43 protein-coding genes and 2 tRNA genes are annotated in these 47,535 nt (G+C 38.8%); 21 read left to right on the top strand and 24 right to left on the bottom strand.

The window, feature by feature from the left end:
- Nucleotides 1–37: 37 nt before the first annotated feature.
- Nucleotides 38–1,564, bottom strand: coding sequence for a fumarate hydratase (locus CXF76_RS06610; protein ID WP_007583843.1), 1,527 nt, complete (start codon nucleotides 1,562–1,564; stop codon nucleotides 38–40).
- Between the two features lie 155 nt (nucleotides 1,565–1,719).
- Between CXF76_RS06610 and pabB the strand changes: the two genes are divergently transcribed.
- From pabB to CXF76_RS06595, 3 genes are all read left to right on the top strand, one after another.
- Nucleotides 1,720–3,078 carry an aminodeoxychorismate synthase component I gene (gene pabB, locus CXF76_RS06605; protein WP_024590990.1) on the top strand — a complete coding sequence of 453 codons (1,359 nt, stop codon included), beginning with the start codon at nucleotides 1,720–1,722 and terminating at the stop codon, nucleotides 3,076–3,078.
- 6 nt (nucleotides 3,079–3,084) lie between these two features.
- Nucleotides 3,085–3,660: an NUDIX hydrolase gene (locus tag CXF76_RS06600; RefSeq protein ID WP_024590991.1), complete on the top strand. Its 576-nt coding sequence runs from the start codon at nucleotides 3,085–3,087 to the stop codon at nucleotides 3,658–3,660.
- Nucleotides 3,661–3,763: 103 nt separating this feature from the next.
- Nucleotides 3,764–5,140, top strand: coding sequence for an L-serine ammonia-lyase (locus CXF76_RS06595; protein WP_024590992.1), 1,377 nt, complete (start codon nucleotides 3,764–3,766; stop codon nucleotides 5,138–5,140).
- Between the two features lie 77 nt (nucleotides 5,141–5,217).
- Here CXF76_RS06595 and cysB read toward each other — a convergent pair whose 3' ends face one another.
- Complete coding sequence (gene cysB, locus CXF76_RS06590; protein WP_002961670.1) at nucleotides 5,218–6,195, bottom strand: HTH-type transcriptional regulator CysB; 978 nt, start codon at nucleotides 6,193–6,195, stop codon at nucleotides 5,218–5,220.
- A gap of 324 nt (nucleotides 6,196–6,519) precedes the next feature.
- Here cysB and CXF76_RS06585 point away from each other — a divergent pair, with 324 nt between their 5' ends.
- On the top strand, nucleotides 6,520–7,278 hold the full coding sequence (locus CXF76_RS06585; RefSeq protein WP_024590993.1) for a hypothetical protein: 759 nt from the start codon (nucleotides 6,520–6,522) through the stop codon (nucleotides 7,276–7,278).
- Between the two features lie 75 nt (nucleotides 7,279–7,353).
- Here the strand turns inward: CXF76_RS06585 and CXF76_RS06580 are convergent, their stop codons facing one another.
- Entirely contained in the window at nucleotides 7,354–8,646 is a 1,293-nt protein-coding gene (locus CXF76_RS06580; RefSeq protein WP_010555089.1) for an NCS2 family permease, read from the bottom strand.
- A 118-nt stretch (nucleotides 8,647–8,764) separates the two neighbouring features.
- On the opposite strand from CXF76_RS06580, the gene CXF76_RS06575 reads away from it, so the two are divergent.
- The 3 genes from CXF76_RS06575 (at nucleotide 8,765) to CXF76_RS06565 (ending at nucleotide 10,480) form a co-directional block, all read left to right on the top strand.
- On the top strand, nucleotides 8,765–9,229 hold the full coding sequence (locus CXF76_RS06575; protein WP_007583707.1) for a tetratricopeptide repeat protein: 465 nt from the start codon (nucleotides 8,765–8,767) through the stop codon (nucleotides 9,227–9,229).
- Between the two features lie 298 nt (nucleotides 9,230–9,527).
- On the top strand, nucleotides 9,528–9,962 hold the full coding sequence (locus CXF76_RS06570; RefSeq protein WP_007583705.1) for a SulA-like leucine-rich domain-containing protein: 435 nt from the start codon (nucleotides 9,528–9,530) through the stop codon (nucleotides 9,960–9,962).
- A 38-nt stretch (nucleotides 9,963–10,000) separates the two neighbouring features.
- Entirely contained in the window at nucleotides 10,001–10,480 is a 480-nt protein-coding gene (locus tag CXF76_RS06565) for a YchJ family protein (RefSeq protein ID WP_010555087.1), read from the top strand.
- A 74-nt stretch (nucleotides 10,481–10,554) separates the two neighbouring features.
- Here CXF76_RS06565 and CXF76_RS06560 read toward each other — a convergent pair whose 3' ends face one another.
- The 3 genes from CXF76_RS06560 to CXF76_RS06550 all read right to left on the bottom strand — a co-directional run bounded on the left by CXF76_RS06560 (nucleotide 10,555) and on the right by CXF76_RS06550 (nucleotide 12,675).
- Nucleotides 10,555–11,472 carry a GGDEF domain-containing response regulator gene (locus tag CXF76_RS06560; protein ID WP_101163312.1) on the bottom strand — a complete coding sequence of 306 codons (918 nt, stop codon included), beginning with the start codon at nucleotides 11,470–11,472 and terminating at the stop codon, nucleotides 10,555–10,557.
- A 193-nt stretch (nucleotides 11,473–11,665) separates the two neighbouring features.
- Nucleotides 11,666–11,968, bottom strand: coding sequence for a DUF6172 family protein (locus CXF76_RS06555; RefSeq protein ID WP_002961433.1), 303 nt, complete (start codon nucleotides 11,966–11,968; stop codon nucleotides 11,666–11,668).
- 179 nt (nucleotides 11,969–12,147) lie between these two features.
- A complete protein-coding gene (locus CXF76_RS06550) occupies nucleotides 12,148–12,675 on the bottom strand; it encodes a VC2046/SO_2500 family protein (protein WP_024590995.1) in 528 nt (175 codons plus the stop codon).
- 112 nt (nucleotides 12,676–12,787) lie between these two features.
- Between CXF76_RS06550 and CXF76_RS06545 the strand changes: the two genes are divergently transcribed.
- Nucleotides 12,788–12,872: transfer RNA gene (locus CXF76_RS06545), tRNA-Tyr, on the top strand.
- A 49-nt stretch (nucleotides 12,873–12,921) separates the two neighbouring features.
- Nucleotides 12,922–13,006: transfer RNA gene (locus CXF76_RS06540), tRNA-Tyr, on the top strand.
- A gap of 109 nt (nucleotides 13,007–13,115) precedes the next feature.
- On the opposite strand, the gene CXF76_RS06535 is transcribed toward CXF76_RS06540, so the two are convergent.
- The gene (locus tag CXF76_RS06535; protein WP_232785105.1) at nucleotides 13,116–13,748 is read right to left on the bottom strand and encodes a YgjP family zinc-dependent metalloprotease; all 633 of its coding nucleotides are present in this window, start codon (nucleotides 13,746–13,748) and stop codon (nucleotides 13,116–13,118) included.
- A 344-nt stretch (nucleotides 13,749–14,092) separates the two neighbouring features.
- Here CXF76_RS06535 and CXF76_RS06530 point away from each other — a divergent pair, with 344 nt between their 5' ends.
- On the top strand, nucleotides 14,093–17,425 hold the full coding sequence (locus CXF76_RS06530) for an MHYT domain-containing protein (protein WP_101163311.1): 3,333 nt from the start codon (nucleotides 14,093–14,095) through the stop codon (nucleotides 17,423–17,425).
- A gap of 3 nt (nucleotides 17,426–17,428) precedes the next feature.
- Nucleotides 17,429–18,421: a response regulator gene (locus CXF76_RS06525; protein WP_101163310.1), complete on the top strand. Its 993-nt coding sequence runs from the start codon at nucleotides 17,429–17,431 to the stop codon at nucleotides 18,419–18,421.
- On the opposite strand, the gene CXF76_RS06520 is transcribed toward CXF76_RS06525, so the two are convergent.
- The gene (locus CXF76_RS06520) at nucleotides 18,418–18,858 is read right to left on the bottom strand and encodes a VOC family protein (protein WP_101163309.1); all 441 of its coding nucleotides are present in this window, start codon (nucleotides 18,856–18,858) and stop codon (nucleotides 18,418–18,420) included. The two genes, CXF76_RS06525 and CXF76_RS06520, sit on opposite strands and share 4 nt — an antisense overlap.
- A 1-nt stretch (nucleotide 18,859) precedes the next feature.
- Nucleotides 18,860–19,591, bottom strand: coding sequence for an HD domain-containing protein (locus CXF76_RS06515; RefSeq protein WP_231621068.1), 732 nt, complete (start codon nucleotides 19,589–19,591; stop codon nucleotides 18,860–18,862).
- A gap of 64 nt (nucleotides 19,592–19,655) precedes the next feature.
- Between CXF76_RS06515 and CXF76_RS06510 the strand changes: the two genes are divergently transcribed.
- Nucleotides 19,656–20,846, top strand: a complete 1,191-nt coding sequence (locus tag CXF76_RS06510; RefSeq protein ID WP_007581068.1) for a class I SAM-dependent methyltransferase — start codon at nucleotides 19,656–19,658, stop codon at nucleotides 20,844–20,846.
- Nucleotides 20,847–20,876: 30 nt separating this feature from the next.
- Here CXF76_RS06510 and CXF76_RS06505 read toward each other — a convergent pair whose 3' ends face one another.
- From CXF76_RS06505 to CXF76_RS06455, 11 genes are all read right to left on the bottom strand, one after another.
- Nucleotides 20,877–21,173, bottom strand: coding sequence for a PilZ domain-containing protein (locus tag CXF76_RS06505; RefSeq protein ID WP_007581065.1), 297 nt, complete (start codon nucleotides 21,171–21,173; stop codon nucleotides 20,877–20,879).
- Between the two features lie 9 nt (nucleotides 21,174–21,182).
- The gene (locus CXF76_RS06500) at nucleotides 21,183–21,563 is read right to left on the bottom strand and encodes a response regulator (protein WP_007581064.1); all 381 of its coding nucleotides are present in this window, start codon (nucleotides 21,561–21,563) and stop codon (nucleotides 21,183–21,185) included.
- A 75-nt stretch (nucleotides 21,564–21,638) separates the two neighbouring features.
- Nucleotides 21,639–25,526 carry an ATP-dependent RNA helicase HrpA gene (hrpA, locus tag CXF76_RS06495; protein ID WP_198551850.1) on the bottom strand — a complete coding sequence of 1,296 codons (3,888 nt, stop codon included), beginning with the start codon at nucleotides 25,524–25,526 and terminating at the stop codon, nucleotides 21,639–21,641.
- A 272-nt stretch (nucleotides 25,527–25,798) separates the two neighbouring features.
- Nucleotides 25,799–26,830, bottom strand: coding sequence for an isoaspartyl peptidase/L-asparaginase family protein (locus CXF76_RS06490; protein WP_024592370.1), 1,032 nt, complete (start codon nucleotides 26,828–26,830; stop codon nucleotides 25,799–25,801).
- A gap of 290 nt (nucleotides 26,831–27,120) precedes the next feature.
- Entirely contained in the window at nucleotides 27,121–27,825 is a 705-nt protein-coding gene (locus CXF76_RS06485; RefSeq protein WP_002961447.1) for a SapC family protein, read from the bottom strand.
- 336 nt (nucleotides 27,826–28,161) lie between these two features.
- Complete coding sequence (gene pgl, locus CXF76_RS06480) at nucleotides 28,162–28,872, bottom strand: 6-phosphogluconolactonase (protein ID WP_007581060.1); 711 nt, start codon at nucleotides 28,870–28,872, stop codon at nucleotides 28,162–28,164.
- A 2-nt stretch (nucleotides 28,873–28,874) separates the two neighbouring features.
- Complete coding sequence (zwf, locus tag CXF76_RS06475) at nucleotides 28,875–30,347, bottom strand: glucose-6-phosphate dehydrogenase (RefSeq protein ID WP_101163306.1); 1,473 nt, start codon at nucleotides 30,345–30,347, stop codon at nucleotides 28,875–28,877.
- A gap of 268 nt (nucleotides 30,348–30,615) precedes the next feature.
- The gene (pgi, locus tag CXF76_RS06470; protein WP_101163305.1) at nucleotides 30,616–32,262 is read right to left on the bottom strand and encodes a glucose-6-phosphate isomerase; all 1,647 of its coding nucleotides are present in this window, start codon (nucleotides 32,260–32,262) and stop codon (nucleotides 30,616–30,618) included.
- 667 nt (nucleotides 32,263–32,929) lie between these two features.
- Nucleotides 32,930–35,185, bottom strand: coding sequence for an aminotransferase class V-fold PLP-dependent enzyme (locus CXF76_RS06465; protein WP_024591003.1), 2,256 nt, complete (start codon nucleotides 35,183–35,185; stop codon nucleotides 32,930–32,932).
- A 135-nt stretch (nucleotides 35,186–35,320) separates the two neighbouring features.
- Complete coding sequence (locus CXF76_RS06460) at nucleotides 35,321–36,397, bottom strand: AI-2E family transporter (RefSeq protein ID WP_007581049.1); 1,077 nt, start codon at nucleotides 36,395–36,397, stop codon at nucleotides 35,321–35,323.
- The gene (locus CXF76_RS06455; protein WP_024591004.1) at nucleotides 36,390–36,608 is read right to left on the bottom strand and encodes a hypothetical protein; all 219 of its coding nucleotides are present in this window, start codon (nucleotides 36,606–36,608) and stop codon (nucleotides 36,390–36,392) included. Before CXF76_RS06455 ends, CXF76_RS06460 begins: the two co-directional genes overlap by 8 nt.
- 145 nt (nucleotides 36,609–36,753) lie before the next feature.
- On the opposite strand from CXF76_RS06455, the gene CXF76_RS06450 reads away from it, so the two are divergent.
- From CXF76_RS06450 to CXF76_RS06430, 5 genes are read left to right on the top strand one after another with little or no spacing between them, the layout of a single operon-like run.
- Nucleotides 36,754–37,419, top strand: a complete 666-nt coding sequence (locus CXF76_RS06450; RefSeq protein WP_007581045.1) for a hypothetical protein — start codon at nucleotides 36,754–36,756, stop codon at nucleotides 37,417–37,419.
- A gap of 1 nt (nucleotide 37,420) precedes the next feature.
- Nucleotides 37,421–38,878, top strand: coding sequence for a M48 family metalloprotease (locus CXF76_RS06445; RefSeq protein ID WP_007581042.1), 1,458 nt, complete (start codon nucleotides 37,421–37,423; stop codon nucleotides 38,876–38,878).
- Between the two features lie 53 nt (nucleotides 38,879–38,931).
- A complete protein-coding gene (arsC, locus tag CXF76_RS06440; protein ID WP_007581040.1) occupies nucleotides 38,932–39,279 on the top strand; it encodes an arsenate reductase (glutaredoxin) in 348 nt (115 codons plus the stop codon).
- Nucleotides 39,279–39,833 (top strand): NAD(P)H:quinone oxidoreductase, encoded by a 555-nt coding sequence (gene wrbA, locus CXF76_RS06435; protein ID WP_007581039.1) that lies wholly within the window; start codon nucleotides 39,279–39,281, stop codon nucleotides 39,831–39,833. The genes arsC and wrbA overlap by 1 nt, the downstream gene beginning before the upstream one ends.
- Complete coding sequence (locus tag CXF76_RS06430; RefSeq protein WP_007581036.1) at nucleotides 39,830–40,273, top strand: DUF2069 domain-containing protein; 444 nt, start codon at nucleotides 39,830–39,832, stop codon at nucleotides 40,271–40,273. Before wrbA ends, CXF76_RS06430 begins: the two co-directional genes overlap by 4 nt.
- A gap of 82 nt (nucleotides 40,274–40,355) precedes the next feature.
- On the opposite strand, the gene CXF76_RS06425 is transcribed toward CXF76_RS06430, so the two are convergent.
- Together CXF76_RS06425 and CXF76_RS06420 are read right to left on the bottom strand one after the other, a co-directional pair.
- A complete protein-coding gene (locus tag CXF76_RS06425) occupies nucleotides 40,356–41,693 on the bottom strand; it encodes an ankyrin repeat domain-containing protein (RefSeq protein WP_010555074.1) in 1,338 nt (445 codons plus the stop codon).
- Between the two features lie 230 nt (nucleotides 41,694–41,923).
- Complete coding sequence (locus CXF76_RS06420) at nucleotides 41,924–42,517, bottom strand: MlaC/ttg2D family ABC transporter substrate-binding protein (protein ID WP_101163304.1); 594 nt, start codon at nucleotides 42,515–42,517, stop codon at nucleotides 41,924–41,926.
- A gap of 244 nt (nucleotides 42,518–42,761) precedes the next feature.
- On the opposite strand from CXF76_RS06420, the gene CXF76_RS06415 reads away from it, so the two are divergent.
- Nucleotides 42,762–43,298, top strand: a complete 537-nt coding sequence (locus tag CXF76_RS06415; protein WP_101163303.1) for an acyloxyacyl hydrolase — start codon at nucleotides 42,762–42,764, stop codon at nucleotides 43,296–43,298.
- Between the two features lie 107 nt (nucleotides 43,299–43,405).
- The gene (locus tag CXF76_RS06410; protein ID WP_076915758.1) at nucleotides 43,406–43,552 is read left to right on the top strand and encodes a DUF2897 family protein; all 147 of its coding nucleotides are present in this window, start codon (nucleotides 43,406–43,408) and stop codon (nucleotides 43,550–43,552) included.
- A gap of 53 nt (nucleotides 43,553–43,605) precedes the next feature.
- Here CXF76_RS06410 and CXF76_RS06405 read toward each other — a convergent pair whose 3' ends face one another.
- Both CXF76_RS06405 and bamC read right to left on the bottom strand, forming a co-directional pair.
- On the bottom strand, nucleotides 43,606–44,976 hold the full coding sequence (locus CXF76_RS06405; protein WP_007583911.1) for a YjiH family protein: 1,371 nt from the start codon (nucleotides 44,974–44,976) through the stop codon (nucleotides 43,606–43,608).
- 66 nt (nucleotides 44,977–45,042) lie between these two features.
- Entirely contained in the window at nucleotides 45,043–46,104 is a 1,062-nt protein-coding gene (bamC, locus tag CXF76_RS06400) for an outer membrane protein assembly factor BamC (protein WP_101163302.1), read from the bottom strand.
- Between the two features lie 358 nt (nucleotides 46,105–46,462).
- On the opposite strand from bamC, the gene CXF76_RS06390 reads away from it, so the two are divergent.
- Nucleotides 46,463–46,996: a glycine cleavage system protein R gene (locus tag CXF76_RS06390; RefSeq protein ID WP_007583906.1), complete on the top strand. Its 534-nt coding sequence runs from the start codon at nucleotides 46,463–46,465 to the stop codon at nucleotides 46,994–46,996.
- An 11-nt stretch (nucleotides 46,997–47,007) separates the two neighbouring features.
- Nucleotides 47,008–47,487: a thioredoxin-dependent thiol peroxidase gene (gene bcp, locus CXF76_RS06385; RefSeq protein ID WP_002963124.1), complete on the top strand. Its 480-nt coding sequence runs from the start codon at nucleotides 47,008–47,010 to the stop codon at nucleotides 47,485–47,487.
- The last annotated feature ends 48 nt before the right edge of the window (nucleotides 47,488–47,535 follow it).

Below are 47,535 nucleotides of genomic sequence, written 5' to 3'. Positions count from 1 at the left end.
AGCACTAGGCTCGCTTTTTAAAAATACAAAACGTACGTTATTTTAGCTTGCTATCAAGCTCTTCTATTTTAGCTTTCCAGATTGCAGGGCCTTGTGTATGCGCATTGGCGCCTTCACTGTCTACTGCAACGGTCACTGGCATATCTTCTACTTCAAATTCATAAATAGCTTCCATACCTAAATCTTCAAAAGCAACTACGCGTGCTTTTTTAATCGCTTTAGATACTAAGTAAGCTGCGCCGCCTACAGCCATCAAATAAACAGATTTATGCTCTTTAATAGACTCAACCGTTGCAGGGCCACGTTCAGCTTTACCAATCATGCCTACAATGCCTGTTTTTTCTAGCATCATATCGGTGAATTTATCCATGCGAGTAGCTGTTGTAGGGCCTGCAGGACCAACTGCTTCATCGCGTACCGCGTCTACTGGTCCAACGTAATAAATAAATTTATTATCAAAGTCTACGCCTTTTGGTAAACCTTCACCTGAATTGATCATATCTTGCAGACGTTTATGCGCTGCATCACGACCTGTTAAAATAGTGCCCGAAAGTAAAACAGTTTCACCCATTTTCCATTCTTGAACATCTTTTTTAGTCAGTGTATTTAAGTCAACACGACGTGTGCCTTCGCCCACTTCAAATGTTACTTGTGGCCAATCTTCTAGCTTAGGTGCTTTTAAATTAGCAGGGCCAGAACCGTCAAGTGTAAAATGTACATGGCGAGTTGCCGCACAGTTAGGGATCATTACTACAGGTTTTGAAGCTGCATGCGTTGGTGCTGTTTTAATTTTAACATCAACAACCGTTGTTAAACCGCCTAAGCCTTGTGCGCCAATACCTAATTTATTAGCACGGTCAAAAATTTCTAAACGCAGTTTTTCTTCAGTCGTTTCTGCGCCGCGTTCCATTAGTTCATGGATATCAACCGGATCCATTAACGACTCTTTAGCCATTACTGCCGCTTTTTCAGCCGTACCACCAATACCTATACCTAGCATGCCTGGCGGACACCAACCAGCACCCATTGTTGGTAGTGTTTTTTCTACCCATTCAGCAACATCATCTGACGGGTTTAACATAACCATTTTACTTTTGTTTTCAGAGCCGCCGCCTTTAGCCGCAACCATTACTTCTACTTTACCACCAGCCACTAAATCAATATGCACAACCGAAGGCGTATTATCTTTCGTGTTTTTACGCGTGCCAGCAGGGTCTGCAACAATAGATGCACGTAAAGGGTTATCTGGATTCAAATATGCACGACGAGTACCTTCATCAACCATTTGTTGAACGGTTAAATCTGTTTTATCCCACTTAACATCCATACCTACTTTAACAAAACAGGTAATAATACCGGTATCTTGGCAAAGTGGACGCTTGCCTTCAGCCGACATGCGTGAGTTAATTAAAATTTGTGCAATGGCGTCTTTAGCCGCTTTACTTTGTTCTTTGTTGTAAGCTTTTTCGAGAGCTTGAACAAAATCAAGTGGGTGATAGAACGAAATATATTGCAATGCATCTTCAATGCTATCAATAAAGTCTTGCTGACAAATTGTACTCATAGTGGTTCCTTAAGTTACCGTTACGCGTTGTCGCGTAATCTAAATCAAACCGGTGACGGTGGTTTGCACTGTTTTTTACAGCTTAGTGCTGCCAAAAAATTTGACTTATGATACCCTCCCAGCCCGTTTCGAGCCAGTTCTTAAAGGGGCAGTAAATGCTAAACAATAAAAAAAATTGTATTAAATTAGGCATAACACAAAACTGCATTGACGTTTTTGCGCATTTTTCACATTTGCCTTATGCAATTCTATTAGATTCTGCAAATAGTAATCATATAAACAGCCGTTTTGATATTATTGCCATTGAGCCGCAAAGTACCCTTGAAGTAAAAAATAATAAAAGCTTTTTAAATAATATGGAAAGTAGTGATAACTGCTTTGAAATTATGAATAATGAGCTTTCGCATCTTGATAAAACAAAAGCCGATTACGATTTACCCTTTAACGGCGGCTGGCTTGGCTACTTTGGCTACGACCTAGGCCGTACAATTGAAAACATCCCCACTCGTGCTATCGAAGATATTAATCTTCCCCAAATGGCTATTGGCCTTTACTTAGATGCCCTTATTTACGACAAGCAGCAACAAAGCTGGTTTTATGTATCGCAGCCAAACACCGATCGATTAGCGCTTTATGAGCAATACTTAAATACACACGCTAACTCCCAAGTTAATACGCAGTCCTTTGCCCTAAACAGCGACTGGCAATCAAATATGAGCGAAACGGAATACGCTGCAAAGTTTGCCCAAATTGAGGAGTATTTAAAAAGTGGCGATTGTTACCAAATTAATTTAGCGCAGCGCTTTAACGCTCAGTTTGAAGGCTCCCCTTGGGCAGCTTATATTAAACTGCGTGAGGCAAATAAAGCGCCGTTTTCAAGCTTTATAAATCACCCTCAAGGAGCTATTTTATCAATTTCTCCTGAGCGCTTTATATCTGTAAACAATAACGTTGTAGAAACCAAGCCTATTAAAGGAACACTGCCGAGAAAAGCAGATGCACTAGAGGATCAACAACAAGCGAAAATACTCGCAGCATCAGCTAAAGATCGCGCTGAAAATGTAATGATTGTTGATTTACTACGTAACGACTTAGGCAAAGTAGCAAAACCTGGCAGCGTTCACGTCCCTTCGCTTTTTGCTATTGAAAGCTTTCCGGCAGTGCATCATTTAGTAAGCACGGTCACCTCAGAACTTGATGAAGGTAAAACAGCGGTCGATCAGCTAAAAGCGGCTTTTCCGGGTGGCTCAATCACCGGTGCGCCAAAAATTAGAGCGATGGAAATAATTGAAGAATTAGAACCGCATCGCCGCAGCATTTATTGTGGTTCAATTGGTTATTTAAGTGCATGTGGAAATATGGATACGAGTATCACTATTCGCACATTGGTGTGCCACAAAGCGCAAATTTACTGCTGGGCAGGTGGCGGAATAGTCGCTGATTCTAAAGTCGAATTGGAATATCAAGAAACTTACGATAAAGTAAATAAAATCCTCCCTTTATTAAAACAGTAGGTCGCTTTGAATAGTGAACACATTATGGCGCGGTTTCTGTTAAGCCCTACAGCTGCGCCAAATCAGTTAAAAGACACACGTAAAAAACGCGCTAGCGCTGTTATGCTGCCAATTATTGATATAGATAACCATGCACATATTTTACTGTGTAAACGCCCTACTTATTTACACCATCACCCTGGGGAGATTTGTTTGCCCGGAGGCAAGTTTGAAGTAAGCGACATTACCCTTCGCACCACAGCACTTCGCGAACTAAAAGAAGAGCTAAATATTGCCCAAAGCAACGTTAATGTATTAGGTCACTTACCTGAGTATTCAACCTTAACGGGTTTTAGTATTAGCCCCTATGTGGGTTTACTCAAAAAAAACACCACCTGGGAAAATGACTATAATGAAGTACAAGCGAGCTTTTTGCTCTCTGTTACTGAATTAAATAACGAAGCTAACTGGCAACCCTTACCTTTTCAACGATTTGGGAAAACGGTTATTTTGCAAGGTTTTAAAACGCCGCATGGTTTACTTTGGGGTGCGACTGCAAGCATTATAAAAAACTTTACAAAACAACTCGCCTTACCAGTTTAAATCTTCGTTATTAGTAGTTACACAATCACAATTCCACGTTATCATGCTCGACCGTTCAAAGAGCAGCTTCGTGCTGATAAAACAAAGTAGAGACACACACATTATGATCAGTGCATTTGATATGTTTAGCATTGGTATTGGCCCTTCGTCATCACACACCGTTGGCCCAATGCGCGCATCACGCTTATTTGTTAATGACCTACAAGAACAACAATTATTAGCAAATGTTACCGATATTAAAGTAGAGCTTTATGGCTCTCTTGGTCAAACAGGTGTTGGCCATGGCTCGGGTAAAGCCGTAATTCTTGGTTTAGCCGGTTACGATCCTGAAACAATTGATGCCGATTTAGTCGACGACATTTTAGCGACCATTGAAAAAGATCAGGTTATTTATTTAAACAAAACACATAAAGCCAAATTCCCAAAACAAGGTGCTATTGTTTTTCATCGTCGTAAAACACTGCCTAAGCATTCTAATGCAATGGAAATTATCGCCTCAAACAACGGCGAAAAAATTTACAGCAAAGTATATTACTCTATTGGCGGTGGCTTCATTGTTACCGACGAAGAGTTTGAAAACGAAAAACAAGCAGCCCTCGATATTAGAGAAGAAAATCCAGCCCCCTTCCCATTTGGTAGCGCAAAAGAACTACTAGAGATGTGTAAAGAGTCTGGGTTTAGTGTTTCTACCTTGATGATGAAAAACGAAAAAACACTGCGCACTGAAGACGAAGTAAAAGACACATTGTTCCATATTTGGAAAGTAATGATGGCTTGTATTGACCGTGGTATGCGCACCGAAGGTATTTTACCTGGCGGCTTAAAAGTAAAACGCCGTGCGCCCAGCTTATACTTAAAACTAAATATAGAGGTCAGTAACGACCCGCTTCGTGCAATGGACTGGGTTGATTTATTTGCCCTTGCCGTAAACGAAGAAAACGCTGCAGGTGGCCGTGTAGTTACCGCACCAACTAATGGTGCTGCGGGTATTTTACCGGCTGTGCTTATGTACTATCACACATTTGTGAAAGAAGTAGACCGCGATATAGCCACGCGTTATTTATTAACCGCTGCTGCTATTGGTATTTTATATAAAAAGAATGCCTCTATATCGGGTGCCGAAGTAGGTTGCCAAGGTGAAGTCGGCGTTGCGTGCTCTATGGCTGCAGGCGCATTAACAGAAATTGTTGGTGGCAATGTTGTGCAAGTAGAAAACGCAGCAGAAATTGGTATGGAACATAATTTAGGCCTAACGTGCGACCCTGTTGGTGGCTTAGTACAAGTACCGTGTATTGAACGTAATGCAATGGGCGCTATTAAAGCAATTAACGCTTCACGTTTAGCTATACGTGGCAGTGGCGAGCAAAAGGTATCGCTTGATAAAGTGATTAAAACCATGCTTGAAACTGGTAACGATATGAAAACTAAATATAAAGAAACCGCTCGCGGTGGATTGGCTGTTAATATTATCGAATGTTAATCAGCTCGCTATAAAAAGAAAAAGCCGCCTATTTTTAAAATAGGCGGCTTTTTTATTATTCATTTAATGTAGTGACATTATTTAACGGGTAACTCTATATCTGCAAATAACTTATCTACGTCATCTTGGTTACGTAATAAGCTTGCTCGCTCTACTCGCTCTTTAGTTAAGTGCGGTGCAAAACGTTCGATAAAATCATACATATAAGTACGTAAAAAGCTGCCCTTTCTAAAACCAATTTTGGTCGTACTAGCTTCAAATAAGTGGCTTGCATCAATACACACTAAATCGGTATCGCTCACTTGATCTATCGCCATTGAAGCAACAACACCAACTCCTAAACCCAGTCGTACGTATGTTTTTATAACATCAGCATCGGTTGCGGTAAATACAATGTGTGGTTCAAGCCCGTGTGCGCTAAACGCTTTATCTAACTCTGAGCGGCCCGTAAAACCAAATACATATGTAATGAGTGGATATTGAGCAATATCAGCAACGGTTAAACTATTTGCCTTTTTAGCCAACGGATGGTCTTTAGCGACAACAATACTGCGATTCCAATGGTAGCAAGGCAGCATAACTAAATCTGAATACAAATGCAGTGCTTCTGTTGCAATAGCAAAATCGGCATCACCGCGTGCTGCAGCATCCGATATTTGCTGTGGAGTACCTTGGTGCATATGAAGCGATACCGCAGGGTATTTTTTCATAAACCCTTGAATTACGTTAGGCAAAGCATAACGAGCTTGGGTATGTGTTGTAGCAATATTTAACTTACCTTGATCAGGTAGCGTATGCTCATTAGCAACGGCTTTAATACCTTCTACTTTAGAGAGTATTTCACGAGAAATATTAATAATATCTTCGCCGGCACCGGTTACATGCGTTAAATGCTTACCACTGCGACCAAAAATTTGCACACCCAACTCATCTTCTAACATGCGTACTTGTTTAGAAATTCCTGGCTGCGAGGTAAATAAACTCTCAGCAGTCGCTGAAACATTTAATTTATGATTTTGTACTTCTACGATGTATCTGAGTTGTTGTAATTTCATGGCTGCAAATTTTAACGTTATTATTCATATTATTTATAAAGGCAATACCGCTTAAAACCAAGTGTTATTTACGTAAAATAGCACTTTAGGTCTTTAGGTGTGCAATTATCTGATTAGAGCTCAAGGCTAGCATAATAAATATGCTTCAGGTAGCGATGATTATTCAGCTTTAGTTTATAAGCCCTTAGGCTTACTGCAGTTTATAAAGAGCTCAACCTATCAATTTTTTGGTATATTTTTTAAGTTAATCGGCGCAAAGCTACCCTGTTAACGTATATTTAATGTAAGATTAAATAATTAGGTTATATATCCGAGAATTACACCATGATCGTTTCTATTATAATAGTGCTTATAGTTGCATTGATTGTGATTGCACTTTGGGTAAGTGCTGTACAACAACACAAAGAAAAACAAGAGGCAGAACGCCGTAAAGAGCTTACAAAACAAAAAGCTATAATAGAAGAAACAGAAGAGGCACTAATGAATAGTGCTAACATCCCCCTTTCTGAAAATCTAATTCGTACATTACAGCGCCGTATTTACGAAGCTTTAAATACAATGGTTACTAACTCGCAAACATCTAAAGCACTTAAAAGCCGCTTAAGTGAAGCAAAAACGCACTTATCTAATCCAGTTCAAGATAATAGCAATGAAGCTTTAACGCTACCTAGTAATGACAAACAACTTGTAGGCCTAATTCAAGGCATTAAAAAATTACGCTCAATTTTACGCTCTGAACACAGCAAAGGTCGTATTGATAGCCAAGTTTTTGTTTTAGAAGATAAACGTCTCGAAAAACTACAACTGCGTATTAATATTGAAAGCCAAATAAAACGTGGCTTATCTGCCCGCTCAGCGAGTATGGTTGGCTCAGCAAGACAGTATTTTGAAAAAGCGCAGGCAACACTCAGCGCAGTTACCTACTCTGATGAATATGTAACAACAAAACGGCTAGAAGTTGAGGGTTACTTAGAGGCAATTAGTGTTGAACTGCGAGCTTCTAATGCAAGCGCACTTAAAAAGAAAACAGAAGAAGAGCAAGACGACTTAGATATACTGTTTGCTCCTAAAAAGAAATGGTAGCGCTTTTATAAAAGCATTAAAAAAGCCTGCACAAATTAAAATTTGTGCAGGCTTTTTTGTGTTTTTTGTTAGCGATTAAGACAAAAATGCAAACTTGAAAACAAACAAGGCTGTTAATATCCAAACACTAATACTGACTTGATCTTGCTTGCCACACAAGACTTTAACCGCCGTATAAGATATAAAGCCAAGTGCAATACCGTGCGCAATCGAAAACGTTAATGGTGTCATTAGTAATACCACAGTAACAGGAATTGCATCGGTCATATCATCCCAGTTTACAAACTTTAAATTTTGCAGCATCAGAACAGCGACATATAAAATAGCACCTGCCGTAGCATAAGCCGGTACCATTTGTGCAAGCGGTGCAAAAAACATCATTAGTAAAAAGCAAATGCCTACAACTACAGCTGTTAAGCCAGTACGTCCGCCAACAGATACACCAGCAACCGATTCTATATACGATGTAGTCGTAGACGTACCTAGCATCGCACCTGCAATTGTTGCTGAGCTATCAGCACTTAATGCGCGCCCTAAACGAGGCATGTTACCTTTTTCATCAGCTAAACCTGCTTTTTGAGTTACCGCAACTAATGTACCCGAAGTATCAAAAAGATCGACAAACAAGAAAGCAAAAATAACACTCATCATTGATATATCAAAAGCGGCTGCAAAATCTAGCTGCATAAAAGTAGGCATTATTGATGGTGGCATAGCCATAACACCGTGATATTCAACAAGCCCCAAACTTAAAGCAATGCCAGTCACTAATAAGATACTAATAAGTACGCCACTTTTAAAATCGCGATATAAAAGCGCTGCAATTACAAAAAAGCTTAATATAGCCAATAACGGTCCTGGAGAAGTAATGTCGCCCAACTGCACTAATGTTGCCGGGCTTGAGACGATAATGCCTGCATTTTTAAGGGCAATTAATGCTAAAAAAGCACCTATACCCGTTGCGATTGCTCGCTTGAGCACCAGAGGTATGGCATTAATAATCCACTCTCTGACTTTAAATAAGCTTAAAAACAAAAATATACAACCCGACATAAATACAGCCCCTAACGCGGCTTGCCAGGTATAACCCATTCCTAATACGACACCATACGTAAAAAAGGCATTTAGTCCCATACCAGGCGCTAATGCTAATGGATAGTTAGCCCATAAACCCATTATAAAACAGCCTATCGCAGCTGCTATACATGTCGCTACAAATGCAGCCCCTTGATCCATCCCAGCCTCTGCGAGCATAGCCGGGTTTACAAATACAATGTATACCATAGTTATAAAGGTAGTTAGGCCAGCAACGCATTCGCGTTTAACTGTTGAATTATTTTCGCTCAGTTTAAATAAGGCTTCGAACATAATAAACTTGTGATAGTAAAAAGTGGCGAGATTTTAACATAAAAATTATCTTTTACAGGACATTTTACCTTGCTATATACTAAACTGTTAGAGTAGTTAAAATAATAAATGAACCAATATGCTTAAAACAACACCTTGTGAGCAAGACTTAGAGCAACAGCTAGATAATATTTTAGGTTTTGTTACTCAACCCGAAAATACCTCTGTGCCCGTTGATAATAAAAAAGATGAGCAAAGTACGTTAAATAAAGCCCTATATTATTTAAAAAATAATCAAGCTCCATTGGCTGCAAAATGGATGCGGCTTGCTGCAATGGCGGGAAACCATAGAGCACAGTTTTATTTAGGTTTATTCTTTGTGAAAGGTGAAGGCGTGCCACAAAGTGTATTTCATGCTGTAGCTTGGTTAAGCTTAGCAAGTAGCCAAGGGTACGCCCCTGCCACTGCAGCGGTTACAGATATACGCAAACATATCGAAACTAAGCGATTTAAAGATGCTCAATGTTATGCGGCAAGTTTGTACGAACAAATCCACCAACTCCAGTTTTCTCATATGATCCCTCGCACGAGTGAAAACACATAAGCTAACCATGATAGAAGTACTGTATGCAGTGTAAAAAAATACTGTATATGGTTACAAAGATAATCCTATACAGTATAAAACCCCAAAATGAAGACACTGCTCAAAAATTTATTTTTAGAATACCTTCTCAAAAATAATTCCATAACAAGCTGATTAATAAAGAATTATAAATCAAAAAAATAAAAACAATGATCAAAAGCTGAATAACTGTACAAATAAATAGCATAAAAGGCTTGCACGAAAGCACTGTATAAACTACTGTATATAAATACTGTATAAAAACCCAGTGAGTGAAATTATGTTACAGCCTATTACCGTAAGAACAGTTAAAAGTTACCAACAAGATGAGCAAAGCGATTGCGTGAATTTGATTCAAATTGAAGATGAAATTTCAGCGACCTTTGAGCTTTTAAAAGTATTACACCAATACAATAGCTCTAATGCATGGACGTTACTAATTGCTCCAGATCACGTACCTAGCAAAGCTTTACTTGACTCATGCTCTATTGATACAAGTAAATTACTTGTTATTAGACAAAAGCACCTAGTAAATTTAGAGTATGTATTAAATTCTGCATTACATAACGGAAACTTTGCAGCGGTAATTACCTGGACCGATATAGTTAATAACCAACTACTTACGAATCTATCGTTCGATTTAAGTAAAACGAATACAAAACTATACTGTTTTACTAAAAAGTCTCAAACAACAGAGATATCACTCGCCCAATAAGCTTGTTAAACTAATGTTTTAGACTTTGTATTATTATTATGACTTCACTCAATACCACATTATGTTTTTGCAGCAGTGGGCACAATTATGCCGATTGCTGCGAGCCGCTTCACTTATCTGTTAAACAGGCTGATTCTCCTGAACAACTTATGCGCTCACGATTCAGCGCTTATGTTATTAAAAATGCAGAATATGTTTATCAAACCTACGCAAAAGAAAAACAAGCTGAAAATCCGGTTAAAGAAATCAATGATTTTGCTAACAGCTGTCGATTTATAAATCTTGATGTAATTGGGTCAAGCCATGATGGCGATACCGGTACTGTAGAATTTAAAGCCCAATATTTTTATCAAAACTTATTTTGTGAGCTTCACGAAAAATCGCAGTTTATTAAAGAAAACACTCAATGGCGTTATTTAGATGGCACTATATATCCTGTTGAAGATATTAAAGTGGGCAGAAATGATGACTGCCCATGTGGTAGCAATAAAAAGTACAAAAAATGTCATAGCGTGTAATAAATAATCTTATTTAATATTTATCACCTACAAGGTGTTTTTAAGTGGCAAAGTGATTTATTAGCTAGCTAAACTTAAAAACACACTTGGTTACGGCCTTGCATATTGGACTCATACATTTTTTCATCTGCGATCTGCAAGGTGTTTTTGTTATTTACGTACGGTTGTAGGGTTGCACCGCCAATACTAATAGTCACAAAGTCATATTCTGAATATCTGTGTAATATTCCTAAATCGACCACATTTTGTTTAATTTTATCAGCAACACAAATTGCACCTTCAGTGCTTGTATGCGGTAGAACAACTACAAACTCTTCGCCGCCGTAACGCGCAACAAAATCGGTTGGCCTTTGCAAACTATTAGTAATAGTTTGTGCAACAAGGTTTAAAACCGTATCGCCTTGCACATGACCATAAAGATCGTTGTATTGCTTAAAGTAGTCTATATCGATGAGTAATAGTGCGTAGTCGACTTTTTCTCGTAAGGCGCTTCGTTCCATTTTAGAAAAATGCGCATCAAAATAACGACGATTGAATACCTTTGTTAAATCATCTAGAAATACTTTTTGATTGAGTAAGTCATGTTGTAATTTTAACGTTATATGCGCACGAACTCTTCTAAATAATGTTTCTTTTTTAATCGGCTTTTTAATGAAATCGACAGCTCCGGCTTCCCAGCACTCTTCTTCTTCGTTTTCAAAGGATGTAACAAAAATAACTGGGATATCCTGTGTTTCAGTATTATTTTTTAATTTTAAACATGTATCAATACCACTCATTCCACCCATATTAATATCGAGTAGGATAATATCAGGTAAATCAACATTACAAATTTCTATCGCCTCTTCACCACTTCCAGCAGTTGTCACATTAAAATGCTCAGATAATATTTTTTTCAATACGATTAAGCTTAATAACTGATCGTCAACTATAAGTACTTTAGAATTCTTTAAACTTAGTTTTAATTGATGGTCAGAGTAATTTATTGGCATAGTAAAAATGTTTTGTTTTTTTAATTAAAAACAGCCTATAGCATCACATTTTATTATTCAAATGTTAATTAAGAGGGGTTCTACTTATTGGTTACTAATAAAAATGCTTTTTAGTAAATCTTTATTGCATAAAAACAAAAAATGAGCCACTTGGGCTCATTTTATAACTTTGAATACTTAATTTAGTTAAGTATTATTCGTCATCATCTAAATCTAACTGTTGACGTTGAGCAGGTCGAGCTAAAATCTCTACGTAGAAAGAGGTCAAACCTTGCTTTTCAATTTCGCCAATTTGGTTACTTAATTCAGCAACGTGCACAACTTGCGCATCTTCAGCTGTGTTACCAAACTTACAGTCAAATGCCCAATAGTCAGCATCTTCAGGTAGCGTTTTATTACGCTCTCTTTTCAAATATTTTTTCACTTCGTGCTTTGCAGCATCAACCATACGAGGGTATTTGATTTTCTCGTGATTTAGCGTGAATGTTTTCTTCATTACGTTCCTAATTACCTTGGTTTAATGATAATGGCATTTCATGTCATACCATTTGACGCCATTATAGCAATTGCATTTAATTTTTGGATGCTTTTTTTTCATTAAATCAATTATTAGCAAATATATAAAGCAGACCCGTTGTAAAGCATATATTAACTGGTGATTATTACAATCATATATCACACAGCAATAAGTTGAAGTGGTTGATGTATTGCATCATTATTAAGGCTGTCGTAAAAAGCAGCTGCATCTATAGGGGGATTAGCTAGTTGGGTTTGTTCGCTTTTAATTCTTCTTCTGACGGCAAGCTCACAGTTATCTATTATATTAAGTGAAATATGCTTATCATCATTTCTAATCGCAAGTGGTTCAGGGCTTAAGCATTGTCTTAACTTAATACTTGTCATACCACAGCGCGCTCCTTCTTGAGATATTAATGATGCATTAAATTGTCCAACCAACATATTATATTCATCAGGGGCTAAAAGTTGCTTTGGACCTGCGCCAAATTGCTTTCTTAACGCCTCTTCTTCTATAACTAAATTATCTGTTTCAGTTTTTGGTAAATGAAATTGACTAAAGTCGAGTGCGTCATGTGACAGCATCGCTAATAATAGTGCAAATTCGCCACGGCGATTTTCATGCACACTATTATTGAGTCTACTGTTTAACTGACTCTCTGTGATTAACAAATCATCTATTTGCATAGTCTTTAGCCGATTGTGGTAACTGATAGATATTTATCGGCTTTATTTCAATTTTCTTTAGCTTTTTTCTTTACTTAAATACGCAATTTGCTATTATCAGCGCCGTTGCATTGGAGGGGTTCCCGAGCGGCCAAAGGGATCAGACTGTAAATCTGACGGCTCAGCCTTCGCTGGTTCGAATCCAGCTCCCTCCACCACTTTTCTTACCGCTAAGTTAAGTGGGGCCAAATGCAATAAAATTAGTGTGGAGGGGTTCCCGAGCGGCCAAAGGGATCAGACTGTAAATCTGACGGCTCAGCCTTCGCTGGTTCGAATCCAGCTCCCTCCACCACTTCTCTACTATTCCTATATTCCTATATTCCTATATTCCTATATTCCTATATTCCTATATTCCTATATTCCTATATTCCTATATTCCTATATTCCTATATTCAGTAACATCAAAACACCCACTGTAAACTCATACCATTTTGTTTTAACCAATTAGATGATGTTTTGTAATCGGGGAAAAACGCCTCTACTCGCTGCCAAAAAGCTTTGCTATGATTTAAATACTTTAAATGGGCAAGCTCATGAACAATCACATAATCTATGGCGTGGTAAGGAGCACCTATAAGATGTAAATTAAAAGTGAGTTCTCGCTTGCTATTACAACTCCCCCACTTTCGTTTATAAACACCTATTTTTAAATCATTTGGCAACTCTTCACCCATTTGAGTACAGAAATACGCTAAACGCATCTCTATGTATGCAATAAGCTGCTCTTTTAAATAAGTCTCTAATAGCTGTCGATACTTTTGATAAGTGTTTTTAACTCGAGGAGATATTGTAATAAGTAAGTGGTCATCATACGGGGTTACTTTGGAATCTTGGCCTGAGTCCAGTTTCAAACAAATAGTTTCTGAAAAAACACTGATTTTTTTAGATTCAAAGGGGTACTGCTTAGTGTCATCAATTGACGATTGTTTTTTTAATTGTTCTGCAACCCACTCTTGTTTGTCAAATAACCAAGTATCAATGTGTTTTTTTGCGACAAAATGTGGCGCATACACAGTTACCTTTTGACTATGCACTTTTATTGCGACTGTTTTGCGTCTAGTACTCTTTTTTAGTTGATATTCAAACACGACTTAAACTCTAAATATAGCATCCGTTTATATAATCCATATTACCATCAATTTTAAACTCTTAGGCATACAGTCGCACCTAACTCCTAATCCACTTTATTATAATAAGCTATAGATTGAGCCGTCTGTTTTATTTGAACTGAAAGTTAAATCACTTTATTTACTTCAATAACAAAACAATAAATAAACTTGCTTAAAATTCGTCACTTTATAGCGCGATTAGAAATAACGGTTCATTTATTATTAAATTAGATTAAACTTGTAAAATAAAGATTATATTTCGAGCCGTTATGCTATCAGCTTTCTTCATTACAGACCAAGATCCAAGCCTAATACTTAATGGGGTTTACGACCCTCTTCTAGTCTCAATGTCTGTATTAATAGCCATTTTTGCTGCTTTTTTTACTACTAAGCTCATTGATTTAGCAAAAGAGACTAAATTCCCTCGTTATCAACGTTTAGCAAATATAACCGCAGCAACTGTATTTTCTTCTGGTATTTGGAGTATGCACTTTATAGGTATGTTAGCTTTTTCGCTATGTACTAATATAAGCTACGATCCAACAATCACACTACTCTCTTTTCTTCCTGCTTTATTAGCATGTCAGTATGCGGTATCAATACTTGTAAATAGTGATGGAAACTTTAGAGTGCTCAGCATTTGCTCGATCTTACTAGGGGCTGGTATTGGTACAATGCATTACAGCGGTATGGCTGCAATGGAGCTTTCCCCAATGTTGCGCTATGACCCACTGACCTTTGGCCTTTCAATTTTAGTTGCCGTCGCTCTTTCGTTTATAGCGTTATATAGCCGCTTTAATCTTGAAAAATTTTTTCCAAAACTATCATACCTACAAAATAGAGCCATCAGCGCTATAATATTGGGCTTTGCTGTTGCTGCTATGCATTATATGGGCATGGCATCTACACGCTTTGTTGCAACATCTCCTCTTTTATATGACGACGCAAATGCTTCTGCTGGGCTCACTTTTGTAGCCATCGCGGTTGCAACTGCAACGATTGCCATTACAAGCGTAGTAGCGGTACTTAATGGCATGGTCAGATATAAAATGTTACTTGAAGAAAAGTCAGCCGACGAGTCTCGCTTAAACGCAATTTTAGGCACAGCCATTGATGGAATCGTAACGATTGATCACACCGGCATTATTTTGAGCTTTAACGAATCAGCCAGTAAAATTTTTGGCTGGCACGAAAATGAAGTACAAAATCATAATATTAAAATGCTAATGGATGATGCTATCGCGATGCATCACGATAGCTACCTTTCTAAAGCTAAAAATATTGATTTAGGTAAAGTAATCGGTGTTAACCGTGAAATTTTTGCAAAGCATAAAAATGGCCACTTATTCCCGATTCGTTTGGGGATTGGAGAAGTTAATCAGCCAGGGCAAAATCCTCTATACGTAGGCTTCATAACAGACTTATCAGAGCAACGAGCTTTACAAAAAAGCCTTGAAGAAAAAGAGCAAAAATACCGCTCTTTAATGGATAACATGCCAGGTGTGGCTTTTAGGTGTAAATTTGATGATAACTGGACCATGCTTTTTATCAGCCCGAGCATCAACGAGTTAACGGGTTATAACCCTAATGAATTTACTGAACATTGCATTGAATTTAACGATCTAGTTTTAAAATCAGACCAGCAACCTATTGTAGATGCCGTCACAAAAGCCGTAGAAGAGAAACGTCAGTATTCAATCGAATACAGAATTCGCCACAGAAGCGGTAAAATCTTATGGCTTTTAGATAAAGGCAGCATCGACTTTGATACCCAAGGCCAAGCAAAGTGGATTGATGGTGTTTTAGTTGATATTACAGAACGCAAAGAATATGAAGAAAAACTAGAGCAAGCTAAATTTAAAGCTGAAGAAGCTGCTTATGCAAAGCAATCTTTTATGGCTAATATGAGCCATGAAATACGCACCCCAATGAATTCTATAATAGGTTTCAGCGACTTATTAATGGATACTCCACTTGATCAAGAACAACAAAAACATTTAGTGACCGTAAATAATGCAGCGCGTTCATTACTTAGATTATTAAATGAAATTCTCGATTCCGCAAAATTAGAGCGTGGTAAGCTCACTATTGAGCCAATACACTTTAGTTTAAAGCCAGTAATAGACAGTATTATTTCTACTTTTTGGTTAGAAGCTAAAAAGAAAGATTTAGAACTTAAACTTCATATTAAAGAATCAGTAAGTGCTACTTATTACGGTGACCCAGATCGACTCAGGCAAGTACTTACTAATTTAATTGGTAATGCTATTAAGTTTACCGAAAAAGGCTCTGTTACCGTAACTGTTGCTATAACACAAAATCAGCATCTGTTTTTTGAAGTGCAAGATACCGGTATTGGTATTGCAAAAGATCGTATTCAAGCAGTGTTTCAACCTTTCGAACAAGCCGATGGTACTACTACTCGCCGTTTTGGTGGTACAGGTCTTGGTACTACCATAAGCAAACAACTTGTAGAGCTTATGGGCGGAACAATAAACTTAGTAAGTGAACTAGGTAAAGGCACCTGCTTTTACTTTTCATTGCCGCTTACTTTAGGTGACGAAACTAAAATAGATCATTTTGATGGTCTACACACACAACTGCCTGCACTTAGGGTGTTAGTAGTTGACGATATCGAGCAAAATACAGAACTACTTTCTTTACTCCTGTCACGCGATCAGCATGCAGTTACCAAGGCATCTAACGGACTTGAAGCGATTAAAGTATTTGAAGAACAAGACTTTGATGTCATTTTAATGGATATACATATGCCATTGTGTGATGGCATAGAGGCAACACAAAAAATAAGAGCAATAGAAAATCAAAGACAAATTAAATACACGCCAATTATCGCGCTCACAGCCAGTGTATTACAACAAGATAAGCTTACGGCTAAAAAAGCAGGCATGAATGGCTTTGCAAATAAACCCGTCGATATAAATCAGCTAAACCAAGAAATAGCACAAGTGCTTGGTCTTGGTATTGCAAAAGAAATGGTTATATCGCAAAGCGATCCTAAAGCGCAGCATATAGATTTTGAAAAAGGGTTAGCTCTTTGGGGTTCTAAATGTAAGCAACTTACAGAGATTACTAAATTTATTAGTGACAGTAATAAACGGTTCGAAACATTATTCAGTGATAAATTATCAAATATAAAAGATGTCGATAGCACCATTCACACACTTAAAGGTGTTGCTGGTAACTTAGGCCTAATAACATTAATGAAGTTATTAACCGATTTAGAGCAAAAACAAAGTGACGCTAAAGTTATTAGTACTTTAGACGATATAAAAAACGAGCTACTTGTCATCTCACAACTGCTGTCATCTAATACTTGCGATAAGCCAAGTAGTAAGCCTGAAGATAATAGTTCTGACACGCTATCAATTGATGAAATTAAGTCACTGTGTAAGACGCTTAATCAAGATGCACAAAACGCAGAGCTAAATGATGAGCTACTAGCAAAACTGCAACGCGGCATACCTTCAATCTATAAAAATGAAGTTGATGATATAGCCGAGGCCTTTGATGAATTTGATTTTGATAAAGCACACGTAATACTAGAAACCTTACTTGAAAAACTAACAAACAATGAGTATTAATTAATGGATTTTACAACAGATAGGCCACGAGTATTAATTGTTGACGATGAGCCTGCAAATCTAAAAGTAATGCGCGAAGTGTTAGGTAATCAATATCGTATGTCGTTTGCTAAATCGGGTGATGCCGCATTGGCACTACTTGAAAAAGAACTACCAAAGCTAATTTTGCTAGACATAATGATGCCAGATATGAATGGGTTTGAAGTCTGCCAGCGGGTAAAAAACAATCCTAAAACGTCTCATATCCCCATTATTTTTGTGACAGCTTTGGGGGACGAAAATGATGAATTTAAAGGTTTTGAACTTGGTGCTGTAGATTATATTACTAAGCCAATAAGCCCTGCTATTGTAAGAGCTAGAGTTAAAACTCACTTATCGCTAGTGCAAGCTGAGCAATTAAAACAAGCACATGTAGATTTAGTACAACGTCTAGGCCGTGCTGCTGAATATAAAGATACTGACACTGGCGAACATATAGTGCGTATGAGCCAATACAGCAAAGTATTAGCATTAGCGCTAGGTATGGATGAGCAAAGTGCAGAGCTTTTACGCCAAGCCGCCCCAATGCACGATGTTGGGAAAATAGGTATCCCTGATGCTATCTTACTCAAGCCAGGAAAGTTAACTTTTGAAGAGTTTGAGCATATGAAGAAACACGCCATAATTGGTGCACAAATATTAGCAAATTCTTCATCGCCATTATTACAACTCGCTCATAAACTTGCTATTGAACACCACGAAAAATGGGATGGTTCAGGCTATCCTAACGGGATCAAAGGCGAAGAAATATCAATTGAAGGTAGAATTGTTGCCGTTGCTGACGTTTTTGATGCTCTGACTTCAAAACGCCCTTATAAAGAGGCATGGAGTGTAGAGAAAACAGTTTTACATATGCAAGAGCAAGCAGGAGCTCATTTTGATCCCGCTCTAATCGAACTATTTGTGAAAAAATTAGACGATATCCTTGCTATAAAAAATTCAAATCAAGAAAGCTAATTCTTTTTAGCGCTGTGAGAGCCAAGCTCAACATTTGGATAGTAAGACTTTATATAACGATAGTCATGTGAGGTAATTTCATGGCTATTACCGCTTTCATCTTTAAAGTACATAGAAAACGTTACACCATGATCTGCTAAAACTACTTTTATATTTAAACCCTCAAGATGATTACGCCATTGAATAAATTGATCCCCTGAGGCCAAAAATGCAATCCCTTTACTACGCCCCTCACCTTCAAAAAGTGCTAAACGAGTTGTTGAACTAGTATCTTCAAGTGTTAAAGGGCCGCGTCCGTCCTCATCCCAAAAGGCAAGCTCGGGTACTACACTAAAACCTAAAACACGCTCATACCACTTAACGGCATCAACCAAGTTATCAACATTTAAATGGCAATGATCAATCCCAGATAATTTAGGTATGCTTGTATTATTCACGTTACTCACCTATTTCTGACTTTAATTGCTCTAAAAAGTCATGCATATACCTTGTACGTCTATTCGCTTCTGCTTTAGCTGATGGCGTATTCATGCTATCGGCAATATGTAATAACTTTATAAAAAAGTGATCAAGCGTGTATGTTTTATCATCAGCCTCGCGTTCAATACAAAAAGGGTCTTCTGGGTTATACAATAACCGAGAAATTGATCCGCCTACTTTCATGCATCGACTCACTCCAATAGCGCCCAATGCATCCATTCTGTCAGCATCTTGTACTATTTGCGCTTCAACTGTTTTAATTTTTATATTTGCGCTGAAACTATGAGCGGCAATGGCATGATGAATCTCATCAAAAAGTGACTCGTCATAATTAATAGATTTTAAAAATTCCAATGCCTTATCGGCTGCCATAGTAGAGGCTTTTGCACGATCAGGATGATTTTTAGCCACCGCCACACAGTCATGCATCCACGCTGCAGGTAATACAACTGACATGTTTGCTTGCTCCGCATTACATAGCTGTATTGCAACGCGCACCACTCGTTCTATATGGGTAATATCGTGAGCTACATCGGCATGCACTAAAGAGGTTATAAATTCTCTACATTGTGAATTAAGTATTTTTAAATCGGGGCTTAAAACGGCGTCAGACACTATTAGGTTCCAAAAGCTAATGAATCGATAAATTATCCGTACTTTACCGTGCTTTATGCCCACCTTGCAAAACATTCATTGTATGTTGCTCCTTGCTTGACTAAAATACAGCGCTTATTTATTACTACTGAGAAGCCTTATGTCATCTGCCGTTTACCTACAAGCTGGTCGCGATAAATCATTAAAAAGAAAACACCCTTGGTTATTTTCAAAAGCCATCAAAAAAATTAAAGGTAAACCTGGATTAGGCGACACAGTAACGATTCACGATAGCGAAGGTAAGTTTTTAGCAACTGCTGCTTACAGCCCTCACTCACAAATTCGCGCACGTGTTTGGAGCTTTGACGAAAAAGAAGTCATCGATCAAAACTTTTTTGAACGCCGTTTACGCCGCTCATTAGAAGCACGTAGCCAAGTAATTGAAGAAGGCGGGCTCACAGGCTTTAGATTATGTGCTGCGGAGTCTGACTACTTACCAGGCGTTACAATCGATAAGTTTGATAACGTGTTAGTGTGTCAGCTACTAAGTGCGGGTGCCGAGCGTCATAAAGGCGAGATTGTTGGCGCGTTGATGTCTATTTTCCCAGGCTCTAGCATATACGAGCGCTCAGACGTAGAAGTACGCACTAAAGAAGGCTTAGAGCCAATAAAAGGCGCTCTTTGGGGTAATGAACCAACACAGCCGGTACTTATTGAGGAAAACGGTTTTAAAATTGAAGTCGATATAATTGATGGACATAAAACGGGCTTTTATTTAGACCAACGCGATAGCCGCGCCGCACTTGAGCGCTTCTCAAAGGGTAAAACGGTACTTAACTGTTTTAGTTATACAGGTACATTTTCGTTGTACGCCCTGCGTGGTGGATGTGAGCATGTAACTAACGTAGATGTATCTCAACCCGCTTTAGATACAGCAAAACGTAATGTTGAACATAATAACTTAGATTTAAATAAAGTAAGTTTTGTTAAGCAGGATGTATTTAAGTTACTACGCCAATACCGCGACGAAGGTAGACAGTTTGATACCATCGTAATGGACCCACCAAAGTTTGCTGATAATAAAGCGCAGCTAACCGGTGCGTGTCGTGGTTATAAAGATATCAATATGATTGCCATGCAAATACTAAAACCAGGTGGAACATTACTAACGTTCTCATGCTCTGGTTTAATGGAACAAAACTTATTTCAAAAAGTAGTAGCCGATGCAGCACTTGATGCAGGTAAAGACCTACTTATAATGGAGCGATTAAACCAGGCAGCTGATCACCCAATTGCTGGCAGCTACCCTGAAGGCTTTTACTTAAAAGGCTTAATCTGTAAGGTTTTTTAATATCTACTATTGAGTTTAACTGGATTCAAGTTAGTTAAACTGAATGATTTCAAGACCTGCTGTTACCGTGCCATCATCTTCTTTGCTGGCACGTATTACTTTTGCTGTTGCATTTAAAGGCGCAATACTTGGGTGAGTCGAATCAATGTTCACCGTCAGTAATGTATTAGGTTCAAGTAATTCATCTAAATGAATTGATAAACCTGTTGCACTTAAATCCACGCACTCTGCGGCAAAACTTAAACCCGCTATTGGTTCTATCGTTGTTAAATTTGCAGGTGTATTGATCTGCATGCGTCTAAAATTTCGCTTATCATCAGTAAACATACGTTACCTCTAAAAAACCGTGTTAATTTCTTCCAACAAAGCACCCACTGAAAATGGCTTTACAACATATGCGTTACAACCAGCGTCAAACCCTGCTTGTTTTTCAGATGGAGACTCTAGGCCCGATACCATAACAACAGGAATATTTTTTGTTTCAGGTGTGTGTTTTAGCATTCGGCATGTATCATAACCATCAAGACCAGGCATACAAACATCAAGCAAAATTATATCTGGCGGACTCGCAATTGCCGATGCAAGACAGCTTTGCCCTGAATCTGCATAACTAACATCAAATTTCGACGCGAGTGCTGCTTTGAGCATTTCAAAATTAAAATACTCGTCGTCTACCACTAAAAGTCGCTTTGTTTTATGTTCAATCGATGAGGACATAACTATGTCACTTCCTTTTCAAAACAAAAATAAATCCTCCTATTAAGGTACTAAGCTTAATAGAAAATGCAAGTTTTATTCTATCTCTTTTATCGCATTAAGTACTCGCTTAGCCGAAATTGGGTAAGGAGTTCCAAGCGTTTGAGCAAATAACGACACTCTAAGCTCTTGTTGCATCCAAAAAATAGCGGTTACTTCTTGTGGAATAGGCAAGCCTTTAGGCGTTTTATTAACTACTTTTTTGTACTCTTGAGCAACTTTATCCAACTCTAGTACGCATAACCTATCACGATTTGGATCCACAGGCAGCTTCTCTAAACGTTTTTGAATCGCTTTTAAATAACGAATTAAATCCGTTATTTTATCTGCGCCATGCGCGCCCACAAAACCTTTAAATATAAGTGACTCAAGCTGTGATTTTATATCGCCATGCGCAGTTATCATGGTTAAATCAACGCGCCCTTTCATTTTTTTATGCAGTGCGTGCGCAATACTTAATACTTGCTCAACTTGCGTTGCAATCGATACAACGGCGTCACCGAGCTCACCTCGTATTTGCTCTTTAGCTGTTTCAAATGCTTTTTCATCGCGTATATCGCCGTGTTTCACTAATAAGCTATCAACACCTGCGGCGATACAGTCATCAATTAAATCAGCTATTTTACCAAATGGGTTAAAGTACAAACCCAGCTTTGCCTTATTCGGTAAGTTTTGTTGTAAGTACTTAATTGGCGACGGCACATTTAACAATACTAAACGGCGCAAACCTTGTTGATGCGCTTGCTGCGCTTTTGCTTCACTATCAAAAAGCTCCACTGCAGCGGCTGATTTTTTATCCACCAGCGCAGGGTATGCTTTTATTTCGTATTGACCTTGTTTTTTAACATATGAAGCTGGCAGTTCACCAAAATCCCATTGTGTTAGGTCTGATTTTTCAATGCCTTTATCGGCTACTTTAGACAGTGTTTCGGTTACTTCACCTTGCAGCTCTGCTTTAAGTTTGGCTAAATCAAGTCCACGAGCAAGTAACTTATCGTGTTCATCACGTACTTCAAACTGCAATCGTAAATGCGGTGCAAGCGCGGTTAAATCCCACGCCTCCATATCAACTCTCACACCTGTCATTCTTAATAAGCGCGTAGCTAAAGCATCAATTAAGCTACCTTGCATTGGCTCAATAGCTGCAAGTACTGCATCTGCGTAATTTGGTGCTGGCACAAAATTACGGCGAAGCGATTTAGGCAATGACTTTATAAGCCCACTTATTAGCTCATGTCTAAATGCAGGTATATGCCAGTCAAAACCACTCTCTTGTACTTGATTCAACAGTGCTACCGGTATTTGCACCGCAACACCATCAACCGCTTGTCCTGGGTCAAAATGATAAGCAAGCGGTAATATAATATTGTCTTGCTGCCATGTGTCAGGGTAGTCAAACTCAGTGATATTACTTGCACCATGCTGCATTAACTCTTCACGGGTCATGTGTAAGTAATGTTTATTTTGTTGTTTTTGTGTTTTATACCATTTTAAAAATGCAGCGCGGTTATTAATTTCTTTGGGTATTTTTTTATCGTAAAACTCAAATAACGTTTGCTCATCAACTAAAATATCACGACGACGCGACTTATTTTCCAGAACTTGAATATCTTCAATAAGCTCACTGTTAAATGCTAAAAAGCCCTCGTTTAAGCCCAGCTCTTGCTCAACTAATGCAGTGCGCACAAAAAGCTCTCGGCTCACTTTAGGGTCTATGTTGCTATAAACACAGCGGCGTTTATTTACGACAAGTAAGCCGTACAAAGTTTGCTGCTCAAACGCGATTACCGCACCTGGTTTTTTCTCCCAGTGTGGCTCTGTATAGCTACGTTTTACTAAATGCTGCGCTAATGGTTCTACCCAGTTAATGTCTATTTTTGCATTTGTGCGGGCATATAATTTACTGGTTTCTACCAGCTCCGCTGACATGATCCATTTAGGGCTCTTTTTAAATAAACCTGAACCCGGAAAAATATGAAACTGACTATTACGTGCACCTTTGTATATTTGCTTCTCATCTTTAAAGCCAATATGGCTCAGCATTCCGCTTAATAACGCTTTATGAACAAGTTCGCCATCAGCCGCTTGGCTGGTTGCTTTCATGCCCATTTCGTTACACACAGTACTTATTTGATAAACAATATCTTGCCACTCACGCAGGCGCATATAGGCTAGGAAATCTTTTTGACACAGCTTTCTAAACTGGCCGTTAGTCAGCTCGCTTTGCTGCTCTTCTAAGTAATTCCATAAGTTCAAAAAAGCGATAAAGTCTGAATCTGGGTCGTCAAAGCGACCGTGTTTTTCATTGGCTGCAGCACGTTTTTCTTGCGGGCGTTCGCGTGGATCTTGAATCGACAACGCCGCCACAATAACAATCACTTCACGCAATGCGCCAAGTTTGTGAGCTGTGAGCACCATTTTAGCTAAACGAGGGTCTACCGGTAATCGGCTGAGTTCTCTACCTGAAGCGGTTAAACTCGTTTTACTATCACGTTTGTCTGGTTTTACTGCTTGTAGTTCTTCTAATAACGATAAACCATCACTTATATTACGGCTATCTGGCGCTTGCACAAACGGAAATTGCGCCATATCACCAAGCCCGAGTGCCAACATTTGCAAAATAACTGAGGCAAGATTAGTACGCAGTATTTCAGGGTCGGTAAACTCTGGGCGCGATAAAAAATCATCCTCAGAGTACAAGCGAATACAAATACCCGCTTCAACACGTCCACAACGACCCATACGCTGATTAGCACTTGCTTGCGATATAGGTTCTATTGGCAGGCGCTGAACTTTTGTACGATAACTGTAGCGGCTTATACGCGCAGTACCTGGGTCTATGACATAACGAATACCCGGCACAGTTAGTGACGTTTCGGCTACGTTGGTCGATAAAATAATATGACGACGAGAATGTGGCGCAAATATACGGTTTTGCTCTGCGTTAGATAAGCGCGAGTAAAGTGGCAATACATCTGTGTGTTTTAAATTACGCTTGCTAAGTGCATCAGCGGTATCGCGTATTTCACGCTCACCGTTTAAAAATATCAGTATGTCACCAGGACCTTCCGCGCACAGTTCGTCAACAGCATCAAAAATACCTTGTAGCTGATCGCCCTCGGCTTCCATATCTTCTTTATTAATATCGGCCGTTGGGTTGTAACGCACATCAACAGGGAAAGTACGACCCGATACTTCTATAATGGGCGCATCATCAAAATGCTTTGAAAAGCGCTCAGGATCGATGGTTGCAGACGTAATTATTATTTTTAAATCGGGACGTTTTGGAAGTAGGTTTTTTAAGTAACCCAAAATAAAGTCGATGTTTAAACTACGCTCGTGCGCTTCATCTATAATTATGGTGTCGTATTGGTTTAAAAATCGATCTTGCTGAATTTCTGCCAGTAAAATACCGTCAGTCATTAGTTTAACGTACGTATTATTAGAAACCTGATCGCTAAAACGGATTTTAAAACCGACTTGCTGACCAAGTTCGCACTTCATTTCTTCAGCAATACGGTTAGCCACCGTTCGCGCTGCTAATCGGCGTGGTTGAGTATGGCCTATTAAGCCATCAACACCACGGCCAAGCTCTAAACACATTTTAGGTATTTGAGTTGTTTTACCTGAGCCCGTCTCACCTGCAATAATAACCACTTGGTTATTTGCAATGGCGTCTTTAATTGTTTCCTTTTTTTGACTTACTGGCAATTGCTCAGGGTAAGTCACTTTAGGAAGGCCCGCTAAGCGTTTATCACGTAATTCTTGGCTACGGGTTATATCAGCCGCTATTTTTTCAAGCGCGTTGGCATGCTTGTTTTCATCCGTTATTTTTTTTACGCCATGTAAGCGTTTTTTGAAAATGAATTGATCTTTTTTCAAGCACGTTTTTAGCTCGCCAAACAACTGACCTAGGTTTACCACCCGCATACCTTATAAAATTAGTTAAAGAGCCATAATTATATCAAATTAAACGGCCGGGGTTAATCCTACAAAATGCATAACACGGGGTTGTTTGTTATATAAACGCTGCGATTCACCTAAACTGCGAATAATAAATCTATCTCAAGCAGTTATTTTCAGCGCTAACTGCACTGAAAATAACTGGCTAGCAATAAATGAATTAAAATATCATTGTGGTTCAATACTTTAGTAAATCTATTAACCAGAGTTGAGGTTAATTAAATTACTTTGGCTTATTCGTCGTTAAAAATGCCCACGTAGGTCGCTTGCGTATTCGACTTACTTGCCCGATACATGCCAGAGGTATTAAACGGCAAGCTAATATTCCCCTTAGTATCAATAATAATAACGCCGCCAGTGCCACCAATTGGCTTAAGCACACCGTTTATAACTTCATCTCCAGCTTCAGCTATGGTTTTACCTTGATACTTAACACGCGCACATATATCGCTCGCTACGTTATAGCGAATAAAATATTCACCGTGCCCTGTTGCCGATACTGCGCACGATTCGTTTTCAGCAAATGTCCCAGCACCAATTACCGGCGCGTCACCTACACGGCCATAACGTTTTGCCGTCATACCACCTGTGGATGTACCTGCCGCTAAATTACCGTTTTTATCAAGCGCCACTGCGCCAACCGTGCCCATTTTGTAAGAGTTAGGCAATGCTTTGTGCGCGGCTTGGTACTCTTTACTGGTTGCTTTGGCTTTATCTAATTTTTGTTTTGCTTTTAAAAGCGCTTTGTAACGAGGCTCGGTATCAAATAAGTTATTTTCGACAAGTTCAACACCTTGCTCTTTAGCAAACTCCTCAGCGCCTTGCCCACTAAGCATTACGTGTACAGAGTTATTCATGACCAAACGCGCTAATTTAATCGGGCTCTCAATATGCTTTACACCCGCAACTGCGCCTGCTTCACGGTTTCGACCATCCATTATGGATGCATCAAGCTCATGCCCGCCATCGTAAGTGTATACCGCTCCACGCCCTGCATTAAAATAAGGCGATTGCTCTAATACTGTAATTGCCGCAGTTACCGCATCTAAACTTTCACCGCCTTGGTGCAATACTTTATAACCTGTCTCTACGGCCTCTGTTAATTTAGCGCGGTACAGCTTTTCTTGAGCGGGTGTAAATCGTGCTTTTTCTATTGTCCCTGCCCCACCATGAATCGCAATGGCAAAAGGAGTCTCTGCAGCGAATACGCTATTACTTAAAGCAAAAAGGCTGCTCGCAAGAATTGCTAATAAGGGTGTTTTCATAATGAGCTCTTTTATGGGAAAGTTATAAACTAATGTGAATGGTTGCGGGCTTAATTTCAACTAAAGTGAGTTTAATGGCATAAAAAAAGCGCCTTAAGGCGCTTTTTAAAATTTTACGTGTTTGTAATACCAATTTTATTAAAAACATGGTCATTCTAGCGTATTAAATAGCTCACTAACTACGTTGAAAATTATTTATATAGAACAACTATGTATCATAATTTTAGCCTTGTTATTGAGCCATTTTCTTATCGCTATAATAGATCACTAATTTAATGCAATTGGTATAATTAAGCTTGTTTAGCTTTTAAACGCGCTAAACGTGCTACTTGATGAGTAGACGTTAAGAAAGAATAAATTGGTGCTAAGTAACCACGTTTACGAAGCTCTAAGAAATCAGCATCGCTTAACTCGTTTAGCTTTTTCTCATCGATAAGGTAAATACCGTTGATGTCTTTTTTCTCGCCTTTAATGTCTACTGTAAGCGTTTGCGCAATTAGTAGCTCTTTATCAGCAAGGAATTTAGTGAACGCTTCAGTTACTTGAGAAAACTCAATGAAAGATACAAGCGCTTCTTTACGACGTTTTAGGTAATCTGTTTCTTCGCCGTTTTCAAATAATGCATTACCTTCGTCTTCACCAACAAGCGCACTTGCTTCGTCAATTACGATACCGTATTGATCTTGATCTGGGTGTTTAACTAAGCCCAGTGGGTAACGAGTAGATGCCATAGGTGCAAATGCTGCAGTCCATTTACCATCTTCTACAAAAAGGTTTTCGCCTGGCTCTAAGCCAAACATAGCAACAGCTTGAAAAGTGCCGCTTTCGTTGTTTTTAACGAATGACATTGGAAACTCGTTTGCTACGCGTGCAAACTCATGTGCAACTACTGGCACTAAATGTTGAGTTTTCATGAATTCTACATTGATGCCGTTTTGAATTTTAGTGTTGGCATGTTTTTCGTTGTGTAAAGGCTGTACTTGTTGCTCCGCCATGTTACTGCTCCGTTTATTTTAATTTATATGTTTCATTGTTAATACCTTTAGGCTAATGCTTTTGAGCTAAAAAAGGAAGGGAAACTTTTATGACAACGACCATGAAAAAATAAAATTTAACTAAATCTGAACGTTGCTAAAAAACATACAGCTCAAACTCATAAATTTTGTTCAAAAACAACACACTTTATGGTTGATTTTAATACAAATCAAAGTCATTCATTAACATTGGTAAACAGTTCAGGACTGTTTTTTTGCAGTGTTTAGGCTTAAATTTGAGCAAATAAAAAAGGCCGCTTATATAAGCGGCCTTTAAAAGTTAAATTAGCACCTAAATTAAGGCGCCCAATATACTTCAATATTTATACTTGGGTGATTAAGCACAGCGCGAAGTGGCATGTCATTAACATCGCCGCCCGCTTTTGCTTGCTTATAAACAGCGAGTTTTTCTTCACCGCTAATTAAAAGCTTAACCACTTTAGATTGCGCAATAGCATTTAACGTAAGCGTCATTCGCTCAGTAATACTACCCGTCACATCACTTTGTATCGCATTAATTGCACATACTGTTTGCTCAGTTGTTAAACCGTGCTCTAAACCTTCTGCATTTGGGAATAACGACGCAGTATGGCCATCTGGGCCCATGCCTAGAATAGTTACATCGTATGGCGCTTTTAAAGCACTGTAAGCGGCTTCACACACTTCACTGCCTTGCTGCGCGGTTGCAGCATCGTTTTTCATGGTTATAAAGTTTGCAGCACTGCCAAAATTTTGTAATAACGTGCTTTTAATAAATGCTTCGTTACTTTTTTCATGGCTTGGGTCTACCCAGCGTTCATCAACCATAGCAACATCAACATGTTGCCAATCTAAATCAAGCGTTGATAAATGCTTATAAGCTGGCGCAGGAGACGAGCCACCCGACACCATTAGTACAGCACGTCCATCGTTTTTAATGCCATCACGTAGTGATTGCTCAAGCGTTGCAGAAAGCTCAGCTGTTAACGCATCTTTATCGTCAAAAAACTTTTCAACTAGTGTTGCCATACTTATACCTTATCGCCTGTGTTAAACCATACGTGGCTTTTTTCTGCCAATAGTTCATCAGCATCCTCAGGACCCCAGCTACCAGCACGGTAAAGTGCAGGCTTGCCTTTGTCTTGCCAACGGTCAATGATTGGATCAATCCATTTCCACGCTTGACGAACTTCATCACGGTGAATAAATAATGATGGGTTATTTGCAGCGGCATCAAGCATTAAACGCTTGTACGCATCTGAGTGAAAACCATTGCTGTAAGCTTGTGAAAGCTCAATATTCATTGTTACTGGTTCAAGTTGCATTTGAAGGTTATCAAGACGCTTAGACATAAGCGTTAGTTGAATTGTTTCCTCTGGCTGCAAACGAATAACAAGACGATTTGGCTCGATATTACCCACGTTATCTTCGTAGATATTGTGAGATACTTTTTTGTATTCAACCACAATTTCTGCACAGCGCTTAGCCATACGTTTACCCGTACGAAGGTAAAATGGAACACCCGCCCAGCGCCAGTTATCAATATGCGCGCGAATAGCTACAAACGTTTCTGTTTTACTAGAACCTTCATTTAGCTCTTCTAAGTAACCCGGTACAATTTTACCGTTTAAGTCACCTGGTACGTATTGACCACGAACAATATTTTCATCAACATCACCACCTACTAGTGGGCGAAGTGCTTCTAATACTTTTAGTTTTTCGTTACGAATACTGTTAGCGTTAAGCTTATTAGGCGACTCCATTGCAACTAAACAAAGTAGTTGTAATAAATGGTTTTGAACCATGTCACGAAGTGCACCGGCTTTATCGTAAAAACCAGCACGGCTTTCAAGACCAACAGTTTCTGATAAGCTAATTTGGATGTTATCAATAGATTTAGCATCCCACATATTTTCAAACAATGAGTTTGAAAAACGTAGCGCCATTAAGTTTTGTACTGTTTCTTTACCTAAGTAATGGTCAATACGGAAAATTTGCTCTTCATTAAAAAATTCTGCAATTTTTCCATTAATTGCTTCAGCAGAATCACCGCAATAACCAATTGGCTTTTCAACAACAACGCGTGATGTAGGTGTAATTAAACCTTTAGTCGATAATATTTCACAACATGTGCCGTAAACAGCAGGCGGAAGCGATAAGTAAAACACGCGAGACTTAGTGCTTTCGTGCTCATCTAAAATGCCTTTTAGCACATCCCAGTTGTCGTCTGCTTCTGTAACATTACTTACCACTGGCACTAAAAAAGTAGAAAATGCTTTCCAATCTTTAGCGTTAAACTCACCTTTGCTTAAAAATTCTTGTAATGCTTTATGCGCTGTTTCTATGTATTCAGCACGTTTCGATTCTTCGCGTACTGTTGGTAGGATACGTGAGCCTTCAGGTAAGTTACCTTCTTGATATGCTCTGTACATTGCAGGTAGCAATTTGCGTAACGCAAGATCACCACCGCCCCCAAAAATTATAATATCAAAAGGATTAAGCATAGTTACTCTCTACGTTGTGATACCCAGTACATTTTATAAATGTGCGGGTATGCCTATTTATTGCTAGATTAGATGGCTTTTATAGCTGTATTTAAATAAAAGCCTGCTGAATTGTTCTGTATCGATGATTTATTATTATTTTTATCATTGCGCTTATTAAATGAGCCTTAGGGGCCCTGTATCTCCTCTCACAAAAATACAGACCCTAAGCACTCCAGCGCTACCCGTTCAAAGGTACTCGGTTTACTTACTTGCGTAAGCGAATTTTTTACTGCGTACGGTTTTGTTTGTAGTACGCCATTAAGCCGTTTGTCGAACTATCATGAGCGTGTTTAACGCTTTCATCAGTAAGTTCACTCTCAATTTTAGATGCTAAACCTTTACCCAGTTCTACACCCCATTGGTCAAACGAACATATTTCTAAAATAATGCCTTGGCAAAATATCTTATGCTCATACAGTGCAATTAAACGGCCCACTGTTTTAGCATCTACTGTATCTAATAGCATAGACGTTGTAGGACGATTGCCTTGATGAATTTTATGATTTAATAACTCATCAATCTCTGCTTGCGATTTACCCTTAGCGGTTAAATCAGCGGTAACCTGCTCTGCATCCATACCACTCATCATTGCTTCTGTTTGTGCAAAGAAGTTTGATAATAAAATATCGTGATGCTTATCAACATTCACTTGTGGTTTAACTGATGCAATAAAATCTGCAGGTACAATTACATTACCTTGGTGTAAACACTGATAAAACGCGTGTTGACCATTAATACCCGTCATGCCCCAAATAATTGGAACTGTAGTATAAGGTACCGTTTCGCCTGCAAAGTTAACGTGTTTACCGTTACTTTCCATTTCGCCTTGCTGTAAATACGCAGGCAACATATGCAGTGCTTGGTCGTACGGTAATATAGCTTGCGCTGTGTAGCCTAAAAAGCTCGTATTCCATACACTAAGCAATGCCATAATTAATGGTATATTTTGCTCAAACGGCGCAGATTTAAAGTGCTCGTCTATTTCAAACGCGCCTTCTAAAATTGCTTCAAAGGCGTCGTAGCCTAAATATAAAGCAATTGGTAAGCCTATCGCACTCCAAAGTGAAAAGCGACCGCCAACCCAATCCCACATAGTGAATACGTTTTCGTCGCTGATACCAAAGGCTGCCGTTTTTTCTAAATTTGTACTTACTGCAACAAAGTGTTTTGCAATTGTACTTTCATCTTTTGTTGTTTGTAAAAACCAGTCAACCGCTGTTTTAGCATTTGTCATGGTTTCTGACGTAGTAAATGTTTTTGACGAAATAACAAATAATGTTGTTTCAGGGTCAATGGCTTTTAATATAGACGAAATTTGTACACCGTCAGCATTAGATACGTAATGAACATTTAACGTATCATCAGCAAGTGCTTTTAATGCCTCGGTTGCCATTTGTGGGCCAAGGTTAGAACCACCTACGCCAATACTTACAACATCTTTTACCGCTTTACCGGTATAGCCTAACCATTTACCGCTACGAACTTTTTCTACAAACACTTTAATTTTAGCTAATTCGTTGTCTACGGCTTGTGTTACGTTTTCGCCATCAACGATTAATGGAGTGTGAGCACGATTACGAAGTGCCGTATGTAGTACTGAGCGATCCTCGGTGATATTTATTTTTTCACCGCTAAACATTTTATCGCGCCACGATGCAATATCACATTCTTTAGCAAGCGACATTAAGTTAGCAAAAACATCGTTATCAATAAGTTGCTTAGAATAGTCGAATAGTACGCCAGGTACTTGAGTCGAAAACTGAGAAAAGCGCGTGTCATCTTGTGCAAATAACGTTTTCAGATGTGTTTGTTTCATCTTAGCTGCACTTAGTTCTAGTGCTTGCCAACTTGCTAGTTGCGTTCGGTTAGACATGGAAATATCCTCTAGTTTTTTCAATCAATTGATTTAAAAATGTTTTTTATAAAAGCAAAACTCTTAACACTGCTTATTTACACTAAAATAAAGCGCCGATAGTATAACTAAAAATGCAAAAAAAGTGCTGTTTTTATAATTTTAGATGCCGATGATAACGCAATTTTTAGCTTTTGACACCGGTATCATAAAAATTTTATAAATTAATTTACCCGCAATTTTAAAGGCAACGGGATAGCTTAATCAATCAAAATGAAATATTAATGAATTTTTCTCAGCACAATAATTACTTTTTATAGTTATTCACTAATTATTAGGGCCTGTTTATCTTTCGAAGTTAAATTTGCAGCAGTGTGTTTGGCATTTAGGCAAGGCAGAGCCTATGTAGTGTGGTTATTCCCCATAAATAGGCGATAACGTGGAATAAATGCCAAACACGCGCTGCCCGAAGGGTTCTGCCTAGGGGCAATTTACTCTTTGTTACTCGGTTTTTACTTAGCCCACTAGGTTACAAACCTCACGCCGCGATTAAATAGCCCCTAGATTGAACAAATTTTAATCCTGAAAGGTCAACAGGCCCTAGGGCTTGTTTACCTTGCGAGCAAATAAGCCTTAAAAACAAAAAAATCGGCCCTAAAGCCGATTTTGTATAAATTACAATCTTTGTTTAATTACTAAGCGCTAACCCGCCACTTAGGTTATAAACCGTTTTGTATCCTAGTTGCATTAAATTAGTTGCAGCAATTTTTGAGCGGTTACCACTACGGCATAATAAAATGTACTTGTTATTTTTGTTTAATTGCCCTTCAAATACCGCATTTGCCATTCTGCTAAGTGGTATATTTAATGTTTTTTCATCTAGCGTATTAAATAACTGAGCAACATTATTTGCTCCATGCTCATACGGCTCCCGAGTATCTATTAAATATGTATCGCTGGTGTTTAACATTACTTTAGCGTCATCAAAATTTAATTGCTGTGTATCAACCTCAGGTAACGCATTTACATAACCACACAATTGCGTATTATCTACTTGTTTTGAAGCGTCGTACTGCTGTTTTTGTATTGCAAATTCATCAACTGAAATACTGCCGCTCACTAACGCATCAAGAAGTGGCGTTTGGTTTTGCTGTACAGCCCAGTTCATGGCAAAACATTGTTGGTAGTCGTGCCCTGAGCAAATAATACTGGTGCTATTAAGTTGCTCGCTCATTGCTAAAATAGAGCGTGCCATTGCTTTTGCATCCCCACCTATAAGCGATGTATTGCCAAGCCCTGCAGGCAGTATTAAATCACCACAAAAACAGTAACGCGTTTCGCCATTACTGTTTTTTAATAAATAACTTACACTGTCTTTGCTGTGCCCAGGTGTAACTACTTTTTCAAGTACGTCGTTTGCCAAGTTAATACTTGCTGTATTTAGCGGCCAACCTAGCGAATCAACCTCACCTTTTACAACTCTTGAGTCAAGAGCGCTGGTTAGTAAATTAGTCGCTGACTCTCGCTCTTGATGCAGATGAGTATTAAGCACCGCCGATATAGTTAAGTTTTGTGTATTAGCTATTTTTTCAAAGCGCGGAATAAGCTCAATAATAGGATCGATAATTACAGCGTGTTTATCATCGCTTACATAAAGCCAACTACATGCTCCTTGGTGCCTAAACTGAGTAAGGCCCAGTGCGCATACTTCTTGTTGTGGTGTGGTGCTGTCAGATACGATTAAACAGTTTGCCTGTAGTATTGCTTTAAGAGCGCGAATACGCACACAAGCATCATCAATATCGTGTTGTGTTGCAGCAGGTCCAAACGATAGCCTAATCGCGTTTTCGCTTTGCCACTTACTTGCACCCATTGCATCTAAAACAAAACTTGTTGATGCGCCTGTACTACAAGCCGAGCCTCCACTTACACGAATGCCCGCGGCGTCAAATAAATCAATCACTTCTTTGCTCGTTAAATCGTTAACAGCAAAGTTAAGTGTGGTAGGCACGCTATAAGCAAAATCATGATTGAATGTAATATCGCCAAAGGTGTCTTTTATCGCGCTTTGTAACTGGCTTCGATAAGAGTTAAGTATGCTAATTGGTTTAAATGTATCGTCTGATTTATCAAGCAACATACTAAATAGCTTATTTAACCCTGCAATACCGGGTAGATTTTCGGTGCCTGAGCGCATTCCACTTTCTTGACCGCCACCCGCTATAAAAGGTGTGTACGCACTGCCACTACGAATATATAAAAAGCCAATACCTTTAGGTGCATAAAGCTTATGCCCCGAAAAAGGTGCGTAATCTATTGTTGTGTCACTTAGTGCGAGCGCTTGTTTACCGAGCGCCTGCACGCAATCCACCATCCACGATACATTTTTATTACGGCTACGAATCACCTGCTCAATAGCGGGTAAATCTTGATATACACCGGTTTCGTTATTAACGGCCATGGTGCAAATCATCAATGCGTTATCTATATGTTTAGCTATAAAATCTAAATCTAAAATACCGTTACTATCAACCGGAATAGCAAGCACTTCAGCATTAACGTCTAGTACGCTATTCCAGTGCTTAAGTGTATTTGGCACCGCTTTGTGCTCAGTAGCGCCATATAATAATACAGGGTTTTTAATCGGGTGTTTTTTAGCATCAATTAACGTAGAAACCACCGCAGTTTGAATGCCTTCTGTTGCGCCAGAGGTAAATAAAATATCGCCATTACTTGCGCCAATAACTGTGTGTGCTTTTTGACGTGTTTGTTCTAATAAATGCTTGGCTTGAATACCTGTAATGTGCGGGCTTGAAGGATTACCAAAACATATTTGCATGGTATGAGAAACAACATCAGCAATACAAGGCAACACAGGGGTCGTTGCGTTTGCATCAAGGTAAACTTGTTTTACTGGCTCATCGTGCAATAAAAACTCAGACATTAAAAAACGCACCTTATTACTAAAAAATATATCTTATTACCAATAGTACATAAATTTACAGGTAATGAGTAATAATCAATTAGCACTAGAGGTGCGTTTACTATGCTTTTTTAGACTAAAAGTCTGTTTACTTAACTATTCACTGACCTCTTTACTTATCTCTTCATGCGTTGACGACCAAGCTGTTATTAGCGCTTTTACTAATGAAGCCAACGGGATGGCAAAAAATACGCCCCAAAATCCCCATAAGCCACCAAAAAATAATACCGCGACAATTATAAATACCGGATTTAAATCAACCGCCTCAGAAAACAGCAGTGGTACAAGTACGTTGCCATCAAGCGCCTGAATAATTCCGTAAATAATTAAAATGGTCCAAAACTGTGTTTCTAATCCAAACTGAAACAGCGCAACTGCCGCTACCGGAATAGTGACGAGTGCCGCGCCAATAAATGGAATTAATACCGACAAGCCAACAAGCACACCAAGTAGTGCGGCGTAGCGTAAATCTAAAACAGTAAATGCAATAAAAGACACACCACCAACAATTAAAATTTCAAACACTTTACCGCGAATGTAATTCATAATTTGTTGATTCATTTCGTGCCACACTTGCAAAATCAAGCGTCGTTGCTGCGGGATCAGTTTAGCAATACTCCCCGTTAGCTCCAGCTTATCTTTAAGCATAAAAAACACCAGTAACGGCACAAGTACTAAATATATAAGCCATGCAACAACATCTTTTAATGAGGTTAGTGAAAACGACAATACAGTTTGACCAAACTCAATGATTTTAGCTTCTACCGTTGCAACAATAGCTTGTACTTGATCTATGTTAATTAAACTTGGGTATTGTTCAGGTAAAGCCATTAAATAAGACTTCCCTTGCTCTAACATATGCGGGGTTTCTTGCACTAAGTTACTGGTTTGCTTCCAAAGCACTGGGCCAATAACCAAAATAAGGGTGAGCATAATGCTAATAAATATCAACATTACAATAATCGTTGCAGTAAAACGTTTTAAGCCAACGCGCTCTAAATGAACAACCGGCCAATCAAGTAAGTAAGCAATAACCAATGCTACAAGCACAGGAACAATTAACGAGCCAAAAAAGTAAAGTAAGGCCACTGAGGCTAATAATAAAAATAATAAGGTAGACGAATGAGGATCCGAGAACTTCCTTTCGTACCATGTTTTTACGTATTCAAACATGTAATGGCTCCACTAATAACAACCCACGTTGTTTATCAAAATTGTAACTATAAGCATTTTTTTTCAAAAAACGTTCAATATCGTTCGCACTTTCACCTTTATTAAGACTAAAAGTGATACGTTGTTTTGAAGATTGCGCACTTCGTAGCGCAAGTTTAAACTGCACAAATTGCTGAGGGCATTTAAACTCTTTTAAATCGCGCTCTACCATAACTACTTTATCCGTATAGTAAATGAATAATAAGTCGCATATTTACGGTCAATATACTTATATACCCAAACCATTGTAACTTTTTGTTAAAACAATACCTGCAATAGTTTATCCTTATAACATAACTAGCAGTAAGGATAAGTTAATGCCTGGCACGCATAATAAAGCGCAACTACCCAGTAATCCAACACTCAAAGAGATTAATTGGTTTAAAAAGCAAATTAACTGGGGCGAACTACCTCCTTTTTATCACCTTGTTGCCTCATCAATAAGCGAATCTGAAGGGATTTTAGATCATGGATTCGATAATGCAGTTAAACAACTTATAGATAAACGCAATTGGAACTTAGATCTATTAGAAGGCCATGAAGACAGCCTTGGTGTAATACACACTAAACATAAGCCACGTATTGCGCTGCACCAAGTTTTTACCGACAGAGGCTTTGAGCTATGGGCACAGCCTTATGCTAAAGATGTTATTGTTGACCAATACATAAAAAATAATCGCTTTATGGAGTTTAGAGTGTGGGATCCACATTCAATGAAAAACCTGATCAGAATAAGTCAGTTACATAAGTTTATTGGCTTTTATTTTGAACGGGGCGACAAAGCAGATAAAGCCATTATTTTACATGCACATAAAGTAGTACATAAAATTATTACTTTTTTGCAGCGAGAATTGAACGTTGTAAAGCTTGATGGAGTCACAATAAAAGAACTATACCAATTGTGCGAAAAAGACAGCCGTGCAAGCAGTGACGAAATAGACATAGCCAAAATTGCAATTGGCGAACAAATTAACAAGGAATAAAATGCAGCTAAAATCAGCATTTATCACTTTATGCAGTGCCGCGCTTACGTTTAGCTTATTAGTAAGCGAACCTTTAAAAGCGCAAACCAATTTTACACTTCCTGATTTAGGAACATCTGCATTACAAGCACTGCCACTTGAAAAAGAACAAGCTATTGGCGAAGTAATGATGATGCAAATACGAGGTTCATCGCCAGTTATAAACGACCCTGTGCTAGATGAATACCTCACGACTATTGGCCGTAAACTTGTTGCTAATGCTAACGATGTACGTTTTCCGTTTTCGTTTTTTTGGATAAATAACTCAGAAATAAATGCGTTTGCATTTTATGGCGGGCATGTAGGTGTACACACCGGGTTAATAGCTCAAGCCGATAACGAGAGCCAGTTTGCTTCGGTACTTGGTCACGAAATTGCTCACGTAACACAGCGCCACTTAGCACGTAGAATACAGCAGCAACAAGATAACAGCGCGCTGACCATTGCCGGTATGATTGCAGGTATATTAGCAACCGTTGTTGCACCCGACGCGGGTATTGCCATTATATCTGCCAGCCAAACACAATCTGCTTTTAGTCAGTTAACGCATAGCCGCTCAGCTGAGCAAGAAGCTGACCGTATAGGCATGCAAACACTTAATAATGCAGGATTTGATCCCCGTGCATCGAGTGAGTTTTTAACTAAACTTGCAGCGCAAATTCGCTATAAATACAAGCCACCAGCATTTTTGCTAACTCACCCATTACCAGAGAGTCGTGTATCAGATGTACGTTTGCGTGCAGAGCAATTTCCTGTGCGCCTTATGAATGCGAGCCTTGAGTTTAATTTAGCAAAAAGTCGAGTGCTTGCCCGCTATGACAACAAACCAGAAAACGCAGAAGATCTATTTAGAAAGCTACTGCGCGAAAATACCTACAACAACACTGCATTAAAGTATGGCTTAGCCATAAGCTTGCTTGATCAAAAAAAGCTTGATGAAGCAGCGCCAATATTAGACGAGCTTTTAAAAAACGATCCTAAAAACTTATTTTATATAGATACCCATACCGATTTACTTATTGCACAAAAAAAGGCAGATGAAGCCGTTAAGTTTTTAGCGGATTTAAATCAGTATCGCCCTAATAATCAGGTAATTACACTTAACTATGCCAACTCAGCACTTGAAGCTGAGCAATATGAGCTTGCTGAAAATATTTTAAAGAGTTTTTTACTCGAAAAGCCAGATCATAACTTAGGCAAACAACTCCTTGCTGATGCGTATAAAAAACAAGATAAATTAGCCTCTTATCACGAAGCTAACGCCGATGTATTAGCGCAATATGGTGCTTATTTAAAAGCCGCAGACGAAGTACAAAAAGCACTAAACTTTGTAGAGCCTACTCAACTTGTAAAGCAACAACGTTTAAAAGCACTACTTACCCAGTATCGACTTTTACAAAAAGAGCTTGCAAGACTTTAAGTCTGCAAGCGCTTACCCTAAAATAGACGCAATTCACACTTTGGAATCATTTTATGTCTGTTACTATTTACCACAACCCACGTTGTTCTAAATCACGCGAAACGCTAGCACTACTGCAAAGTAAAGCAATAGAGCCAAGTGTTGTAGAGTATTTAAAAACGCCTCTTACACACGAGCAAATTTCAACGCTTGTAATCCAACTTGGTTTTTCATCCGTACGTGAATTAATGCGCACAAAAGAAGATGACTACAAAGCGCTTAATTTAAAAGATGAAAGCAGTGAATCAGCATTAATAGATGCCATGGTACAAAATCCAAAACTAATTGAACGCCCTATTGTAGTGAATAACAATAAAGCAGCGATTGGTCGTCCACCAGAAAACGTACTAAGCGTTTTATAATGAGTGCAACCATAGTGGTGCTTTATCACTCAAGCCATGGCTCAGTTGAAGCAATGGCTCATGAAATAGCAGAGTCGATAGAGCAACAAGGCGCTACAGCACTGCTTCGCACCTTTGTGGCTAAAAATGCGCACGACATTGTGATCACTAAAGATGATTTAATAAATTGCGATGGTTTAGCATTTGGTACACCAACCCGATTTGGCATGATGGCCTCTCAAGCTAAAAGCTTTTGGGAAACCACCAGCGACTTATGGTTAAAAGGTCAGTTAATAGATAAGCCAGCGTGTGTGTTTTCGTCATCAAGCAGTATGCATGGAGGTAATGAAGCAACCTTACTTAACTTATCTCTGCCACTATTACACCACGGTATGATGCTACTGGGCGTGCCGTACGATGTACCCGAACTACTTGCAACACAAACAGGTGGAACACCATACGGTGCAACACACGTTGCTGGCAGCGCTAATAGTGCACAGCTAAGCAAAGACGAAATTAAAATATGCCAAAGCGTTGGTAAACGCCTTACTCACATTGCGAGAAAACTTAAATGAATACAGCTGACAACCCAGCTAAAAAGCCGATTACAGTAAAGTTTCAGCGTGCCGCACTATTTGGCTATGTAGGTTTACTTGTTCTTATTCCACTGTGGATGTATTTTGTGCCACCTCTAAATGGTAATGCGAGTTTAGTGTCTTTATTTTTGCCTATTATTCCGTTACTACTGCCGTTAAGAGGCATAATTAAAGACAATACATATACTTATGCGTGGGCTAACTTTGTTGTAATGCTGTATTTTATTCACGGGCTTACCATGCTGTGGGCAGCGCCAGATGAGTTAATTTGGGTATTGCTAGAGCTTGTGTTTGCCTCTTCAATGTTTATTGGCTGTACTTACTACGCAAGACACCGCGGACAAGAACAAGGTTTAAAAATCCGTAAGCTTAAAGAAGAACTAGCTGAAGAAAAAGCAGCAAATGAGCACGGTAAATAAGGCTTAACCATAAACGGTTATAAATACAAAAAACGCGCTTAAATTGCTTTAAGCGCGTTTTTTATTAGCTGTTTAAAAGTGACTAAACTAAATCACTTAAGGCAGCTAGCACCACAATACTCGCCAACCCTATTTGAGCAATTAAGCTAATAAACGAAAAGCCTCTAAGCACAAATAAACCCCAAGGGTGTTTAATATGTGGATATAACGCACAGCGTTTTAAAGTGGTCGCAAAGAAAAAACAAATCACTGCCGCCATAGTTAAACTCAGCGTCAGCTCACTTTTAATAGAGAGTGTTTCATCAAAAAAGAAGAACAACTGCAAAGGCAGCAATATAGTGACAATAGCGTGCAGCACATGTACTTTTTTAATGCGATCGAACTGCCCTTCTGGCGAAAGCTCTTTAATACCAAAGTCACGCTCTAAACATTTAACCAAGTTATTAGCTTTAATACTAACCGCCAAACGGTAACAACTTAAACCTTCTTTATTGCGCGCTCTAAAGTTATAGCCCGCTTTAATAAGCAGCACCATTAACGATTCATTTTTAGCAAATACAGCGTAATGAAGTGCTGTGTTACCTAAATTATCAACCGCTTTTTTGTCTTGCTTTGCAAGTAGCGTTTCAACCACATTTACAAAGCCTTTTTCGGCGGCCCACATAAAGGCTGTTTTATTGTTTTCATCAGCAAGAACACCTGTAGCGCCTTGCTCAATAAAACGCATTGCCATTGTTTGCTTGGCTGTTTTTTTACGTAGGTGCGTTAATAATGCTTTTTCTAGCAGTACAACAGAGTCAACATCAGGAGAAACCTGTGTAAGCAACGTAAAATAGTCTTTACCCGCTGCTACTTTTTCGCTGGCAAGTTCAGAAAGAGTATCTAAATCAGCAATAGACTCTGGAATAAACGCACTTAAGCGCTCTCTAAAATCAACTTCTTTCCAAAGGGCTAGTGTATCTTTTGCCGAAAGTTTACTTTTATTATTTAGCGCATGCTCAATTAAGGTGAAGTAGCGTTTACTAAAAAATAAATCAACTAAAGACAGTGGCGTATCTATGGTATTTTGTGCAGCCACGCTTGCGTATTTTTCAAGGCGCTGGCACAGCATAAGCACTAAGCTTTCAGGGGTGTATTCATTATCGTAGTAATGGCTTTTAACCGCACTAATATACGCTTGTGCGTCTTCGTCATATTCAGAGATATGTTGAAAATAACATTCTTCAAATGGCTCTAACGGGGTTAGCCATGCCAAATAATAAATAGGCGGTAACACGGTGGTGCATACACCATCGTCTTCATTTGTAGAACGACAAGCAGGCCAAGCTTCCAAAGCATCTAAAATAAAGGCACCGTTTTGTTCTACCAGTCCTTTAATAAGTAATGGGTATTCCTTTGGCCAAATCAGTACATTTTCCATTAAAACAACACAACTCCAGTGTGGCTTGGGGGTGGTAAGTTATATCAGTTTTTAGCTGACACCACGCTTAATCAAAGTGTCGATATTCTAGCACACCTTTGTTTTGCTGCTAGCGCAAAATTACGCAATAACAACAATCCTTTACTTACAAATATAAAAACGGCCAAGTACATAAGTAATTGGCCGTTTTTGAGGTTGGAGTTGGGCTTAATCAGAGCCAGACAAATAGTCTATTTACTTTTTAACTCGCTAATAACTTGATCTAAACCCACTTCAGAAATACGTTGAATAATCTCTTTTTGCTTAGCACTTAATAGTGAAATGCCTTCGGCAACAATATCGTATACTTTCCACTCATCATTTTTACCTAAACGAAGCTTAAAACTTAAGTCGATTGTAGGCGCATTTGGCTCAATAATTTGTGTATTAACAGTTGCGTACTCAGAGTCACTTTTTGCGTTATTACGCTCAAATACTACTTTTTGACCTGTGTACTTCATTAGTGCACCAGCGTATGTACCTGTTAAGTAATGCTCTACTGCATCTATAAATTGAACTGCCTGCTCGCGCTCAATGCCTTTAATGTGCTTACCTAATAATTTAAACGATACAAACTTAACATCGATATGTGGCATTAAACGTTTTTCAACAATGGCAGCCATCGCGTCTTTGCTTGCTGTCCCTTTTGAATTTACTTGGCCAATGTCTGCAAATAGCTTATCGGCTACTGATTCAAGTAACTGATCTGGCGATTGCTGAGTTTGTGCAAATAACGAACTACTAAAAAAAGCAGTGGCTAAAACGAATAGTTTAAAGAGTTTCATAATTGTATATGTCTGTGTGATTAAGATGGCTGTAATTTACGCGAACTATACGCAATAAAAAAGGCACAAATAAGCAACTTATTAATGCCCAAATCGCACCAATAAAATAACTAAAATAAATTCAAGCAGTTAGAAACCTCCATTAACAGGCCATATACAACCGGCATTTTGTCCTCATTGTAATTGTTAATAGGTCGCCCTTATCATTTAGTTATCACTTGAATCAGACAAAAATTTGGCACCTATGAAAACGTCACTTAAAACACTTATTATCTCTTTTGTATTAGTAGTTTCACTTTTTGGTAAACTTGCTTTTGCTCAATCGAACCACGGTTATGCCGTTGATTTTCTCAAAGGCGAAGGTAACGTAAACGGCGTTAAGCTTGCGTATCAGTATCATGCACCTAGCATGCAAAATATAATTGGTGATGCACGCTTTTACTTTGAAACCAGCGTAAATATGTGGGAATACCGCCACGGCGATGAAACACAATCAAACCTAGTACTTGCTATGTCACCTGTGCTGCAATTTCCTGCTTTTAGTTTTAACAACACCCCATTTTATGTAGAAGCAGGGATTGGTGTATCACTGATTGATGAAACGCAGTTCGCCGGTAAAAACATAAGTACTCACTACCAGTTTGAAGACCGCATAGGCCTTGTTGCCGACTTTGGTCATACTAATGTTGCCCTTAGAGTTATTCACTATTCAAACGCAGGCTTTAAAGAGCCAAACCCAGGACTTAACTTTTTAACGCTTTCGGTAGCTAGACGTTTTTAAGGTTATTGATTGTGTTTAAAGTTATTGATTATGTTTTGAGTAATTTAATTGCTGTTATAGCGTAAAACGGTCACACTTAAACGTACTAAATATTAAGTGATACTGCGATGCAAACTTGGCATATTGTAATTATTGTCGCCGTTGTTTTTGCCATTATTATTGGTAATATTGCGCTGATTAGACTCTCTGCAAAAACGGAGTTTAAAAAGCCCAACGCCAATATTAAAAATGCAACAGACACAAAAAAGCCCTGATTAATCAGGGCTTTTTCAACAATACCAATTCGCTTAATTATATTTTCGTTAATTTAGCCTACTAACCAATGCGCCATTAGCGCAATAACAGGTAAAGTAATTAGCGTTCGCAAAATAAATATAATAAACAACTCTAAAATATTTACCGGTATTTTACTGCCAAGTAAAAGTGCGCCCACCTCAGACATATAAATAAGCTGAGTTACACTCATTGCGGCAATAATAAAGCGCGTTACATCACTTTCAATTGTCCCTGCTGCTAATATTGACGGAATAAACATATCAGCAAAACCAACCATAATAGTTTGCGACGCTGCGGCTGCTTCAGGTACTTGTAATAACTCTAAAAATGGCACAAACGGCATACCTAAATACTGAAATATAGGCGTATGCTCAGCAATGATCAGTGCAAATGTACCTACCGCCATAACCACAGGCAATACACCAAACACCATATCAAGCGCGTTATGTAAGCCCTCTTTTATAGTACCTTTAACACCCGTTGAGTTATCTGCTTTAGCTAATGCAACATCTAACGAATGACCAAATAAGGTTTTATGACCCGGAATTGTTTCAGCGTCTCTATCTGGCTCAGTACCATCAATCAGTAAGTCTTTTTTAAAGCGCAGTGGTGGTAATCGCGGCACAATAATAGCGGCAACAATACCGGCTAAACATACCGTTGCGTAAAACGGTGCAAATAAGTATTCAAGTTTAACTTGCCCAAGCACCACTAAACTAAACGTAATTGAAACCGCTGAAAACGTAGTACCAATAATAGCCGCTTCGCGTTGTGTATAGTGCTTTTGATCGTACTGCCTTGCAGTCATCAAAATACCCACACTACCATCACCTAACCACGATGCAGTACAGTCAACCGCACTTCTACCTGGTACACCAAATACAGGGCGCATTACTTTAGTCATTAACGTACCAGCAAGCTCTAGTAGACCAAAGTTAATTAATAGCGGCAGTAATAAGCCCGCTAAAATAAATACCGAAAACAACACTGGCAATAAGTCATTTAATACCAGCGCGCCAGTATTGGCCGAGGTAATCATTTCGCTGCCTAGGCTTAAGTACGTCATTAAACCAAACGCCATACCAAATAAGCGCACCACCAGCCATGTCCAGCTCACATCAAATAAATGCTTTAATAAAGGTGAGTTACATATAGCGGCGGGTTTAAACACTTTAGTAATTACAGAAATAACCCCTGTAATACAAATAATGAGAGTAATAATTGCTTGAGCAGAGCCAAGCATCATTGCTTGAACCGCTTTTGCCATAACGGCAATAGGAATGGTCATCCCTTGCGAGGTACTAATGGGTGTCATAAATAAAAATACACCAATTAACGAAGGAACCAAAAAAGTAAACCAAGTGCGCCACGTGTAGTGTGAACGATGAGGTAGCTGAGACATATTTATTAACCTATAAAAACCACAAAAAGAGCATAGCGCTCTTTTTGTGGTAAAACTTATTATTATTTAAATTTTAATGCCGCGCTGAATGAGTGCTGCTTCTAATGCTTGTTGTAAACCATTCATAGTACCTGGCTCAAGCGTTTCGCCTTTGTCATCCATCCACGTTAAACTAGTACCGCCTTCTTTAGTTTTACTTACTAAAATTTGGTATTGGCCTTCATCAATAGGTAGTTGAGCTACGTCATCACCCCAAATTGAATCCCAAACACTTGTTTCTGGTTTAGTGTAATCAGCAGTAATTAAGCCCGTATCTGGGTTAATTTCAACAATAGTGAACGACAAGCGCTCTAAAAATCCAGAGAAACGGTCAAACACAGCTTCGTAAGATTGCTCAGTTACAAGTGCTGCATTACCTTTATTATCAAAGCCCATTTCAAGAGAAATAATACCTTGGCGTTTACGCATATCAACTTCAAGTTGACGGTAACGGTAATCAAACTCGCTCACTACTTGGTTAAGCGCACGTACTTCTAGCTGCTGCTTGAGTAAGTCTGTTAGCGTTTTATCACCTTTAAAATCAATCAGCTCTACACGTAAAGACGCAGTGCGTTGATGTGACTTTTCTTCAATAGTGAATCTGAACTTTTCTAAATCATCGTTAACTTCATCGCCCCACCACCAAAAACCTTCTTCGGTTTTAATGATTGAGTACCAATCAGTTTCAATAATACCAAGTAGCTTATCTTCTTTAGTTGTGCCCGCGTTATTATCAGCTAGGACAGATTTAATCGTATCCCAAAGAAACTCATCTAAATCAGCAATGCCATCATTTTTATCAAAATAAATACGCGCCTGTTTATCTGTCTCTTCTACCCAACTGCCTTTCGCAATTGTTAATACTTGTGCCGGTGGGCGGTAATTTGTAGCTTCAGGATTATTGTCGTATTGACCTACATCCATTTTATAAACTGGGTCTTGAGCTGGTTGAGATAACGACGCTGGTGCTTTTACAGGCTCATGCGTACGATAATTACGCTCGTCATGTGCCTTATTAATAAATACACTACACCCTGATAAACTTACCAATACACTTACTGCAAGTGCTTTTGGGATCCAATACTGCACAGATATTTCTCCTTAGCATACCCTTTAATTGTTTTAACAAATATATGAGTGGGTAATACCGATTTGGTTCAGTGTAAAATCAATATTAACTTTACATTTATTATTTGGCTGCCTAAATGCAATAAAGTTCAGCACTTCAACTTAGTAAGCAACTAAGCGCAAATAAGCAAATTTTAGCTATGGTACTTTCCCGTGCCAGTAAAAACAAGAAACACCGCACTTTAAAAGCGCTTAATTAGCGTGTGCTGTAGTTTAGAGCCCTTTTTGTGTTAAACTTCGCCGCCGTGCAACTTCTCGTGTGTATTTTTGGTGTTGCCAACTCGGTTGATATAATCCAAGTAACAAGGTATTTGAACTCATGACTGCATTTTCAAATCATCAAATTGTTTTAACAGCGATTGGCGAAGACAGACCCGGTATAGTAAGTGAACTAACCCAACTGGTTAGCGATTGCCACTGCAACATTATTGACAGCCGTATTGCTATTTTAGGCTGCGAATTTACCTTCATAATGCTACTTAGCGGCGACATGTCGGCAATAAGCCGCATAGAACACGTACTGCCCACTAAAGCCATGGAACTTGGCCTGCTAACCATGATGAAGCGTACAGCAAGTCATACTCCTAGCGAATTTTGTGCAGGTTACACACTAGAATATACAGGCATAGACACCCCTGGCACATTGAGCAAAGTAACGCGCTTTTTTGCCGACAATAATATTAGTATTTGCTCACTTAAGTCAGACACTTATTCCCAAGAAGACAACATAAAGATGCGTTGTGAACTTGAATTCAACATACCTGTTGATGTAGATATAGATCAATTTAAAATTAGTTTTGAGAGCCTTTCTCACACACTAAACGTAGATTATATTTTTAAACGAATTCGTTAAGGATGCTAAACATGAACACAATTAGTCCATTACAAGCTGGCGATACTGCACCCGCTTTTAGCCTACAAAACCAAAACGACGAAACAGTAACATTAAGCGAGCTGTTAAAAGAGCAACAAGTGCTTGTGTACTTTTACCCTAAAGCGTCAACGCCGGGTTGTACTGTACAAGCCGAAAACCTGCGCGATGAGCAAGCACAGCTTGCCAAATTTAACACCCGCGTTGTAGGTATTAGCCCTGATCCAATTAAGCGCCTTAAAAACTTTGAAACTAAAAAAGAGCTTAATTTTGATTTATTAGCCGATGAAGACCACGCCATTGCTGAAGCATTTGGTGTATGGGGCTACAAAAAATTTATGGGTAAAGAGTACGATGGTATTCACCGCCTGACGTTTTTAGTAGGCCAAGACGGTAAAATAAAACACCTATTTGATAAGTTTAAAACAAAAGATCATCATCAAGTAGTGTTGGATTATCTTGCAGCAGAATAAGCTAACGGCTGAGTAAGTTAACTACCAGCTATTAGACAAATACAGAAA

The sequence above is a fragment of the Pseudoalteromonas sp. 78C3 genome (genome assembly GCF_002836695.1).
In the GTDB taxonomy this organism is placed as follows: Bacteria; Pseudomonadota; Gammaproteobacteria; order Enterobacterales; family Alteromonadaceae; genus Pseudoalteromonas; species Pseudoalteromonas arctica.
This window is presented reverse-complemented; position numbering and strand designations above follow the sequence as displayed.

Coding starts and splice junctions, on each gene's coding strand:
- CXF76_RS06610 (WP_007583843.1), bottom strand. CDS start 1,564: ATGAGTACAATTTGTCAGCAAGACTTTATTGATAGCATTGAAGATGCA.
- pabB (WP_024590990.1), top strand. CDS start 1,720: ATGCTAAACAATAAAAAAAATTGTATTAAATTAGGCATAACACAAAAC.
- CXF76_RS06595 (WP_024590992.1), top strand. CDS start 3,764: ATGATCAGTGCATTTGATATGTTTAGCATTGGTATTGGCCCTTCGTCA.
- cysB (WP_002961670.1), bottom strand. CDS start 6,195: ATGAAATTACAACAACTCAGATACATCGTAGAAGTACAAAATCATAAA.
- CXF76_RS06585 (WP_024590993.1), top strand. CDS start 6,520: ATGATCGTTTCTATTATAATAGTGCTTATAGTTGCATTGATTGTGATT.
- CXF76_RS06580 (WP_010555089.1), bottom strand. CDS start 8,646: ATGTTCGAAGCCTTATTTAAACTGAGCGAAAATAATTCAACAGTTAAA.
- CXF76_RS06575 (WP_007583707.1), top strand. CDS start 8,765: ATGCTTAAAACAACACCTTGTGAGCAAGACTTAGAGCAACAGCTAGAT.
- CXF76_RS06570 (WP_007583705.1), top strand. CDS start 9,528: ATGTTACAGCCTATTACCGTAAGAACAGTTAAAAGTTACCAACAAGAT.
- CXF76_RS06565 (WP_010555087.1), top strand. CDS start 10,001: ATGACTTCACTCAATACCACATTATGTTTTTGCAGCAGTGGGCACAAT.
- CXF76_RS06560 (WP_101163312.1), bottom strand. CDS start 11,472: ATGCCAATAAATTACTCTGACCATCAATTAAAACTAAGTTTAAAGAAT.
- CXF76_RS06555 (WP_002961433.1), bottom strand. CDS start 11,968: ATGAAGAAAACATTCACGCTAAATCACGAGAAAATCAAATACCCTCGT.
- CXF76_RS06550 (WP_024590995.1), bottom strand. CDS start 12,675: ATGCAAATAGATGATTTGTTAATCACAGAGAGTCAGTTAAACAGTAGA.
- CXF76_RS06530 (WP_101163311.1), top strand. CDS start 14,093: ATGCTATCAGCTTTCTTCATTACAGACCAAGATCCAAGCCTAATACTT.
- CXF76_RS06525 (WP_101163310.1), top strand. CDS start 17,429: ATGGATTTTACAACAGATAGGCCACGAGTATTAATTGTTGACGATGAG.
- CXF76_RS06515 (WP_231621068.1), bottom strand. CDS start 19,591: ATGTTTTGCAAGGTGGGCATAAAGCACGGTAAAGTACGGATAATTTAT.
- CXF76_RS06510 (WP_007581068.1), top strand. CDS start 19,656: ATGTCATCTGCCGTTTACCTACAAGCTGGTCGCGATAAATCATTAAAA.
- CXF76_RS06505 (WP_007581065.1), bottom strand. CDS start 21,173: ATGTTTACTGATGATAAGCGAAATTTTAGACGCATGCAGATCAATACA.
- CXF76_RS06500 (WP_007581064.1), bottom strand. CDS start 21,563: ATGTCCTCATCGATTGAACATAAAACAAAGCGACTTTTAGTGGTAGAC.
- CXF76_RS06490 (WP_024592370.1), bottom strand. CDS start 26,830: ATGAAAACACCCTTATTAGCAATTCTTGCGAGCAGCCTTTTTGCTTTA.
- CXF76_RS06485 (WP_002961447.1), bottom strand. CDS start 27,825: ATGGCGGAGCAACAAGTACAGCCTTTACACAACGAAAAACATGCCAAC.
- pgl (WP_007581060.1), bottom strand. CDS start 28,872: ATGGCAACACTAGTTGAAAAGTTTTTTGACGATAAAGATGCGTTAACA.
- zwf (WP_101163306.1), bottom strand. CDS start 30,347: ATGCTTAATCCTTTTGATATTATAATTTTTGGGGGCGGTGGTGATCTT.
- pgi (WP_101163305.1), bottom strand. CDS start 32,262: ATGTCTAACCGAACGCAACTAGCAAGTTGGCAAGCACTAGAACTAAGT.
- CXF76_RS06465 (WP_024591003.1), bottom strand. CDS start 35,185: ATGTCTGAGTTTTTATTGCACGATGAGCCAGTAAAACAAGTTTACCTT.
- CXF76_RS06460 (WP_007581049.1), bottom strand. CDS start 36,397: ATGTTTGAATACGTAAAAACATGGTACGAAAGGAAGTTCTCGGATCCT.
- CXF76_RS06455 (WP_024591004.1), bottom strand. CDS start 36,608: ATGGTAGAGCGCGATTTAAAAGAGTTTAAATGCCCTCAGCAATTTGTG.
- CXF76_RS06450 (WP_007581045.1), top strand. CDS start 36,754: ATGCCTGGCACGCATAATAAAGCGCAACTACCCAGTAATCCAACACTC.
- CXF76_RS06445 (WP_007581042.1), top strand. CDS start 37,421: ATGCAGCTAAAATCAGCATTTATCACTTTATGCAGTGCCGCGCTTACG.
- arsC (WP_007581040.1), top strand. CDS start 38,932: ATGTCTGTTACTATTTACCACAACCCACGTTGTTCTAAATCACGCGAA.
- wrbA (WP_007581039.1), top strand. CDS start 39,279: ATGAGTGCAACCATAGTGGTGCTTTATCACTCAAGCCATGGCTCAGTT.
- CXF76_RS06430 (WP_007581036.1), top strand. CDS start 39,830: ATGAATACAGCTGACAACCCAGCTAAAAAGCCGATTACAGTAAAGTTT.
- CXF76_RS06425 (WP_010555074.1), bottom strand. CDS start 41,693: ATGGAAAATGTACTGATTTGGCCAAAGGAATACCCATTACTTATTAAA.
- CXF76_RS06420 (WP_101163304.1), bottom strand. CDS start 42,517: ATGAAACTCTTTAAACTATTCGTTTTAGCCACTGCTTTTTTTAGTAGT.
- CXF76_RS06415 (WP_101163303.1), top strand. CDS start 42,762: ATGAAAACGTCACTTAAAACACTTATTATCTCTTTTGTATTAGTAGTT.
- CXF76_RS06410 (WP_076915758.1), top strand. CDS start 43,406: ATGCAAACTTGGCATATTGTAATTATTGTCGCCGTTGTTTTTGCCATT.
- CXF76_RS06405 (WP_007583911.1), bottom strand. CDS start 44,976: ATGTCTCAGCTACCTCATCGTTCACACTACACGTGGCGCACTTGGTTT.
- CXF76_RS06390 (WP_007583906.1), top strand. CDS start 46,463: ATGACTGCATTTTCAAATCATCAAATTGTTTTAACAGCGATTGGCGAA.
- bcp (WP_002963124.1), top strand. CDS start 47,008: ATGAACACAATTAGTCCATTACAAGCTGGCGATACTGCACCCGCTTTT.